This is a genomic window from Lacrimispora struthionigena (assembly GCF_048627165.1).
Lineage (GTDB): Bacteria > Bacillota > Clostridia > Lachnospirales > Lachnospiraceae > Lacrimispora.
Genome location: NZ_JBMBWP010000001.1, coordinates 1,902,511 through 1,960,181, shown reverse-complemented (window position 1 = coordinate 1,960,181; position 57,671 = coordinate 1,902,511). Strand labels below are relative to the sequence as shown.

Here is a 57,671-nt window from a genome sequence, read left to right as displayed (position 1 = left end):
AATTATCTTCCGATTAATTATCTGGAAATGAGATTTATAGGAGGGAAACGGATTATGGCAGATATGAAAAAGATTATTTACAAAGAAACAAAAGAACGCCTGATGGTAGGTTTGGGCCGAGAGACATCATTTTTTGAAGCGGGGAATGTATGGAAAGAATTCTTTGAAGGGGAGGCAATCGAAAAGCTGGGTTCTCTTTCCGATTCAACCTGTTGCGATGATATAGATCCTAATGCTGGTATTGGTATGATGTATAATTTTAAAGATATGAATAATTTTGAATTCATTATTGGAGATTTTATAAATGTAAATACCGAAATTCCAGAAGGTCTGACTGCGAAACATGTTCCCGCAGGTCTAACTGCCCACATTCAGATTGAAGGAAGCAATGTTGCCGAAATACTTGATTCCGCATATTTACTAATCACGGAAGCCATTGAGAAAACCGGTAAACAAATTGATCAGGAACATTTCTACTGGTGTGAGGTATACACAAACGAACGTTATTGTGAGCCTTTAAACAGGGGTGAAAAGGTTATTATTGATTATATACTTCCAGTCATAGATAACAATTAAATACAGGGAAATAAAAACAGGTAAATGGTACCTTAACAGGCTAACCTGCCACAGTACCATTTACCCTTAGTGATCCTTTACTAACGATTCGCCAGTTCTCTGGTAATATCCTCCCAGGTCACTCCCTTTTGCGCCATCAGAACCATCATATGATAAAGAAAATCAGAAATCTCATACTTCACTTCTTCGGAATTAGGATTTTTCGCAGCGATAATAATCTCAGTCGCTTCTTCCCCCAGCTTTTTTAAGATCTTATCAATACCTTTATCAAAAAGGTAATTGGTGTAAGAACCTTCCTTGGGATTTTCTTTTCGGTCAAGAATGACTTCAAATACTTCCTCAAACACTTTTAGCGGATTGGAGTCCTGGTATTCTTTCTTTACCAGCTCCTGATAAAAACAGCTTCTGGAACCCGTATGACAGGCAGCCCCAATCTGATTTACCTTGGCAAGAAGGGTATCGTTGTCGCAATCCAGTGACAGTGATTTTACATACTGATAATGACCGGAAGTTTCACCTTTCAGCCAGAGACTTTGACGGCTTCTGCTGTAATAAGTCATCAGTCCGGTTTTTAATGTTTCTTTAAACGCTTCCTCATTCATATATGCCAGCATGAGAACTTCACCGGTCCGGTAATCCTGGGTAATAACAGGAATCAGTCCATCTCCGTTTAATTTAAATTCAGAGAATTCTATGGAACTTTCAAATGTTTCCACTGGGATCCCCTGTATCTTTAATTCCTGTTTCATCTCCATACAGCCGGTTTTTCCATCAGAAATGCCAATAATTCCTGTAATGTTCTCTCTTTTTAAAGCATCTGCCAGGAAACAGGAATCGTCACTAAGTCCTGTTACAATAAATATCTCTTCCCGCACAGAAACCTCATCAAGCCCTTTCTCTGAAAGAACTGCATTTCCTAGGATCATAACAGACGCTCCCAGCTGGGCATATTCTTCCGTATGAGACAGATAGGATATGTCAGGTAAATATGCGTAAATCTTATCGTCACCAAAACGGTCGGAGGCTTCCTTCATCATATCCACATTTTCTTCCAGACTTACATCAAGAAAAGCCGCTTTGGCACCCGCATACAAATATTTTTTTACATCTTCCAGGCGTTTTACCTTTCCGCCTGCAAGAACAGGAATATCTGAAACTCTTCCAATCTCTTTCATGAGACCAATAGTGCGTTCATGATCTGTTTCCGTTTCTGATATGTCAAAAAGAAAAAGTTCATCTGCACCATTATCTCCAAAAAAGCAAGCCAGAGAAAGAGGACGTTCCTCATAACATACAGACAAATCATCAAGTCTCCACGCTTTCCCTTCCCGTATTCCGAAACCTGCAATTAATTTTTTACATTCCATCATATTTCCTCCCTTGATGGTCTTTACAGTTCAAAGGTTTTAACAGCCTCCGAAAGATCAATCCGCTTTTCATACAGAGCTTTTCCGATAATCGCGCCCTGAACGCCTGCCTCGTATAATTGTTTTAAGTCTTCCATGGAAGACATACCGCCGGAGGCGACTACATCAAGACCTGTTTCATCTGTCAGCTTCTTTGTATATGCCACATTTGGGCCGGTAAGCATTCCGTCCCTTGAAATGTCAGTATACACAATGTGGCGGATGCCGTACTCCTTCATCTGGGAGCAGAGATCTGAGGCTGTAATTTCGCTTACTGTTTCCCAGCCCTCTACTGCTACCATTCCGTCCTTGGCATCTACCCCCAGCACGATCCGTTCAGCTCCAAACTTTTCAATCATATCACGTATAAACTCCGGCTGCTTTACCGCTTTCGTTCCAATAATCACCCGGGCAACCCCTAATGAAAGCATGGAAGCAATGGCTTCTTCACTGCGAATCCCTCCGCCGATCTCCACAGGAATCGAAACCGTGTTCACAATTTTGCGTATTACTTCCTCATTAACCGAATGTCCGGCCAGTGCGCCGTCCAAATCAACCAGATGAAGATAGGTAGCGCCCTGTTCCTGCCACAGTGCTGCTATCTCTTCCGGTTTATCAGAATATACGGTAATCTCTTTAAATTCACCTTGCTTTAAACGAACACACTGTCCGTTCTTTAAATCGATTGCTGGATAAAGCTGCATATGGGTTCTCCTTATAATGTACCTTTTGTTGACAAAACTCCGTTGATCCGGGGATCAGGCAAAGTGGCATCATCAAGCGCCTTAGCAAATGCCTTAAATACCCCTTCAATAATATGATGATTGTTATCCCCTGAAAGCTTTCTGATATGAAGATTCATTTCTGCAGAATAGGATACGGCATAGAAAAACTCCTTCACCATCTCTGTTTCAAAGTCTCCTACCCGCTCCGCAGTTAAAGGCACATCATACCCCAGATAAGGCCGGCCGGATAAATCCACAGCGCACAAAATTAAAGTCTCATCCATGGGCAGTATCATATTTCCATAACGCTTTATGGATTTTTTATCACCCAGAGCTTCTTTAATGGCAGCACCAAGTACAATTCCCGTATCTTCAATGGTATGGTGTGTATCTACTTCCAGATCCCCCTTAACCGTTAGCTCCAGATCAAAAAAGCCATGACGGGCAAAGCTATTTAACATGTGGTCAAAAAATCCGATGCCGGTATGAATGTTGGCAATTCCGCTCCCGTCAATGTTAAAATTCATCTGAATATCGGTTTCTTTGGTTATTCGAGATATTACTGCACTTCGTCCCATATCTTTCTCCTCTATTCCTGGATTTCATCCTCTTCAAACCGTATTTTTACAGAATTGGCATGGGCTGTCAGCTGCTCTGCCTGTGCAAAGAAGTCAATCTCTTTATACACATCAGCCAGTGCCTCTTTGGAATAGTAAATAATACTTGATTTTTTGATAAAGTCGTCTACACTGAGAGCGGAGAAGAATCTAGCGGTACCATTAGTTGGAAGAACATGATTTGGTCCTGCAAAATAATCTCCCAAAGGCTCAGAACTGTATTCACCGATAAAAATGGCGCCTGCATTATGAATTCTGGTCATATCTTCAAACGGATTCTTCGTAACAATCTCAAGATGCTCTGGAGCAATCTCATTGACTGCCGATACCGCATCCTTCATATTATCTGCCACAAGAATGCAGCCATAATTGTCCAGTGATTTATTAATAATCTCAGATCTGGAAAGCTTTGAAGCCTGCAGTCTCGCTTCTTTTGAAACCTTTTCTGCCAGTTCCATGCTGGTAGTTACAAGAATTGCAGAAGCAAGCTCATCATGCTCCGCCTGGGACAGCAGATCCGCAGCTACAAATTTGGGATTCGCACTCTCATCTGCAAGAACTAAAATCTCGCTGGGTCCTGCGATGCTGTCTATGCTGGCATGACCGTAAACTGCTTTTTTAGCCAGTGCCACAAATATATTACCGGGACCTACGATTTTATTGACCCTTGGAATGGACTCCGTACCAAAAGCCAGAGCAGCAATTGCCTGGGCTCCGCCCACCTTATATACCTCAGTCGCTCCTGCAAGATGAGCAGCCGTCAGCGTAACCGGATTTACTTTTCCATCCTTTCCGGGAGGCGTTACCATAACGATCCGTCCCACGCCCGCCACCATGGCTGGTATAATATTCATCAGTACGGAGGATGGATAAGCTGCCTTTCCGCCCGGAACATACACGCCCGCGCTCTCAAGCGCTGTTATTTTCTGGCCAAGAATGGTTCCGTCCGGTTTGCTGTCAAACCAGCTGTACTGTCTCTGCTTTTCGTGGAACAGCCGGATATTATTCATGGATTTTTCCATGACTTCCAAAAGCTTCGGATCCACTGACTTTACCGCTTCTTCGATTTCCTCTTTCGTTACACGGATATTTGTCTCGTTCACTTCTGCTTTGTCAAATTCCCTGGTATAGGCAAAAACTGCTTTGTCTCCCTCTTCCTTTACCCGATCTACAATCTCCTGAACGGTTTTGGCATACGAATCATATTGGTTGGGATCTCTTTTTAACAATCCGGAAAGAATATTCTGTTTGGATGTCTCGTCTAATTTTACAATCTTCATTGGTTTTCCTCCTGCAGCAAAAGTCTCAAATCCCGGATCAGCTTTGTGATCCTGTCATTTTCCCGCTTCATGCTCACCTGGTTCACCACCATACGGGCAGATAGGGGGCAGATCTCTTCCAGTACCGTAAGCCCGTTCTCCTTTAAGGTTGTTCCTGTTTCCACGATGTCAACAATGACCTCAGAAAGGCCAACGATGGGAGCCAGTTCAATGGAACCATTCAGCTTAATAATCTCCACAGTCTGATGCTTTTTATTGTAAAAATAGTCCTTTGCGATAGCCGGGTATTTGGTAGCTACACGGATCCGTTCATGGTGCTTTAAAAGTTCACTGGCTGACTGGGGTCCGCAAACGCACATACGGCAGTTTCCGATTCCCAGATTCATCACCTCATAAAGCTTTCTTCCCTCTTCCAAAATCGTGTCCTTACCAACGATACCGATGTCAGCGGCACCGTATTCCACATAGGTGGGAACATCACTGGCTTTTGCCAGGAAAAAACGGATTTTCAGTTCTTCATTGGTAAAGATCAGCTTCCGGGAGTCCTTATCTTTCATCTCTTCGCAGGTGATTCCAATCCGTTCGAACATTTCAAGTGACTGCTTGGCCAGACGCCCTTTTGCCAGGGCAAATGTCAGATATCTCATACGTACCCCCATTATTTTAAGTATTCTGAAAGCGGAACCACATCCATACGCTTTAAGTCAAGATTGATTACGGTTACCGATATTCCTTCCTGATCCAGATACAATAAATTCTTTAAGTCCCGCCGCATGGCATATTCTTTATAAGCTTCTATGGACCGCTCCGTCTTCTTACACTGGAGCTGAACCGGAACCTTTAGATTACGAAAATGTTCTGCCAGAGAAATGGCATTCTCTCTTGATTCCTGCTCATAAAGAATCATGGTGTTTGTCATGGAAACCTCTGTTTCAATCTTCTGCCTGCTTAAAGCCAGCAAAAGTTCATCTACAGAAATACCAAATCCCACAGCTGGGGAATCCTTGCCAAATTGTTTTAAAAGGCTGTCATACCGGCCTCCGTTTACAATATAATCCCCTGTACCATACGTATAGGCCTTAAATATAATTCCGGTATAATACTGATACTGGCTGAGCATTCCAAGATCATAGGAAACATAATCAGAAAGCCCGTAATGCTCCAGAATCCGGTTCACTTCTTCCAGACGGCTGATGGCTCTTAAAGCCCGCTCATTGGAAGTCAGTTCCCTGGCAGCCTGTATCTGCTCCAAAGAGCCAAAAAGCTCGGGAAGCTTTAAAAACACCTGTTTTAACTCCTGGGAAATAGGCTGGGTCATGACTAACTCTTCCACACCAAAGTAATTCTTATTTTCAATCAGTTCCCGAAGAGTTTCTTCCATCTCCTCATCCATACCGGCTTCTTCCAACAGCCCTTTAAAGAAATCAACCTCTCCCAGTTCCACCTGAAACTCAGTCAGTCCGGTAGATTTCAGTGCCTGAATTACCATTGCCAGGATTTCTCCATCTGCATCCGCTGAATCATCACCAATTAATTCAACACCTGTCTGGCTGGCTTCTTTCAGCCTTCCCTGATAGCTGGAATTGTTGATAAAGGTGCGCTCCACATAGCAAAGCCTTATGGGCATATCCTCATCCAGAAAATACTTGGCGGCACATCTGGCGATGGCCGGCGTTTCATCGGGCCGAAGTACCAGAGTGTGGTTATCCCGGTCAAAGAACTTGAACATTTCCTTCGCCTTTACGCTTCCTCTGGACTCATTAAAAATATCAAAAAATTCAAAGGTAGGAGTTTCTATATCCTGATACCCGCAAAGATGAAACTCTTTCAGCATCTTTTCCTGGATGACTGCTTTTCTCGTACACTCTATTCCATAAATATCCCGGACACCATCCGGCGTATGTAACAGTTTATTAGCCATAACAACCTCCAACCGCTCAAGAAATTATATTTCATGTAAATCAAATTCAGTCTACTTTCATATAGTAAAGTGATAATTTAATAACGTGTAGTTTATTATAGGCGAGAAATATATTCTTGTCAATCTCTTCTGTCCAAATCTTTTTGGATCAGTTCCAGATAGTGAATCAGAATATCCCTGCAGCTGGATATTTTCCAGGTCTTATCCAGTTCCTCATAGGTAAAGCTTTTTCTTCCCCCTGCTTCCATTCTTTGAAAATAACACTGAATCTGGTCAAAGGGAAGGTAGTAAACTTCATTTTTATGAGTATAGGATACGATAATAAATGCGATTCCGCCCTGTTTTTCAAATTCCTCCATAAAAGTAACCTGGTGTGGGTGAATATTCTGGAGCGGAAACGTTTCAGATGCACATTCCTTTGCATCAAAGCAGACAGGAATTCCCTGAACGGCTCCAATATAATCCACCGTACTTTTCTGGTCAAAATAGGCCAGGGTAATATGTCTGCTTTCTTTATCAATGGAAATCGGTGTAATGGGAGTTGGGATTTTCTGAATCAGAGCCAGCCCTTTTTCCCGATAACTGTCATTGCTCCGGTTAATCAGTTCCTCTAACGTGGAACCTCTTAACCCTCTTGTTTTCCAGGTACCCATCTTTATTCCTGCCTCCATTCCCTGCATATGGCAGAATAAACAGGAGGAAGGGGTGCGGTAAATTCCTTCCCTGACAGATAAGAAAGGGGCTCCGAAAGCCGGGGTAATACCAGCTGATAGGAATGAAGAAGCTGTGACTGTACTTTGTAAAGCCTCTTTGCCTCTTCATTGACCCTTTTATCTCCGTATTTATAATCTCCTACGATCGGATGCCCAATGGAAGCCAGATGAGCCCGGATCTGATGGGTGCGCCCAGTGATCAGCGTCACACGTAACAGCGTATAGTCGCCGTAATAACCCAATGGCACATATTCAGTCGAGATTGGCACGCTGTCTTTAAATTCACTGGTACGGACAGTGACCTGATTGGTCTTTTCATCCTTGGAAAGAAACCCGTTAATCATCTGTCTCCCTGCCACATGCCCTTTCACCACACACTGGTAATACTTGTGAATGGACCTGTCCTTAAACACCTCTGACATAATCTGGAGACCAGCCAGGGATTTTCCTCCCACTACAAGACCGCTGGTATTTCGGTCCAGACGGTTACAGACGGAAGGCCGGAAGCTTTTTAACTGTTCTGTGGATAAATCGCCTTTTGAAAGGAGATAATCAATCAGATATTCCACAAGGGATTCATCGGAATCCTTAGCTTTTTGTGACAACATTCCTGAAGGCTTATTAATCAGAATAATATGATCATCTTCATATATGATGCTTAATTTAACCTTACTTACCTTGGGAACCTTAACCTGGGAAAATTTTTCAATGGTCTCATCGGAAAGAAACAGTTTGATCTCATCTCCCTGGGAGAGCTTTTCAGAACCGTCGCATTTTTTCCCATTTAAAGTGATGTTCTTTTTCCGCATCATCTTATAAAGAAAGCTTTTCCCTGCAAGATTTAAATATTTGGACAGCAGCTTATCAAGCCGCTGCCCTGCTTCATTCGTTGATACAATCACAGACTGCATAATGGTTCCCTCTTTTACTGAATTTTACATGGACAGACTCTTTAACAGGGTAACTGCCTGATCAGATCTGTCATTTTCTTCATTTTTCTCTTTTGTTTTCAGACTGCTTAAACGCTTAAAAAAGGAATTTTCATCAAATATCACTTTTACATTATAATCCAGCTTATGCTGGTTCAGCATCTGTTTTATATATTGTTCCGCTTTATTCGAATCTGTCTTGTTAGCAGTGCAGTAAGCAAAGATTTCACCCGGCATAACCAGTATCACATCCATTGGCAGGAGCTGATCCTTCGATGAAATAATAAGATCATACAAAAGGACTCCTTTTTCTTCATAGGCAGAAGCCTTTTTTTCAAGCATTGGAGATAAAGACCGGTACTTGAAAGAAGCAAGCAGAGGTGCTGCTATATTAGCCACTGGCAGGACGGAAAGAATTGCCATCACAGTTAGCGTATTCTTTAAAGCAGTGCTACCGGCAAATTCTCTGAATATTAACTGAATGATGATGAGAACTGCCCCGATCAATACCTTTAACAGTTCTTTCTTTTTGTGGTAATCCCGGTAACCTGACTGCCCTTTTAAGCATCGTTTCACTTTCGTACCCTCTTTCTTTATCTTCGGTTGTCCACTACCCCCATAAATCCTTTCATGAAACAAAGTACTATGGAATGGGGAACTGTCTTACATAAAAGCCGGAAAAACTTCATGGTCGTTCCGTATACTGAAACCGGTCTTCCCATCATACTGTCACGTAAGGCAAGGCGCACGACTTTTTCAGGATCAGCCATTACTATTTTTTTATAGAAGGGAATTCTGCCTGTCGCCTCGGCAACATCAAAAAATTCAGTTTTGACAGGACCTGGACACACGGCAGTTACAAGAATCTTCCTTGGTTTTAATTCCTCATTTAGCGCTCTGCTGTAGCTTAAAACAAAGGCTTTGGTTGCTGCATAGATAGCAAAGCCAGGCTGGGGCAGAAAAGCAGCTGCAGATGCAAACTGTATGATTCTGCTATTTTCTGACATATAGGGAAGTACCATATGGGTCACTGCACAAAGTGCTCTGCAGTTTAAATCCACCATTCCAAGTTCATCATTTAAATTGATGGAACCTGCCGCCCCGATCTTTCCATAACCGGCAGCATTGATTAACCACTTTACCTCTGGTTTTTCTTCAAATAAAACATCCTGCAGACACTCAAGTCTGCTGTCATCTGTTAAATCAATGGCAAATGATCTTACCTTCACCGGTACAAGAGGAGATAATTCTTCAATCCGCTCCTGTCTTCTGGCAATTGCCCAGATCTCTCCGATGCCGCCAAAGCGGTCGGCAATCTGCATGATAAACTCTCTTCCCATACCGGAAGACGCTCCTGTTACGATAGCTACCTTCATCATGATCCCTTCTTTCAATCAGACATTGTTATTATTTTTTAGTTGATTTCTTATGGACATTGCGGATGGTCTTTTTCTTTCGGTCTCTCTGACCTCCCGCTGGGCTTTCCGTCCTTTTCCCGTTTCCATTATCTTTTCCCGTTTTCCCCTGGGAATAACCAGGCTTAAAACCAGATTTAGGGCGAATCAGGCATTTCTTATCAAAACCAATCAAATCAGTTCTGCCAGCTTTTGTTAATGCCTCTTCCACCAGTTCATAGTTTTTTGGATTCCGGTATTGGATTAATGCCCTCTGCATCGCTTTTTCATGGGGATTGGTGGGAACATAAACCGGTTCCATGGTTCTGGGGTCATAGCCTGTGTAATACATGCAGGTGGAAATGGTAGAAGGCGTGGGATAAAAATCCTGAACCTGCTCCGGCATATATCCAAGATCCCTAAGATACTCGGCAAGTTCAATGGCTTCCTTTAATCCCGATCCCGGATGGGATGACATTAAATATGGAACCAGATACTGTTTTAACCCAAGACGGCCGTTCATATCGTTGTATTCCTTTACGAACTTACGATAAACATCATTTCTCGGTTTGCCCATTTTGCTGAGGACATTGTCCGCTACATGCTCCGGTGCCACCTTTAACTGACCGCTGACATGATATTCACAAAGCTCTTTTAAGAATTTCTTACCCGGATCTGCAAGCACGTAATCAAAACGGATTCCTGAACGGATAAATACTTTCTTTACCTTGGGTAAATTTCTTAACTTTCTCAAAAGCTCAATATAATCGGAATGGTCTGCCCTTAAATTCTTACAGGGTTCCGGAAACAGACACTGCTTATTGGGACAGGCGCCTTTGCCGATCTGCTTTTCACAGGCCGGATAACGGAAATCTGCAGTGGGACCGCCCACATCATGGATATAACCTTTAAAATCCGGTTCATTGGTCAGCCATTTCGCTTCCTCAATCAGGGAATCATGACTTCTGGCCTGAATAATCCGACCCTGATGGAAGGTAAGGGCGCAGAAGCTGCAGGCTCCAAAACAGCCGCGGTTGCTGATAAGGCTGAACTTAATTTCTCTGATCGCCGGTACTCCACCAAGTTCTTCGTAGGAGGGGTGATAATTTCTCATATAAGGCAGGGAATAAACCCGGTCCATCTCCTCTGTTGACAGCGGTTTTGCCGGTGGATTCTGAACCACATATAAATTGTCCTTGTATGGTTCCACAAGACGTTTTCCAATAAATGGATCTGTGTTACCATACTGAATATAATAGCTCTTTGCATACTCCAGCTTGTCTTTTTTCATACTGTCATATGAGGGAAGAACCTGCGCGTCATACACCGATTCCAGGCTGTCTGTTTTGTAAACTGTTCCCTCTACAAAGGTAATATCCCGAATGTCAATGCCGCTGTTTAACGCATCTGCGATTTCAACAATGGATTTCTCCCCCATTCCATAGGAGATTAAATCTGCCTGGGAATCAATCAAAATGGAGTGTTTCAGACGGTCTGACCAGTAATCGTAATGAGCAAGACGCCTTAGACTGGCTTCAATTCCCCCGATTATAACAGGTGCTTTTTTATAAACAGAGCGAATGAGATTGCAGTAAACCGTAGTGGCGTAGTCCGGACGCTTTCCCATAACTCCTCCGGGAGTGTAGGAATCCTGTTGACGTTTTTTCTTGGAAACGGAGTAATGATTCACCATGGAATCCATATTTCCGCCGGAAACCAGAAATCCAAGCCTTGGCTCACCAAGAACAGAAATGCTTGATGGATCTTTCCAGTCAGGCTGCGCTATGATTCCCACCTTATATCCATGTGCCTCTAACAGACGGCTGATTATAGCGTGTCCAAAGGACGGGTGGTCTACATAGGCATCCCCTGTTACATAGACAAAGTCACATTGTTTCCACCCCCGGATATTCATGTCCGCCCTGGTGATCGGTAGATAGTCGTGCATCATGATTGAACTCCATTTCTTTTTAACAGCTGGTAATAATCGTAAATAAAATAATCGGCAAGTTCCCGTTTTTCCGCTTCCATTGCTTTGGAAAATTCGTCATCTATGGCACAGACTGTCATTCCGGCACGTTTCCCTGCAAGTATTCCTGCCGGAACATCCTCGAAAACCAGACACTGTGACGGTATGACGTTAAGCTCCTTTGCCACCTTTAAATAAATATCCGGTGCAGGCTTCCCTGCCGCAACCTCGCAGGAAGTAGCTACTATACTGAAATACTTCCCGATTTTTAAGGAATCAATCACCGCATCCACCATCTCTCTGCCGTTGCTGGTAGCAATTCCCATGGAAAGACCCTGAGATGCCAGATAAGCCAGAAATTCTCCTGCGCCTGCTTTTAAGGGGACTTCATTTTTATATTTATCCAGAGACATATCCGTCCAGATTCTCTTGATCTCTTCCAGAGATTCTGTAAGCTTAAAACGCTCTTTAAAATAAAAGGCAGTTTCCGTAAAGCTCATTCCTTCAATCTCTTTTTCTAAATCTTCCGGACAGGGAATTCCCCTGCTTCCTAAAAATTCTATATCAATGGATTTCCACATCCACATGGAATCCACCAGGGTTCCATCCAGATCAAAAATCACAGCCTTTTTCTCATTTAACATCTTTTGTTTTTTCTTCCTTTCCATGGCTCTTTAATAAGTCAATCTCTTCTCTTGTAAGGGGACGGTAATCTCCCGGCTGTAAATTCTCATCCAGCTTTAAACTTCCCATAGAGAGTCTCTTTAAGTATACCACACTGCACCCCAGCGCTTCAAACATTCGTTTTACCTGATGGAATTTTCCCTCCCTGATGGTAAGAAGAATGGTGGATGGATTTCCGTATTCCAGAATTTCAAGACGGGCAGGCATGGTTAATGTCCCATCTTCCAGTTCCACTCCCTCCTCCATGCGCTTTGTTGCATCTGCAGGAATCTCTCCGTCTATTTTAGCATAGTACACCTTGTCCACATGCTTTTTGGGAGATAAAAGCTGATGAGCCAGATCTCCGTCATTGGTAATGAGAAGAAGGCCTTCTGTATCAATATCCAGTCTTCCTACCGGGAACAAATCTCCCCGCTTACGATCGGTAATTAAGTCAATCACTGTCTGATACCGTTTATCTTCTGTCGCTGATACAACCCCCTTGGGCTTGCACAGCATATAATATTCTACTTCTGCGTAGGAGATGGTTCTTCCGTCAACAGCAATGACATTCTGGTCGGGTATAATTTTACGGTCGGATTTTTTCTCTGGAATTCCGTCGACGGTAATTCTGCCTTTTCTTGCCATCTCTTTGATCTGACTTCTTGTTCCTTCTCCCATTTCAGTTAAATATTTATCTAATCGAATTTCTTTCATCACTGCCACCGCCATCCCGGATAGTATTTATTTTTAAGGGTATCGCCATTGCCTTTTGCAAATCCCAGAGGGAATCCATCTACGCAGATTAAGCACCAGCCCTTTATTCGTTCTTCCGTTTCTGTTAAAAAAACAGTCTCTCCTTTTAAATACCGGATCACTCTCTCATCTTCTTTTTGAAATGAAAGAGTTTGTTTAAATTCTCCCATTTTTAAAGACTGAGCCAGCGCCTGAGAGGGTTCAAACCGTTCTTTTTTCATCTCGCCAAGGCAAAGACCTGTTCGCAGATAACGGAGTTTTCCTCCGTTTTCCGGAAAATATTCCGGAAGATAATACACGCAGTCATTCTTTATCTCAATACGGGAGCTGATGAGAGGTTTTGATATCAGGGAAAGAAACTGGGAAAGCTCTTTAGGAAGCTCTTTTTCCTTTTTCCTTCCTGTCTTTGCTTCTTCTGTCCCAACTGATCCGCCTTTTTTCCTTAAAAGTGCCATAAAATGGCCCTCCCCCTTAATTTTATGGGGAAACAGACGCAGGCAGCCTGACAGACCGATTCCGTCGGAAGCGCCTTCAAACAGCGGCAGCTTTACCAGTTCCATATCAGTATGGTTATCCAGGATCAGGCGGATGATATCTTCGTTTTCACAAATGGAGAAGGTACATGTAGAGTACATCATAAGTCCGCCGGGAGCCAGCATATCCACTGCATGTCCAACGATTTCTTCCTGAATCGCCGCATAGTATTCCGGCCCATGCTCTTCATAGCTTTTTACCATATCTGCGTCTTTTCGAAACATCCCTTCTCCGGAACAGGGTGCATCCACAAGAATTTTATCAAAGAAACCAGTAAATGTGTTTTTTAACTTTTGTGGCTCCTCGCTGGTAACACAGATATTTTCGATTCCCCACAGCTCCAGATTTTTTAACAGTGCACGTGCTCTGGAATTGCTGATATCATTAGAGACAAGGATCCCCTTTCCCTTTAACTTTGCCCCAAGTTCCGTGCTTTTGCCTCCCGGAGCAGCACAAAGATCCAGTACTTTATCTCCCGGCACGACTGGAAGCATATGTGCCGGTGTCATGGCGCTGGGTTCCTGCAGATAATAAAGTCCGGCATAATAATAAGGATCCTTTGCAGGACGCTGCTCTCCTTCATAATAAAATCCGTTGTTGATCCATGGAACAGGATGAAGCCTTAACGATGTCATTTCCACAAACGCTTCGGGTGAAATCTTCCATGTATTGACCCGCAGTCCGTACAGTCGTTCTTCCTCAAAGCTATTTAGATAGGCCTTGTAGTCCTCTTCTCCCAGCAAGTCCCTCATTCTGTTTAAAAATTCTTCCGAAATCTTGATTTCTTTCACTTTTTTACTCCCATTTCATCTCTATGTAAGCAATCTTAATATACTAATATGAATATTTCAACCGGTATTTCTCCAGATATTTTAATACCCAGTAGGGGTTTACACTCATCTCTTCGTTGTTGTCCGTCCGGATATAGATACCCAGATGAAGGTGTACATCAAAATTGCCGGTAGTGCCTTCTACTTTACTGTATCCGGTATCACCCATAAATCCCAGCAGTTCTCCTGCAGTCACCTTATCACCTTTTTTCCACTCTTTGCTGTAACTGTAGAGATGGGCATAATATAAATATGCCCCTCCAGGAGCCCGAATCCCCAGCCGCCAGCCACCCTTTTCCAGCCAGCCCACCTTTTCCACCACTCCGTCGCTGATACTGATGACAGGATAGGTTCCTCTTGGTTTTGTGTTTCCCATCACATCACAGCCTTCATGTCCCCGTTCTCCTCCATAGCTGCGGCTTTCCATCCAGGCGTTTTGAAATTTCACATCAGGAAAATCAGGATTGGCATTTTCAGGTACCGGAAAATATTTTAAATCACCCAGTATAATTTCATATGCCTTTTTTAATTTCCGGTACTCAGCAGGCTTTATTTTTAAAAGTCTGTCGGTATGTACGGTTAGATCCTTTACTTTTGTCAAATCATACTGATGCTCTACCATCAGGGAAGTCAGGGTATCGTAGTCGATATCGTTTAAATCAGCAACGATATTTCCAAGCTGCATACTTCTGAAATCATCGCTTTCCCAGGTATAGGCATTCAGCTGATAAAACGTCGGATTATTATACAGATAATCAATCATGGTCACATGAAATACAGAAAGGATCAGGATTAAAAAAACAATCACCATCATATCAATCTTGCCTTCTCAATATAATTGTATAAAACAATCTATTCAGGTGCGTATGAAAAAATCCTTTTTCCGTCTTCTTTCTGTAGCCGCACTCTTTGCGCTGCTTCTTTTTCATGATACCGCATTTGAAGGAGCCAAAAGCGGACTGATTCTCTGGGGCAGTGTGGTAGTACCCACGCTTCTTCCGTTTATGATCTGTTCCAATGTAATTGTTTCCCTAAATGCCATACATATTCTGATTTTTCCAGTCAGACAGCTTCTGCACCGTTTCTTCTGTCTGTCTGATGCCGGGTGCTATACCTTTGTCTCCGGACTGCTCTGCGGCTATCCCATGGGTGCTAAAACCTGCAGCGAATTTATGGATGCCGACCGGATTACACAAAAGGAAGGAAAATACTTGTTAGCAATCTGCAACCACCCAAGTCCCATGTTTCTTTTGGGATATGCGGCCTCTGGTCTGCCAAAGAGTGTACCGGTCTGGATGCTCCTGCTTTGCATTTATGCCCCAGTCATACCAGTAGCACTGGCTGCCCGGTTCTGTTACAAGGTGGATCGTCCATTCCGCTCCATGCCGGTTTCAAAAGAATCTGTAAAGACTTTCGATGAAAGCCTCATGAGTTCCTGTGAGGTAATGGTAAAAATCGGCGGATATATTATGCTTTTTTCCATGCTTGCTTTCTATATTACAAAGCTACCTGTTCTTTCTCCCGAATATAAAGCAGTGCTTCTTGGTTTTGTGGAAATTACCACAGGAATCCAGGCTGTTTCCCATGTATTCTCCGGTACAATGGGTGGTTTATGGATCAGCGGGGCAACTGCCTTTGGAGGTTTATCCGGTGTGTTTCAGACAAAGAGTGTCATAAAAAATGCCGGATTATCCATCCGGCACTATGTAGCATGGAAAGCATTACATACTCTCCTGACAATTCTACTGTTTATTCTGCTGACCCGTTTTCCAATCCTTCTGCCGTCTGCATAACAGCTCCTGTCAGTTCCTGACGGTTGGAAGAAACAATATCATAGCTTGACTGCATGGAAGTCATAAAAGCGTCAAAACGTCCCTGTGCACCCTCCATGGAGTGACTGATGATCGTCTGCAGACTCTTTAACATATCATCTGTATATTGAACAGAGCTTTGACGAATGCCGTTTGCATCGGCAACTGCCTGTTCAACGATCTGCTGTGCCTGAACCTGAGCCTGTTCAATAATCTCATTGGCCTGGGCATAGGCTTTTTGCATAATCTCGTGTTCATTTACCAGTTCATTGGTCTGGGCATTGGCCTGGGCTAAAATGGAATCTGCCTGCTGACGTGCTTCGCCCATGATTGCATCTCTGTTGCTGATAATCTTCTGGTACTGCTTGATCTCATCCGGAATTCGAAGGCGAAGTTCCACCAGCAGCTCTTCCAGTTCATCTTTGTTTACCACAATCTTGCTGTTAGAAAGGGGCTGGTACTTACAACTGTCAATATATTCTTCGATTTCACCGATTAACTGTTCAATTCTGCTCATCATTATACGGACACTCCTTGCTTTATTTCGTTCTATCTTCTATTTTTTTCCTTACACGTTCTGCTATTTCTTCCGGCACAAACGCGTTTATCTCACCGCCATAAGAGGCAATCTCCTTCACAATGCTGGAGCTTAGATAGGAATACTTTAAATTCGTTGTTAAAAACACAGTATCCACCTCTGGTGCAATCACCCGGTTTGTCTGTGCAATCTGCAATTCGTATTCAAAATCTGTTACAGCGCGAAGTCCGCGGACTACCGCATCCGCCTGATTGGCTCGTACAAAATCTATCATCAGCCCGCCAAAGGATTTTACTTCAACATTAGTAAAATTACTAGTCAGGCTCTTTAACATATTAACACGTTCTTCTACAGAAAACAACGGAGTTTTGGAATAATTATTTAAAACCCCGATAATTAAATGGTCACACATTCTTGCCGAGCGCTCAATGATATCAAGATGGCCAAAAGTCACCGGATCAAAGCTACCCGGATATACTGCTTTTCTCATATTGTTACTTCCTTTTATTTATTCTTTTCCTGTTCTTTTAACAAACACATGCTTATTTGTTTTGTAGTTTTTCTCCTTCATCATCTCGTAGCCCATAGAGTTAAGATAATCAAAATCGGTATCAAGGGACGCTTCAATAATGATGGTGGTTTCTTCTCCGATTAAAGAGGAATCAGTAAAATATTCCAAAACTCTCTTTTCCCATTCCATGCGGTATGGTGGATCCATAAAGACTACATCAAACTGATAGTCTTTGCCTTCCAGCCGCTTCATTGCAGTCAGTACATCGCAGTTCATCACCAAGGCATCGGTTTCCAGCCTGGTAGTTTTTAAGTTTTCCCGGATGCATTCTGCCGCTTTAGGGTTTTGTTCCACAAAAACTGCCAGCTTTGCTCCCCTGCTTAAAGCTTCTATTCCAATCGCTCCGCTTCCGGAGAATAAATCCAGAAAGCAGCAATCGTAAATACTGTCATGTATCATATTAAAAAGTGTTTCTTTTATCCGGTCGGTTGTCGGTCTCGTATCCAGACCTTCTATGGTCTTTAAAATAAGCCTTCTGGCTTTTCCAGCAATTACTCTCATATACTACGTTCCTCACATTATTTTTCCAAACTATTATAGTATGAATACGGAAATTATACAACAAAAAAAAGAAAGGAGCTACAGCCCCTTTGTAATCAAATGAATGATTACTGGCTGTAGCTCCTTTTGAATTGTTACAGATTATTTTCCTGCAATCTGTCTTTCATAGGCTTCGATCATTTTCTTAACCATATATCCGCCTACGGAACCATTCTGTGCGGAAGTTAAGTTACCGTTGTATCCATTTGTTAACGGTACTCCTAATTCGTTTGCTACTTCCATTTTGAAACGATCCATTGCTTCTTTTGCTTCTGGTACATTTGTAGTGTTAGATTTTCCTGACATAATTAAATGCCTCCTTTTCATCTATTCACCATGTTCGTAAATCTTTTTTCATGGTGTGTTTTGTGCTACACTCCTATTATGGCTCTAATAAGGTGAAATACACTAGAAGGTTTTTCGTAAAATGTTATTTTCAGGAAAAAAATGAACCACTTCATGTAATTTATGATGCTGCAAAGCAAATCAGCCCTCGTTTAGTATCTTTTCTATATTTGTTTTGACCAGCTGGAAGGCCACTTCATTCATGCCGCTGTTAATAATTACGTCAGCCATAGGCTTAGTTGGTTCAACATAAAGATAATGCATAGGCTTTACCGTGGTTAAATACTGCTCCACAACTCCTTCAATATCTCTGCCACGGTCTTTTACGTCGCGGATTACCCGGCGTAAAATTCTCTCATCTGCATCCGCCTCAACAAAAATCTTAATATCAAACATATCTCTTAAACGCTCATCGGCAAAAACTAATATCCCTTCGACTAAAATAACCTTTTTAGGCTCTACTTTAACGAACTTGTCAGAACGATTATGTTTGGAATAATCATAAATCGGACACTCCACTGACTCTCCGTTTCGCAGTGCGGCCAGCTGATTGAGCAAAAGTTCTGTCTCAAATGCTTCCGGATGATCGTAATTCATCTTTTTTCTTTCTTCAAAAGGAACCCCATCCTGCCGCTTATAATAATTATCATGGTAAAGAACTGCTATATTATCACAAAATGCATCTTTCAACCGGTTGGTAAATGTTGACTTTCCTGAACCGGTACCTCCGGCAATTCCTATTATAATACAATTCATCTTCCGCAATCCTCCACTAATCTGGTTCTGTACACACAAAAATTATTTTATCAGAAAGACCGGATGAATTCAATGGTCTTTTATTTCATTATAGTAATTTGCCAGGGTCACAGTTATATAGGGATATACATAAATATAAGCAAGAGTGCAGGTGACAAGTGCCAGTAGATGCCACAGGATAAAGGACAATTCCAAAACAAAATATTCCCATAATCGCCCATCCATCATATCTTTGCTCTCTTCAATGCACTGGAAAATACCTTTTTCCGGATTTTCAACCATAATAAAGATTGCCTGAGAATACCTTAGTGCAGCTATAATACCTGGAATGATGAGCAATAGAGACCAAAGAGTAACAAACACTCCTATCATAAAATAAAGACCAAATGCTTTAAAAAAATAGGAAGCACTGGAAAATAAATCACCATAAGACATGGATTCGTCACGTTTTGACACTTTTAAGCAGAAAGACTGATAACCGAATTCCAACAGCGTATTAATAATTAAATATACGATTAAGAAAACAATACTAAACAGGATATAAGACCGCCACTGATCGGCTCCTGCTTGACTGCTTTCCAGTATTTTCTGCCATTTATCCAGAAACATCTGAATCACTGATAATACCGTAAGAATGATACCCATAATTACAGTAACCAGATATGGGCTTATTAATGCCTGTTTCATAGCATTTTTAGCATCTGCCTTTAACGCTTCTCTGTTCATACTGCTGCCTCCTGATTAATAGTTTGATTTCATCAATTACAAATTCAGCCTGTCATAACTTTTTTCCAGGTATTCACTAAGCTTTCTGCTCAGTTCTGTATTCTCCTCTTTTTCCAGATCAGGATCATCTGAAAAAATGTGTTTCAATTCCTCTGATACCGTCTTTAATAAATTGGCATCGGTAAAAATATCGCCTAATTTAAATTCCATCTCTCCGCTTTGACGGATACCAAAAATATCACCAGGTCCCCTTAATTTTAAATCTTCGGAAGCAATAAAAAAGCCATCATTGGACCGGTTTAAGATATCCAGCCGTTCCTTTGTTCCATCCTGATCCGAGCCATTTACCAAAATACAGTAGGACTGATATTTGCCGCGCCCCACCCGGCCTCTTAGCTGATGAAGCTGTGCGAGTCCGAATCGCTCCGCATTTTCTATCATCATAACTGTAGCATTTGGTACGTTAACTCCGACTTCGACAACAGTGGTGGAAACAAGTACAGAAATTTCCCCGGAAGCAAATCGTTCCATAATGCGGTTCTTTTCTTTTCCCTTCATCTTGCCATGAAGATATTCAATACTCATTCCTGGAAGTGCTTCTTTTAAAGCGGCAGTATAATCCACCACATTTTCTGCTTCGATCATCTCGCTGGCTTCCACCATAGGACAGATCACGTAAGCCTGACGCCCGGCTGCAATTTCTTTTTTAATAAAATCATAAGCCTTTTTCCGGTACCCGGTATCCACCACGCAGTTTTTAATGGGGAGCCGGTTGGCAGGAAGTTCATCAATTACGGAAATATCCAGATCTCCGTAAATAATGATAGCCAGGGTTCTGGGAATGGGAGTCGCACTCATTACCATAACATGCGGTTCTTCTCCTTTTTTTCCCAACAGTTCTCTTTGCCCTACGCCGAAGCGGTGCTGCTCATCTGTAATTACCAGAGCAAGCTTATCATAAATAACCTTATCCTGAATCAGTGCATGCGTTCCAATTATAATATCTGCCTCGTGGTTTGCTATTTTCTCATAAGCAATTCTTTTTTCCTTAGCAGTCATGGAACCGGTAACAAGAACCGGCACCTTATTAATCTGGTATGTTAAGAACAGCTCATTCATGGATTCGTAATGCTGTCTGGCAAGAACCTCCGTGGGCACCATGAGAGCTCCCTGATAACCGTTACAGGCTGCCTGAAGCAATGCCAGTATGGCTATGATTGTTTTTCCCGATCCAACATCTCCCTGCACCAGCCGGTTCATGACCAGACCGCCTGTCATATCAGCATATACCTCATCAAGTACTTTTTGCTGGGCGTTTGTCAAAGAATACGGCAGTCTGCTCTGAAATGTTTTTACTTCCTCTGACAACTGGATTGCAAACGGACTGGTTTTATTCTCTCTTTTGTCCTTTAAACGTCTGACAGCCATTAAGAAAAGAAAAAACTCATCAAAGACCAGTCTTTTTCTGGCAAACAAAAGTTCCTTCCTGTCTGACGGAAAATGAATATGTTCAATAGCAAAATTATATTCTGCCAGTTCGTGCTTCCTTCGCAGATCGGCAGGCAGATAATCCCTGATCATAAGGCGGGCACTGAGCGCCTGTTTTTGTGCCCGGACAATGGTCTTATTACTTAAGCCCTTCGTCTGACCGTAGACAGGCTGCATGGAATGAACAATCTCTCCATAAGCCTCTGCCGTATAAACTTCAGGCTGCTCCATGATGAGACGGCCGCTTTTCTTAATAATCTTTCCGCGAAAAACAGCCCGCATTCCAGCCTTTAATGTAGCATGCAGATAAGGCATATTGTACCAGATCAGCTGCATGGTGCCAGATCCATCTCTTAAAATAGCTGTAACAACCTGTACACGACTGTATCGTTTTACATCCGGTGTTCTTTCAAGCATCCCGGCCACGGTCATAACGCTGTCCGGCTTGATTTCAGCAATTGGTGAGGGGTCCTCATACGTATCATATGCCCTTGGATAATATTCCAGAAGATCTTCTATTGTGTCCACTCCAATCTTTTGAAACAGTTTCCCGGTTTTTTCTCCAATCCCTTTCAGGGATTCAATGGGGTCTTGGTTCATCCGATCACCCGCCTCCTTTCATTTTGTTTCTCCGAATATGAAAAAACCGGGCAGACGAGAGTCACGTCTGCCCGGAATCATACAGCTTCGACTCCTTTTTATTCAACGGAAATCAGATAATAATAAATCGGCTGACTGCCGCAATGAAGCTCCACTTCACAGCTTGAAAATTGTTCTTCTGTTTTCTCCTTCAGTGCTGCGGCATCCTCTTCACTCACATCCTTACCATAATAAATGGTAATCAGTTCTGATTCTTCTTCTACCATAGCTTCCAGTGATTTCAGTGCAGTAGCTTCAATCTCTTCCCCTACAGCAAGAATGCCATGGTCTCCCAGAGCCATGATATCGCCTTCTTTAATTTCGATATCATCGATGGTGGTATTACGGACTGCATAAGTAATCTGTCCAGTCTTTACACGACTCATCTCTTCCGTCATATTTGCTTCATTTTCCTCAGGTGATAAATCAGGTGCAAAGTTAATAATTGCAGTAATACCCTGTGGAATTGTCTTGGAAGGAATGACGATTACCTTCTTATCCTCTACCAGACTTCTGGCCTGTTCTGCAGCCAGAATAATGTTCTTGTTATTCGGCAGAATGTAGATTGTATCTGCATTTACCCGGTCAATGGCATTTAACATGTCCTCAGTACTGGGGTTCATGGTCTGACCGCCCTGGATTAAATAATCAGCTCCAATACCGCTAAAGATCTCATCAAGCCCCTCACCTGCTGATACAGAGATAAAGCCATAAGCCTTTCTTGGCTCTGATTTCTTTCCTTCTGCCTTCTGCTGTGCTGCCAGCTTCTCTGACTCTTTAATCAGCCTTTCCTGATGCTCTTCCCTCATGTTATCAATCTTCATGCGGGACAGAGAGCCAAGGGTAAGCGCCCTTTGAATGGCAAGTCCTGGATCGTTGGTATGAACGTGAACTTTAACAATATCATCATCGGATACAACTACAAGGGAATCTCCAATGGATTCTAAATATCCTTTGAATTCCTGCTCTGTTTTTTCGTTATAAGGCTTTTCTAAATTAACAATAAATTCTGTGCAGTAGCCGAATTTAATATCAGCTTCTTTCAGTGCGCTTCCTTCCATGGAGACAACCGGCTCCACACGTACTGCGGCTTCTACGGTTAAATCAACTTCTTTCCCTGAGAGGAAGTTAAAAGCACCCTTTACCACCTGCATCAGACCCTGACCGCCGGAATCCACAACACCTGCCTGCTTTAATACCGGAAGCATCTCCGGTGTCTGGCTTAATACGTAATCGCCCTGTTCTACAACCTGACTGCAAAATTCAAGAATGTCTTCTGTTTCAGTTACCAGCTCAGCCGCTTTTTCTGCCATTCCTCTTGCTACTGTCAGAATGGTTCCCTCTTTGGGTTTCATGACTGCCTTATAAGCTGTCTCTGTGGCTCTCACAAAGGAATTAGCCAAAATAGTAACGGTCACCTGGTCAGCGCTTGCGATCTCTTTTGTAAATCCTCGGAATAACTGGGATAAGATAACGCCAGAGTTTCCTCTTGCGCCTCTTAAAGAACCGGAAGAAATCGCTTTTGCCAGAGATTCCATGGTTGGATTCTCGATGGCAGCCACTTCTTTTGCCGCTGACATAATGGTCATCGTCATGTTTGTTCCGGTATCTCCATCTGGAACTGGGAATACATTCAATTCATTAATCCAGTCCTTTTTGGCTTCCAGTCCTTTTGCACCTGCTAAAAATGCTTTCTGCAGCATCTTTGCGTCTATATACTTCATACCCACAGGTAGTTTCCTCCTTAATCAATCACTCTTACGCCTTCGACAAAGATGTTAATCTTATCTACCGTCATACCGGTGAATTCTTCTACTTTGTATTTTACATTTTCAATCAGATTATCGGCTACTGCAGAAATGCTGATTCCATATGCTACGATTACATGAAAATCAATGGTGATATGGTTGTCCTGAATTATCACATTAATTCCATGTGTCAGTCCTTCCCGTTTTAATAACTTAACGAGTCCGTCTTTCATGCTGACAGCCGCCATACCGACAATACCGAAGCACTCAACTGCTGTGGTTCCGGCGTACATAGCGATAACATCAGGGCTTACCTGGATCTCGCCCAGTTTATTATTGATATAACCCTTCATAGTCTCTACCTCCGTTCTTTCTGTCTGTAATGATTATACATGATTTTTCCAAAAAAAGAAACAAATTTTTATTTTTCACTTGCAAATCGCTGTAATTTCTGTTATCATACACTTGTTGTGGATTTTTCAACCAATAAAAAATCCAAGTTACTTTTAAGGAGGTGCAATCATGGCTAAATGTGCAATTTGTGAAAAGGCTGCTCACTTTGGCAACGCAGTGAGCCATTCCCATAGAAGATCCAATAAGATGTGGAAAGCAAATGTAAAGTCCGTTAAAGTTAAAGTAACAGGCGGCGCTAAGAAGATGTACGTATGTACTTCCTGTTTAAGATCCGGATTAGTTGAAAGAGCTTAATCGTAGGAAACTCCTGGCTGATATCAGTCAGGAGTATTTTTTTTATAATTATGAGACCCGGTTGATTCAATCGGGTCTCAATGATAGCAACAGTATTCGCTGTCAGCAGCAAAACAGATTATATCCCAGTACCAGGCATCCAATTATAAACAGAATTGTAACGATCGTCGCCGGGATAAACAGTAGGATTGCCATACCTGCTCCAAAGCAGAACAGCATAAGTCCACATACTCTTCTCATATCATCCCTCAATCCATTCAGGCTATATAATATCCTATGCGGCTTATCCCTTTCTTATTCTTCTGCTTTTTCTTTCTCTGCTGCCGCAGCCATCTCCTCTGCCATTTTAATCGCTTCCGGTGATACATCTTTGTTTCCTGACGTAAACTTATTAACAAAATCCGGAACCATGTCAAGGATCTTTGTCACTGCATCCTGCTGCTTGATATTGACCAGCTTTGTCACACCGTTTTGTATAATCAGTATGGCGCTTGGACTCATCTTGGCATGCATACCTCCCGCACCCTTTTCCTTGGCATTTTCCGAAAAGGATCCGGCAGCCATTCCACAGGTCACATCCACCAAAGGCAGAATAATGGTATCATCCACCTTAACCGCATCTCCTACAACTGTTTTTGTCGCCACAAAGGCATCCATACCTTTAAACAATGCCTCTACTGTAGACGTAAAATAATTATCTGCCATTGAACGCAATTCCTCCTTTATCGTAGCCATCTCTTTAACAGAACTCTGAAATTTTTATCAAGAAGCATCCGTATGCCGATGATCAGAACTGTCCCCAGGCGTATTCTTCCCTGAAAAGTTCCTTCTGCATGAAACACAGATTCATCAAAAACCGGATATAGATTCCAATATTTATGAAAGAAGGGATACAGTACACTGGCTGCCATTAGTGCCTGTCCCGTCAGTGCCGGATCTTCAAAACCAAATGTCACGTTACCATGCCCCTTCACCGGGAAAATATGACGAATCAGACGCTTCACCTGTCTGTAAAGCAGCTTTGCGGTCTTCTGATTTTCGCTGTTGGAAAGAAAAGCCTGTATTTCATCCTTCTTCTCTTTCATGTTTTTCAGTGTATCACAAAACTTCCGGTATAAGTACTTAATTTTTTCCAGAATATGGATTAATTTCTTCTTTATCTTATTATAAAAATTCTGAAGCCAGGAAATATGCTCTGTTTGTGTTTGTTCTGTCTGTCTGTTTTCTTTTTGTACGGGCTGCCGGGACAGAGGTTCTCCCTGGACAGTTTTTTTCACATCCTGACCTAATTGCCGTGCTTCTTTTATGGTCTCCGGCTCTTTTATTTCCATTGCCTGAACCATGATTTCTTCTGCCTCTTTTAGCTCTTCATCCATTTTCTTTGGTCTCATAATTCGAAATCCAAACAAGCGGATCGCAATGACAACTTCCTCTTCATACCGAACCGTGACAGAAAGGATATGTAGCAGCCAGGAAATTTTCAAATTTCCCTTCACTTTTTCAAAATAAGATCCCTCTCCACGGTAACGGACCGGTACAAACAGCACCAGAAGAACTGCCAGAATAATAAGCCCTAAAAGGATCAGGATCAGAATTCCTAACAGCTTTAAAATAAATAAAATTACATGAAGCATGAACACCTCACATCTTACCGGTCACTTTTCAAAAAATCAGACAGATTGAATCCTTCTGTTTTCCGGTATAAATCATGAATCACACGTCCAGCCACTTCCATTGCCTCCCAGTAATCAGAAGCAATGCCAAGGATAAAGAACTCTTTTTCCTTATAAAATGGAGATATTATTTCAGCAGCTGGAAAGATATCAAGTATATTATTCCCATTTGAGGCAGGTGTAATCACATAAATATCCAAACCGGGTTTCCCCTTCCTGATTCCCTGAATGATCCGGTATCGTTTCTTCTTCGCTTTCTCTCCGACGTATAAACGGTTATACCAGCTTATTTTCATAATCCATCAGCTCTTCCAATAATTCCATGCATGTTTCTTTTTCAGCGCGATCTAAGCAGCTTGAAAGACTGCCTCTTACGTATTCCTGGATTTCATCGATCGAATTAAAGTATACAGGCAAATCCGATAATACCTTGGCCATCACAGCACGAACCACCGGTTTCGGTGCATCTGCAAAAAGTTCTTCCAGCTCCTGAATATAAGCTTCTGCCTGCTGATCTAAATAAGACTTGTCAACGATTGCGCTTTCTTCCCCGGAAATAGTCTCTCTGCCTTCTTCTATTATAAGTTCAGCAAAGCTGCTTCCAGATAACAGCCTGTCTACATTCATGGAACGAATATAGTCCCCATCATCAGCAGACTCTTCGTTTAAAACTTCTACTTTTAAATAACGTTCGTAGTAAGCTTCCTGTCTGCCTTCTAACTGGGTAAGCTGGCTGAGGAATTCATCTTCTCCAAGGGTAAAATCTTCCTGATCCAGTTTCACCTGAATGCCGCTTATTACAGAACGGTAAAATTCCTCTTCACTGACATCAATGACAGCGTCCTGCTTAGCAAACATCAATACACATAAATCATTAATCACATCCTGAAGCATTACATAAAAACCAGACTCATCTGTAAGAACCTGACTTGCATAGGACAATTTTGCAGAAGCTTCTTCGAAGCTGTCAAAGGTCATATCCCGGTAATCCATACGCTTAAACTGCTGTAAAATTTCATAAATTTCCTTATGACCAGCCTCCATACCTTCTGGAAGAGAAACCATGGATTCCGTCCGGAGGGTATACATCATATCCCGTAGATTCTCCCTTGGAGACCCAAGATAAACGGAAAGCCCCTCCATAAGAAGACTGTAAAACTTCTGTTTTGTCAGCCGGACCGGGAGCTGTCCCATAATCTGTTTGATCCGTCCGTTCATAACAGCGGAGTCACTGGTGTCAGTAATAAATCCCATCAGCCGTTTTAAAAATGCCTCGTCTCCGTCATTTGTTTTGCCTGAAGAAATAAACTTTCGTTCCATGCGATTTAAAATATATTCAAAAATCTGAAAACAGTCGGCATAGGAGGTCAGAATCTCTACTTCGTGAGTCATGTCCTTCCTCAGCGACAGCAGATCCTCGTTTACTTCCTTTCCAGAAATGCATTCACCTATCAGGCTGTTTAACCGTTTTAAGTAGTCAGCCATCTGCTGGGTCTGGGGTGCTTCTTCTGCGACAGTCTCCAGTAATGTATAGTAGTTTAATACAAGTCTTACATAAGAATACTGATAAGCAGCAGTCATCTGCTTTTTCATCAAACGGGTTTCCACGTGTTGTCTCCTCTCGGGGGTATTAATGATAATTGGATAAAATAGATCTCCTCAGGAAATCAAGGGCCTTTACAACAGACTGCTCCCTGATTTTTTCACGGTTACCTTTAAAATGGTATTCTTCCACCTTTACTTTGTCCTTCATATAGCAGGCAATATAGACCAGTCCCACAGGCTTTTCTCCATCTGCGTCCGGACCGGCAATACCAGTCACTGCGATACAGGCATCTGCATCGGAAGCAAATACACCTCCGGTTGCCATCTCTTTGGCTGTCTGTTCACTGACTGCCCCATATTTTTTTAAGGTGCCCTTGCTGACATCTAAATATTTTCTTTTTGCTTTGTTGGAATAGGTGATAAAGCCTTCCCTGAAAACCTCTGATGCGCCTGGGACATTAACCAGTCTGCCAGCGATCAGACCGCCTGTACAGGATTCCGCCGTTGTAACGGTCAGCTCGTGCTTCTTTAAAAGCCGCACAACTGCCATCTCAAGGGTTTCTTCTTCCTTCGTTGTGTATACAGCATTCTCAAACCGGTTTTTTATCTCTTTTACAACCGGTTTGAGAAGGGTTTTTGCTTCATCCTCATTGGCAGCCTTAGCGGTCACTCTTAAATGAACCTCTGCTGTCTTGGCATAAGTGGCAATGGTAGGATTGGTCTGGGTATTAATTAAATCAATCAGCTTATCTTCCACCTGGCTCTCACCATAGCCGCATATTTTAACCATCTGGGACCGGATTACTTCCGGCTGGCGGCTTTGCAGGTAAGGGAATACCTGCTCGGTAAATAAAGGTTTTAACTCGTTAGGAGGTCCTGGAAGAAGTATGGCAGTTTTCCCGTCCTTCTCCATAATAAGTCCCGGGGCAGTTCCGTTGCTGTTATCAAGCACAGTTGCTCCCTGGGGAATCATAGCCTGTTTCCAGTTATTATCCGGGATTTCTTTATATATATTGTTTTTAAAATATTTACTGATCCGTTCTCTGGTATGTTCATCTTCAACCAGATCAAAGCCCATTACCTCTGCGCATACTTCCTTAGTCAGATCATCTTCTGTTGGTCCCAGACCACCGGTAAGAATTACCACATCAGAACGATTCAGTGCTGTATCAAGTACTGCAAAGAGCCGTTCCCTGTTATCCCCAACTGTCACCTGATGATACATGGAGAGTCCCAAAAGGGCACATTTTTCTGCGAGATACTGGGTGTTTGTATTAACGATGTTTCCAAGAAGAATTTCTGTTCCAACTGAAATCAGTTCAACTACCATGGTTTACATACTCCCTTCTGTAAGTACGCGATAATTTTTTGCTATATAATCTACAAGTGAAACCACTGTGAGTATTGCCGCAATCCAGATAAAAGCATTGGTAACAATCCATAATGCAGGTATGTTTAAAATCAGCAGAACCGACATCACCATCTGTGAAGCTGTCTTGAATTTTCCCCAATAGCCTGCCGCAATCACAACTCCGTTATCGGAAGCAACCAGGCGGAATCCGCTGATAATAAACTCACGGCTGATAATTACAATCACGATCCAGGCCGGAAGCTGTCCAAGTGCAGTGAAGCAAACCAAACCTGCACAGACCAGAAGTTTATCCGCAAGAGGATCCATGAATTTTCCAAAATTAGTTACCAGATTATACTTTCTTGCAATCTTGCCATCCAGCAGATCCGTAAAGCTTGCAACAATAAACACAGCAGCAGCTATATAGCGGTAAGTTACATTATTACCGCCGTCAAGCAGCAAAAAAAGGACAAAAAACGGAATCATAATAACCCTTAAAACAGTCAGTTTATTCGGTAAATTCATCTTCCAACTCTCCTATTAAGTCATACTCCATCGCTCCGGTAACACGGATCTTTGCAAAATCTCCAGACATCAGTTCCTCACCTGTCTGAACAAAAATCATTCCATCCACTCCCGGACCATCCATATAGGTTCTTGCTACATATGCATTCTCATCAGCAACTTTTCCCTCTATCATTACTTCCAGGGTTTTTCCAACCATGGACTGGGAAAGATCAAGGGAAATCTCCTGCTGAAGTTCCATAATTGCATCTCTGCGATCCTCTTTGATCTCCTGTGGAACCTGATCAGGAAATTCTGCAGCTGGTGTATCTTCCTCTGCTGAATAAGCGAATACGCCAAGTCGTTCAAACTCCATCTCATCCACGAATTCCATCAGTTCTTCGTGATCTTCCTCTGTTTCTCCCGGAAATCCGGAGATCAGTGTGGTTCTCAGTGCAATGTCAGGGATTTCACTGCGAAGCTTGTTAATGATGTCCTTCAGCTGCTCTTTTGATGTTCTTCTTCCCATGCGTTTTAAGATCCGGTCGCTTGCATGCTGAATCGGCATATCTAAGTAACGGCAGATTTTGCTTTCTTCTTTCATAACTGCAATCAGCTCTTCTGTGATCTCCTCTGGATAACAGTACTGGATGCGAATCCACTGAATCCCTGATATGCGGCAAAGCTTCTTTAATAATTCAGGAAGAGATTTTTTTCCATATAAGTCCACACCGTATAAAGTGGTCTCCTGAGCTACTAAAATCAGCTCCTTCACGCCCTTATCAGCCAGTTTCTCTGCTTCTTTAATCAGATTTTCCATGGGGACACTGCGATAGTTACCTCTTAAAGTTGGGATGATACAGTAAGTACAATGCTTGTCACATCCTTCTGCAATTTTTAAAAAGGCATAATGGCCTCCCGTGGTAAGGATTCTGTCTGTTTCTGTCTGGGGAAGTAAATCCAGATCATGGAAACAGGATACGGATCCCTCGCCCCCCAATGCCTTCTTTAAAACATTGGATATCTCATCATAAGTTGATGTTCCAAGAATACCATCTACTTCCGGTATCTCATCAATAATCTCCTGCTTATAACGCTGTGCCAGGCAGCCTGTAACAATCAGTGCTTTACAGTTGCCGTCTATTTTTCTTTGTGCCATCTCTAAAATGGTATTGACACTTTCTTCCTTGGCATCACCAATAAAACAGCAGGTATTGATTACAATGACATCTGCCTCATACTCGTCATCTGTAAAAGTATAACCGTCTCTATTTAAAAGGCCTAACATCATCTCCGTATCTACCAGATTCTTATCACAGCCTAGTGATATGCATAATAACTTCATGTTTAAACTCCTGTCATTCGTTTTTCCTGAAAGAAAAGGCCATCTACCATAACGGAGACGGCCCTCTTCTTAATTATCGTCTTCTTCTGTTGCGTCCGCTTCGCTTAAAATCTTCACTTTGCCCTCATATAACTCTTCTACGGCAACTGAAAGCGGCTTTTTGCCGACCCCCGGAATCTCAGTGTCAGAGCCTCCGATGATCTGTCTTGCTCTCTTTGCTGCGGCAATCACGATAGAATAACGGCTCTGTACAACCGGAGCATCTCCCGGCTCAACCTCACTGTTTACTACATTAATCAAATCTGAATAAGATGGATGTAACATCTTCCATTCCCCTTTCTCAAACCAGTTTATATATTCTTTAATTCTTCCCGGATCTGGGATAAAAATGCCATATTATTGGAAGCACGCTTATGCTGTACCTGAATCATAAGATGCATCTCCTCCACGCATGTGTCGATCTCATCATTAATTAAAATATAATCATAAGCCTCCATGCCCTGTGCTTCTTCTGAAGCCCTGCGAAGTCTGGCATTAATTACCTCCATGCTTTCTGTACCTCTGCCGATCAGACGGCGTTTCAGCTCTTGTGCATTAGGTGGCATAACGAACAGCAGGATTGCTTCCGGAAACCGTTCCTTTACTTTCAGCGCTCCCTGAATTTCTATTTCAAGAATAACATCTTTCCCCATTTTCATCTGGTTTAAAACATATTCCTTGGGAGTGCCGTAAGAATGATTGACGTACTGTGCATATTCAATCAATTCTTCCTTTTCAATCATATCGTTAAAATGTTCTTCTGTAACAAAAAAATATTCTTTTCCATCCACTTCACCCGTTCTGGGAGCTCTTGTGGTTGCGGAAATAGACAACGCATAATTCTCATACCGGTTCAGAAGCTCTTTCATAAGTGTGCCCTTTCCGGCACCAGAAAAACCGGATACAACTACCAGCATGCCATGTTCGTTCATACTGCGATTCTCCTACTCAATATTCTGGATCTGTTCCCGTACTTTCTCAATTTCAGTCTTTAATATAATTGCCTTATCTGAAACCTCTAAATCACTGGCCTTTGAAAGAATGGTATTGGCTTCCCGATTCATCTCCTGGGCGATGAAATCCAGTTTTCTGCCCACAATTCCTCCAGCTTCCAGTTCTGACCGTGTATGTTCAATGTGACTTCTTAAACGGACCGTCTCTTCATCCACACAGATCTTATCTGCATAAATGGTTACTTCCGCAGCGATTCTGCCTTCATCAATGGCAGCTCCTGCCAGAAGCTCTTTCACCTTATCTTCCAGCTTCGCCCGGTATTCCACAAGAATCTTTGGAGATCTCTCTTCAATAAATTCCAGAATATCATTCATCAGGTTCAGCTTACCTAGAAGATCCGCCTTTAAGTTTTCGCCTTCTGTTAATCTTGTTTCCACAAAACGCTTTGCAGCTTCTTCTACTGTTTCTGAAAGAAGCTTCCACATCTGATCCTCATCTTCCGGTACTTCTTCCATAATAAGTACTTCCGGACATCTGGCGAGTGCAGAAACCTTAATATCGTTCTGAATTCCGAACTGCTCTTCCATCTTTGCAAAATATCCCATGTATTCAGCAGCCAGCGCACTGTTATACTTTAAACACAGCTTGTTTTCCGTATAATCTTCATAACTGATAAAAACGTCTACTTTACCGCGCTGAATATAATTCTTTAACAGATTTCTGATCCCTGCTTCAAAGAAATTAAACTTTTTCGGCATCTTTATGCTTAAATCCAAATATCTGTGATTTACAGCCTTCATCTCGACGGAAATTTTATATTCATCCGTGACGGTTTCGTACCTGCCGAAACCTGTCATGCTCTTAATCATTACAAATGCCTCTCTTTCGCCATAGATATAAACCATTATAAGTCATAATAAAAAACAAGTCAAATGGTTTTAAATTTTACATAACCGTGTTTCTGTGGTATACTATCTCCATCTATAAACCTTACCGGAGGACACAAACAATGGCATTAGATGGAATTGTTATGGCAAATCTCACGGCAGAAATGAAAGACCGGCTGGAAGGCGGAAAGATCTCTAAGATCGCCCAGCCGGAAAAAGATGAACTGCTGTTTACTGTTAAAAATCAAAAAAATACATGGAAACTTTTAATTTCAGCCAGTGCCAGCTTACCACTGGTTTATTTCACGGAAAACAACAAGCAAAGTCCTCTGACTGCTCCTAATTTCTGCATGCTTCTGAGAAAGCATATCGGCAATGGCAGGATCATGAGAATCAGCCAGCCTGGTCTGGAACGAATCCTTTGCATGGAAATAGAACATTTAGATGAACTGGGCGACAGACGGACGAAAAAACTCATGATAGAAATTATGGGAAAACACAGCAACATCATCTTCTGCAATGAAGAGGATATGATTCTGGACAGTATTAAACACATCTCTGCCCAGGTGAGCTCCATTCGTGAGGTATTACCCGGAAGAAAATATTTTATTCCCCAGACCATGGACAAGAAAGATCCCCTGACCATTACCGAAGAAGAATTTATTTCTACAATCAGACATGCGGCTGCACCAGTACAAAAAAGTCTCTATTTAAATCTGACCGGTATCAGTCCCATCATTGGCCATGAACTTTGTCATCTGGCCTCTATTGATGGAGATTATTCTGCTAATGAGCTGTCAGAGACAGAACTCTTACATTTATACCGCATGTTCTCTTTTATGATGGAAGATATCAAAAAAGGATCATTTAAACCTAATATTGTTTATAAGAATGAGGAACCGGTAGAATTTGCTGCTGTACCACTTACCTGTTATGAAGGAAGCGATTATGAAGCCACAACTTTCGAATCCATCAGTACTCTTTTAGAGACCTACTATGCTTCTAAAAACGCAGTAACAAGAATTCGTCAGAAATCCGTTGATCTAAGGAAGATTGTACAGACAGCGCTGGAACGAAATTACAAAAAATACGATCTCCAGGAAAAGCAGTTAAAAGATACGGAGAAAAAAGATAAGTATAAAGTATACGGAGAGCTTTTAAATACCTACGGCTATGAACTGACGGGAGGTGAAAAGAAGCTCACCTGCCTTAATTATTATACCAATGAAGAGATTACCATTCCATTAGATAACCAGCTTTCCGCAAGGGAAAACGCCCAGAAATATTTTGACAAATACAATAAATTAAAACGAACCTTTGAAGCCGTTACAGGGCAGATCAGCGAAACCCGGCAGGAAATTGACCATTTGGAGTCCATCAGTGCAGCACTGGATATTGCTTTGCTGGAAGAAGATCTTGTACAGATTAAAGAAGAACTTATGGAATATGGCTATGTCAAACATCGCAGAAGCGGAGACAAAAGACCGAAAATAACCAGCCGCCCCTTCCATTATATATCATCTGACGGCTTTCATATGTATGTAGGAAAGAACAACTATCAAAATGAAGAATTAACCTTTAAGGTCGCAAGCGGTAATGACTGGTGGTTTCATGCCAAAGGAATTCCCGGCTCCCACGTCATTGTCAAATCAGAAGGAAAAGAACTTCCTGACCGGACCTTTGAAGAGGCAGGTGCTCTGGCTGCTTACTACTCCAAAGGCAGAGATAATGATAAGGTTGAAGTAGATTACATTCAGAAAAAGCAGATTAAAAAAGTTGCGGGAGCCGCTCCTGGCTTTGTGATCTATCATACAAATTATTCTATGGTTGCAGAACCAGGAATTCAATCACAGGAAGAAAAATGATACTAAGATATCCTTATTAGCAAAGATTGCGGATCCTTATGGGTCCGCTTTATTTCTATAAACAAAAAAGAAGCGTTAAAGCAGACATTTTCATGTACCTTACAACGCTCCATTTATGTACTATTTAATCTATTAATTCTACAATGTTTTTTCTTTCAGGAATTGTGGTTATAATTTCAATACAATACTCTTGAGGGATAATCCCACTCATATTGCGACTTGGTAAAAAACCAGCTTTTTTAATCATGCCTTTTTCAATAATATTATATTTCTTTTTTTCCGTCTTTAATATTCTAAAAAATAAGTTTTCTTTCATATATCTTTCTCCTAACACTCTCATTGGCATACGTAGGAAAAAACTACATGTTACAAAATAATGTTATAAAAACATAAATCTGCTGCCTTTAAAAATCGAAAGACAGCAGATACTCCCCTTTTTTGTATAAGAGTACCGAAGTAATCCTACACTATATGCTTTTTCATTAAACAACGCTTTTATAATTCGTTGAATTACTCATACCGGAATTTCTGATGATGTCTTCTCTTCTTAAATTACTTTGCATTACGCATTTTTAACACTTCTTCTGGAATTTTTCTTTCATAAACTCCAGCTGGAATGCTTCTCCCTACAGAATTAAGAGATACTTTAACCAATGCTTTCTGCAATTCTTTTACTACTTCCTTCTTCATCATCCTCAATCTCCTTTTTATTTGTTTTGTTTTTAGGAAATAACGTAAGTATTTCCAAAACAACCGGATAAATAAGTAGTTCTACCAGCGACGGATTCAGATATGCAACCGTCATGATAATAGTTAAAACAGCAATAGAATACAGCTTTTTCTTCAGAATATCTTTTGGAGTAAAGTATTCTATGTTGATGGTTCTCGGTGCCAAAAGTAAAATTACTATTGACGAAATAATATAGATATACGGCAGAAAAGAAAGTCTGATTGGCAAGTAAATATGTCCCGCTAATGATAAAGCCCATATAACTAACATACTAAGCCCACAACCAGTGCCTGTTCTTGCATGTATTCCGCCAGCCTGCAATCTGAGTCCGCAGAAAGCCAATAATATAAGAAGAGTCTCAATACCTTGTCCAATTATAATACCTATAATCTGGATAAATACAAACTTAACGATATTATCTAACAATAACTCAATTCCATATTGGATTACATCGCTCTCTTCTTTACTTTTCGGACTAATTTTGTTCATCCAATTATTAATAATCAATGCAATTTTATCTATGCCCATTTCACCACCACCATCTATCCATATATTACCATAACTTTTAGTTTAAAAATGTTTTTGCAATTATCGTTGCAGTTTTTATCCTAAGCGTCAAACACGATGATTTTTCATACAATTAGCTTTACTTTCCATGTCTGACAATGTACAATGATAGTATTTACTAGCGAGGTGAGACACCATGACATATTTTGTTTATACTCTTACAGGAGGACTTTGTAATTATTTCTCCTGTTCTAATTTGCTGCCCAAAAAACTATCAGTATTTAACCGATTATCATTATTTTTATACGCATTTGGTTCACTTTATTTCTTTAATAGATATTATGGGCAAGCCAGTACTTTTATTACTCTTTCAGGTATGTTAATAATTGTAAGTTTATTTACTAAACTTGATTATTTAAGCCTGGGATGTTATTTGTTTGGATATTTATATATCATTGCATTTAATTATCTTTTCATGTACATTGCTGGTGAGATACTTAAAATGGATATGGAATGTATGCTGAAACATGATGTATTAAATATTATTTTTTCTACTGTATACTGTGTGTATTGCGGTATTACAACTAAATTAATCGGGTGGTTTATACATAAAAAATTAAACATCTCACAGTATTTAACTAACAAGCATATGCTTAAAGCTATATTAACCGATTTATCATTACTGGTGTTTTTCTTTGTTTTTAATTTTTCATACGGAGAGCGTCTGGGTTATAATTTTGGCGTAATAGCGCTAAATGGAGTTATTTTTTTATTGCTTTTTTCAATCACTGTATATCTTATGTATTCAATTTACAAAGTAACTATGGGAGAACAAGCTTATAAGTATCGTATGGCGCAGTATGAGAATTTACAGATCTATACAGAAAGGTTGGAAAATTCTTATGGATCAATGCGAAAATTTAAACACGACTATCTAAATATACTAAGTACAATGGGTGGATTCATGGAAGAAAATGATATGAATGGATTAATTGAATATTATGAGAAAAGGGTACTTCCTATCAGTCATGCATTTTCTGAATCAGATACGAAACTTGGTGGTCTTTCAAAGGTTAAAAACACAGCATTAAAAAGCTTACTCTCATCAAAATTTATTTATACCATGGAGATTGGTATGAATTTAAAAATTGAATTGACTGAAATCATTGATGATGTGGTTATGGACTCTCTTGATCTTTCCAGAATTATTGGAATTTTTTTGGATAATGCTATTGAAGCAGCAATGAATACTGTACAAAAAGAACTATATTACTGCATGTTTTATAAAGATGAAGAGCTATACATAATTATAAGAAATACCTCTCTTCCACTCAGCCATGCAATTTCACAGCTATCCAGTCACGGCATTTCCACAAAAGGGGAAGATCGGGGCGTTGGGCTCTATAATGTATCACTTATATTAAGTGACTATAATAATGTTATTTGGGATACTACATACGAAGAACCTTACTTTACTCAAAAACTGATTCTTAGAAAAGGTATAAAATAGGTGCAATAAATGATTCATATATATCTTTGTGAAGACGATGAAAGACAATTAAAGAGATGGAAAGACATTATTGAAAAATACCTGTTAATGAATTCTACAGAATCAATACTTTATTGTGCAACTTCAATACCAGAAGAGCTGATATCTATAAGGAAAAAATCCAATATTATAGGACTGTATTTTCTGGATATTGATTTACAGTCTAAGCAAAACGGAATTGAACTTGCACAGGAAATTCGCAGGTATGACCCTCGTGGTTATATAGTATTTGTAACGACACACAGTGAAATGGCTATTTTGACCTTTCAATACAAAGTTGAAGCAATGGATTTTATTGTTAAGGATGAACCAAAAACCTTACCGGATCAAATCTGTGCCTGTGTTCGAAATGCAGAACTTAATTATAAAAACCAGTTGAATTTATCAAACAGACTGCTATCTGTTAAAATTGATAAATCATCACTTATCCTAGATCAGAATGATATTATTGCAGTTACAACCTGTGAAGATTATCATAAAATTATGATACATACAAGATCTGGCATCAAACAAATTACTGGTACTTTAAAAGAATTAAATGCAACATTAAATTCTTCTTTTTGCCAATGCAGTCGTTCTGTTATCGTTAATTTAAAGCATGTATATAAATATTGCAGGGAAGATTCGCTGCTTATTATGGATAACAAAGAAACTTATCCTGTTTCATTTCGTATGATGGGAAAATTACAAAAAGCTCTAAATAATCTTTAATTAAAAAAGCCGGATAGTATTCCGGCTTTTTTGTTTATTAATCCCCATATGTTCCTTTTGATTTCACCAGCTTTGGCCGATACCCCTGAGAAGTAAGGGCAGCCATAATAGCATTCTTATGATCTGTACCAAATGCTTCCAGTGTAATTCTTAATTCTACTGCTGTATTACGATTGATACTGATAAACTGGTTATGTTCCAGACGGATGACATTGCCCTGCTCTTTTGCAAGAAGCGCAGATACTTTAGCCAGCTCTCCTGGTTTATCAGGAAGCAGAATGGAAACGGTGAAGATCCGGTCTCTCTGAATCAGTCCCAGCTGCACGATGGAGGCCATTGTAATAACATCCATATTTCCGCCGCTTAAGATGGATACAATCTTTTTATTATCTACATCGATATGTTTTAATGCAGCAACTGTAAGAAGTCCGGAATTTTCAACCACCATCTTGTGGTTTTCCATCATGTCTAAAAATGCTACGATCAGTTCTGAATCTTCAATTGTTATAATACTGTCCACATTTTCCTGGATGTATGGAAAAAGTTTGTCACCGGGGCATTTAACAGCTGTACCGTCTGCGATTGTATTGACCGTTGGAAGAGATACGACTTTCCCCTGGCGAAGCGATTCCTGCATGCAGTTTGCACCTGCAGGCTCCACACCGATTACCTTAATCTTAGGATTTAACATCTTTGCCAATACGGAAACGCCTGTGCAAAGACCGCCTCCTCCGATAGGAACCAGAATATAATCAACAGTGGGAAGTTCCTTGATGATTTCCATTGCTATGGTTCCCTGTCCGGTTGCCACATCTAAATCATTAAATGGATGTACAAAGGTAAGTCCTCTTTCTTCCGCCAGCTTATAAGCATGGTTGCAGGCTTCATCAAAGACATCTCCTTCCAGTATTACTTCTGCTCCATATCCTTTCGTCCGGTTAACCTTCATCAGAGGAGTTGTTGTAGGCATGACAATGGTAGCGGGAATCCCGGCAAGCTTTGCAGCATAGGCAACACCCTGTGCATGATTGCCGGCAGAGGCGGTAATCAAACCTTTGGATTTTTCTTCCTCTGTCAGAGTGCTGATTTTATAATAAGCTCCTCTTACTTTATAGGCCCCTGTATATTGCATGTTTTCCGGCTTAAAATACACTTTGTTTCCAGTCTGAGTAGAAAAATACTCACTGTATATAAGCTTTGTTTCCAGGGTAACCTTGCCAACGACTTCTGATGCTTCCTCAAACTTTTCCAATGTCAACATAATTTACGCCTCTTCTTTCTCTTCTACGTGAAACAATGCATTTACAAATTCTTCCGCATTGAATTTCTGCAAGTCATCAATCTTCTCCCCGACACCAATATATTTCACCGGAATTCCCAGCTCGGATTGAATTGCTACCGCAATCCCTCCTTTAGCCGTACCATCCAGCTTAGTAAGAATAATTCCGGTAATATCAGCCACTTCCATGAACTGTTTTGCCTGCACAAGAGCATTCTGGCCGGTAGTCCCATCTAAGACTACAAGAGTTTCCCGATATGCTTCGGGATATTCTTTGTCAATAATCCGGTTAATTTTTTTCAGCTCTTCCATCAGGTTCTTTTTATTGTGGAGACGTCCTGCCGTATCACAGATTAATATATCCGCCTGCCTGGATTTTGCTGCAGCAACTGCATCGTATACAACTGCCGCCGGGTCAGATCCTTCCTGCTGGGCAATAATATCTACGTTTGCCCTTCTCGCCCATTCTGTCAGCTGTTCAATGGCTGCTGCACGGAATGTGTCGGCAGCTGCAACGATCACTTTTTTTCCATCGTCTTTCATCTGTCCTGCCAGCTTTCCTACAGAAGTGGTCTTTCCCACTCCGTTCACTCCGATTATTAATAAAACAGAGCGGCGATTCTCAAATTCATATGCATTTTCTCCCAAATCCATCTGTTCCATGATACTGTCCATAAGAAGCTGTTTACATTCTGACGGATCCTTGATATTTTTTTCTTTTACTTTTTTTCTCAAGTCTTCCACAATTGATGTAGTCGTCTGGATACCCAGATCACCCATGATCAGAATTTCTTCAATTTCCTCATAAAACTCATCATCAATGGCCGAAAAACCGTTGAAAATGGAATCCACACCTGCGATAATATTATCTCTTGTCTTTTGCAGTCCAGCTACCAGTTTTCCAAAGAATCCCTTTTTTTCTCCCATTGTCGGCCTCCTTAACTTTCTAAATCTTCTTCAATCAGATTAACAGATACAAGCGTCGAGACGCCTTTTTCCTGCATGGTGATACCATACAGACGATCCGCAGACACCATGGTACCGCGCCTGTGTGTAATAACAATAAACTGTGTAAATTTTGTTAACTTATGCAAATATTTTGCAAAACGATCCACATTGGAGTCATCCAGCGCGGCCTCAATCTCATCAAGAAGACAAAACGGAGATGGCTTTAAATTCTGAATTGCAAAAAGCAGTGCTATGGCTGTCAGTGCTTTTTCTCCACCGGAGAGCTGCATCATATTCTGAAGCTTTTTACCAGGCGGCTGGGAAACAATCTGTATTCCCGCCTCCAGAATATCCTCATCTTCTACCAGTTCAAGCGCACCACGTCCGCCACCGAACAGTTCCTTGAAGACCTTATCAAACTCCACTCTGATTTCCCGGAATTTTTCTTCAAACTGTTTTCTCATTCCAGTATCAAGTTCATCGATAATTTTTAATAAGGTTCCCTCAGCAGTAATGAGATCATCATGCTGTGTCTTCATAAATTCATACCGCTCTGAAACCTCTTTATAATCCTCGATCGCATTAACATTGACATTGCCAAGCTTACGTATCTCTTCTTTTAAGGAACCGATCATCTTCTTAATGTCAGGCAGAGATGTCCATTCTTCATTTCTTAAGGCTTCCGCTTTTGAAAATGTCAGTTCATACTCATTCCACATATAGTTAACGTGGTTATCCATACGCTCTTCCATTTTCTCTTTTTGGCTCTGAAGGCGGAACAGTTCCTTATCCAGCAGACTGATACGCTGGGTGAGTTCTTCTCGTTTTTGGAACAGTTCTTTCTGCTCTTTTGATTTCATCTCTTTTTTAGCCAGTTTCTCATTAATTGCCTCATCCAGTGTTTCTCTGGCTGAACTGATCTCTGCAATTCTGGCTTTAATAGATTCTATTTCCTTTTGTTTTTCTTCAATAATCAGGCCAGATCCGCTGGATCCCTGAGACAGCTTTAAAAGTTCCTCTTCCAATCTGCTAATCTCATCTTTTACCCGTCGGATATTTTCTAACTCAAAATCATCCTTTTGCTTCAGACTGGAGGCTGCCAGCTGGGCTTCTGACAATTCTCTGGAGAATTTTTCTCTGTCGGCTTTTGCTTTTTCAAGATCAGCATTCAGACCCTCTAAGTCACCGTCTATATCCTGGCCTCGTACTGCCAGCTTTTCCACTGCAAGGATTAAATCCTGCCTGTTTTCGCCAATCTCTTTTTTCTGTACCTCGAGCTGGTTATTTTCCAGTTCTAAATCACCGTAGGATTCTATAATCTCTGCTTTTTTATCTTCAATCCTGCGCAGATTTATTTTAACCGTATTCTGTCTTAAATAAAGCTTCTGCTTCTCACTTCGGATGGTTTCAAGTTCTTCTTTACATTCACTTAAAAGCCCTTCGTTCATGACCAGCTCTGTCTCAATCTGCCCGGTTTCTTTCAGCGCCTTTTCACAGGCCGCTTCCAGTTCCTCCATTTCACGCTTTCGTCCCAGTAAATTACTGGTGTTTTTGAAAGCACCACCAGTCATAGAACCGCCAGCACTTAACAATTCTCCTTCCAGAGTAACAATTCTTAAAGAATACTGGAATTTCTTGGCAAGTGCGATTGCATGGTCAATGGTATCTACTACAACCACTCTTCCAAGAAGATAGTTTAAAAGTCCCTGGTACTGAGAATCCGCTTCAACCAGAGAATTTGCAAGTCCTAAAACTCCTGGTTCGCTAAGGGCTTTTTCCTGATTGAAACCGTTTTTATTACCAATGCTGGTAAGAGGGAGAAATGTAGCTCTTCCGTATTTGTTTTTCTTTAAATACTCAATCAGCTGCTTTGCTGTCTGGTCTGAATCGGTAACAACGTTTTGTATGCTTCCTCCCAGCGCTGTTTCAATGGCGACTTCATACTTTTTAGAAACTGTAATTAAATCCGCCACAACACCGTGAATTCCATGCACCCGGTCCTTTACTTCCATGACCCGGCGTATGCTGCCGCCGTATCCTTCATACCGTTCGGCAAGATTTCGGAGAGATTCCAGCTTGGTAGAGTTGGTGTGGTACTCCTGCTGTCTGTCGTTTAAATTCTTCCCAAGACGTTTGACTTCATGCTCCAGTTCCCCGGCTCTGCTTTCGCTTTGTTCCTGAAGTTCATTGTACTTAAGAATACCAGCATCAATTTCATCCGCTTCTTTTTGAAGAACCAGCAGCTGTTGATCCTGTTCTGATTCATCACTTTTATATTTGAGAAGCTTTTGAAGCACTTCAGATCTTCGGACATTTACCTGTTCAAGCATGGTCTCATAACGCTGCTGTTTGGCGTTTAAGGTAGCTTTTTCATTGAGAAGCTCAATAATACTCCCCTTACCAGATTCAATCCTTTGTTCCAGAAGATGAATTTTTTCGTCTTCTGCTGCAAGTACTGTTTCTCCCTGCTTTAACTGCTCCATTGCAGTCTTTACTGATTCTGCAATGACAGAACGTTCCTCTTCATAGGAGGACGCCTGGGACTTTTTCATATCTATCTCGGAGTGAATGGACCTCACCCTGCCTGCAATGTGCTCCGCATTCATCTGTTCTGTATTGATCTGCTCTTTTAGAACATTAATGCGTCCCTGCAAGTTTCCAGTCTCTATATCAGAGTTATTTTTTTCATTGCGGCTTACTAAAATAGATTCATCCAACTGGGATAAATATGTATCAAGGGTCTCATACTGCTCTCTGATGCCCTCTGATGCGTTTTTTGCTTCTTCCAGATCACGGCTGACGATTACTTCTTTCTCATCCACTTCTTTCATCTGAAAGCGCAGTCCTTCTGTTTCCATCAGGAACTGATTTACATCATACTTTTTCAGTTCTTCCTTTAATCTTAAATATTCTTTTGCTGCCTCAGACTGTTTTGCCAAAGGACCAACCTGTTTTTCCAGTTCCGAAAGAATATCACTGACACGAACCAGATTCTGCTTTTCATCCTCCAGTTTTTTCTGGGCAATGGCTTTACGGCGTTTAAATTTAACAATTCCCGCAGCTTCATCAAAAAGTTCTCTGCGTTCTTCCGGTTTTCCGCTTAGGATTTTATCAATCTGACCCTGTCCGATGATGGAATACCCTTCCTTGCCGATTCCGGTATCATAAAAAAGTTCATTAATATCCTTTAACCGGCAGGCACTTCCATTGATCATATATTCGCTCTCGCCAGACCGGTAGACTCTTCTTGATACTGTCACCTGATCATAGTCAATGGATAAGTGGTGATCCGAATTGTCAAGCGTTATGGCTACATAGGCAAATCCCTGGGGTTTTCTCATTTCCGTTCCCGAAAAAATAACATCCTGCATACTGGAACTTCTTAACTGCTTCACTTTTTGTTCACCCAGTACCCAGCGTACCGCATCAGCAACATTGCTCTTACCGCTTCCGTTGGGGCCTACAATGCCTGTAATTCCATTGTGGAACTCGAATACTATTTTGTTGGCAAAAGATTTAAACCCCTGAATCTCTATACTTTTTAAATACATACTCCACGCTGACAGCCATCACCAGCTGCCCTTTCTTTTCCATATTATTGTCCACGCCCTTTGGACATAGAGGGATACCCGAAGGGTGTTTCCTTATTATTGTCCATGTTCTTTGGACATAGAGGGATACCCGAAGGGTGTTTCCATATTATTGTCCATGTTCTTTGGACACAGAGGATGTCCGCTTATTGTCCACGCAGCTTCAATATTCCGTGATAGGCTGCCACCTGCTCCGCAGCTTTCTTAGTTCTTCCAGTTCCCTGTCCAATAATTGTATCCCCGATTTTAACCTGGGTCTCAAATATCTTATTATGATCCGGGCCTTCCTCCTTTAAGAGCTCATACGTTAACGCCTCTTCTGTCTGGCTTTGTACAATCTCCTGCAAGATAGTCTTGCTATCAAAAAAGAGCTGCTTATGTTCCAGATCATTCATAATGAAACGAAGGATAAACTCTTTTGCATTAGCAAAACCACCATCCAGATAAATGGCTCCTATCAGTGCTTCCATTGCATCCGAAACAATTGAAGCTCTCCCTCTTCCCCCTGTTGCTTCCTCTCCCCTGCCTAGAAGGAGATATTCCCCAAGCTTTATCACTTCTGCACAATAAGCAAGGGTGGGCTCACAAACAATACTGGCACGAATTTTTGTCAAATCCCCCTCTGGCTTTTGTGGATATTTATGATACAGACAATCACTGGACACTACTTCCAGCACCGAATCACCTAAGAATTCAAGTCTCTCATTGCATTCTGTTTTATTCAGTCGGTGTTCATTGGCATAAGAGCTGTGGGTCATGGCCTGTGTCATAAGATGCTTGTCCGAAAAACGATAACCGATCCGTTCTTCCAGTTCTTTCATACTTCTGCTCATCTCATTCCTCTTTCCTGGTGTTCCTTATTATTGTCCACGTACTTTGGACATAGAGGGGTACCCGATTACCCCCTATTATGAAAGAAGGTGCTGCGGTCAGACCAAACGATCCTAGCAGCACCCACATCTATTAATTTAATGCATTCTTGACCTGTTCTACTGCGTCGCTGACACTTACGATGTTCTCTGCCACTTCAGTTGGAATCTCAATATCAAATTCCTCTTCAATGCCCATAACGATCTGAAACACATCAAGGGAGTCAGCACCCAGGTCATCCACGAATGTGGAGTTCATAGTAACTTCCTCCGGTTCAATATTTAATACCTCTGCAATTATTTTCTGTAATTTTTCGAATTCCATTTGTTTTCCTTCCTCTCTCCTATTCTTGATTTTCTTTCATTTTAAGACTTTCTCTTATCTTATCATTAATTCCCTGTTCTTTGAAGGTTACGCATTGAAGTATGGAGTTTTTTATTTCTGCTGCTTTTGAGTTACCATGAGTCTTTACCACAAGACCATTCAGTCCTAGCAGCGGAGCGCCGCCATAACGGGATGAATCAAATGATTTTAAAGTCTCTTTTAAAGCAGGTTTTACAAGCAGAGCACCGATTTTGCTCCTGAAACTACCCATCATACCACTCTTTACCTTGTTAATCAAGGTCGCGCCCACTCCCTCATACAACTTCAGGATTACATTGCCCACAAATGCCTCACATACTATGACATCTGCACCGCCATGCGGAATCTCTCTGGCCTCAATGCTTCCGGTAAAATGAATATCCTTACAATCCTTTAACAGCGGAAATGTCTCTTTCACTAGCGCATTTCCCTTTTCTTCCTCTGCGCCGATGTTGACAATGGCAACTGTTGGATTCTTAATGCCTACAACATGCTCCATATATAAGGAGCCCATTTGGGCAAACTGTACCAGATGAGAGGGTCTGGCATCCACATTAGCGCCGCAGTCTATCAGCAGGGAAACGCCTTTTTCTGTTGGAATAAGGGGTGCAAGCGGTGGTCTTTCTACACCCTTGATCCGTCCGACTATCACCTGTCCGCCAACCAGTATGGCGCCTGAGCTACCGGCCGATACAAATGCATCCGCCTCTTTTTGTTTTACCAGATTCATTCCCACAACGATGGAAGAATCTTTCTTCTTACGTATGGCGTTAACCGGAGGTTCTTCCGTCTCGATTACCTCTGTCGCATTCACAATCTGTATCTGATCCTTATTAAATGTGTATTTTGCAAGTTCATCAGATATCATCTGTTCCTGCCCTACTAAGAGAACCCGGATCTCTTTATTCGCGTTTACCGCCTCTACGGCACCTGCTACCGTCTGTACTGGTGCATAGTCACCGCCCATGGCATCCACAGCTACTTTTATCATCATGATTCCCCTTTCAAGTGTTTCCTAAGATAATCTATTACATAATATACTAAATATTATACTATAAATCAATAATAAATTTAGAAATTTAAAAGCAGATAAAACAGCCTTAGCTGACCAGCTTTTTCTCAACCTTTTTTATAACGTAAACATAAGATATTCCAGTGAACAATGCAGCGCTCAGCCAGGCTGCAGGGTCACAGGCACAGGCAAGCGGGAAGCTCACAAACCTTATTGCAAGGGTAGCCGTAACCAATCTGGCTGCCAGTTCCACTACGCCGCCCAGCATGGGAAGTAATCCATATCCACATCCCTGCATGGTATTTCGGAAAATAAAGATAGTTCCCAGAGGAATGTAAAAAGAGGCGCATAGATAACTGTAGGTTTTTGCCCATGGAAGAATCTCCGCCAGATCTACATTACCGGAGAAGAACAGCCTTAGGGCAAAAGGAAGTCCCAGAATCACAATAACGGAGCATAGAACGGCATAGATTACTTCAGTTGTAAGTGCAAGACGCACTCCCTGTTTGATTCTTCCAATATCACCTTTCCCATAGTTTTGTCCCGAATAAGTAGCCATGGTTTGTCCCATTGCCATCATTCCCTGAATCACCATACTTTGAAATTTATTGGCTGCTGTATTGGATGCAACTGCTACGGAACCGAATAAATTGACTGCAGACTGCATAATCATCGTTCCCGAAGCGGTGATTCCAAACTGAAGAGCCATGGGAATCCCCACAGACAGCTGGATCTTCGTATCATAACCATGCAGCTTCCAGTGATGCTTTTCCGGTGTGAGAACAGGTACCTTTTTTGTAATATAAATAATACATAAAAAAGCGGATATTCCCTGAGATACATTGGTTGCCCATGCAGCACCCGCGACTCCCATCTTAAAATTAATAACAAAAATCAAATCCAACACAATATTTAAGCAGGCGGATAGCACCAAAAATATAAGCGGTATCCGGCTGTTACCCACAGAACGAAGAAAGGATGAGAACAGGTTATAAAATACATTTGCAAAGATCCCTATGCAAATAATAGAGATATAAGTATAAGCATCTTCCATAATATTCTGGGGGGTATTCATAATTTTTAATAGTGTTCTCATGAATGTCAGACTGATGAAGGTCATAAATACTATAACAAATAATGACAGTAAAATTCCATTTGCCACTGACCGCTTCGTACCGTTTTCATCCCCAGCCCCAAACCTCTGACTGGTAAGAACTGTAAATCCCGTACTCATTCCCTGTGAAAAACCAATTACCAGGAACATGATGGTACCTGTCGATCCCACAGCTGCCAATGCATCCGCTCCAACGAAACGACCTACAATAATAGTATCCACCATATTATAAAACTGCTGAAAAATATTTCCGATTAATAGCGGAAGTGTAAATTTTAAAATGATGGGAAGAGGATTTCCTCTCGTCATGTCGGTCTCCATAAGCCTTCACCCTTTGCTGTTTTATTATTCTGCCATACTTTACCATGCGGCACAGACGTATTTTACCATGTTCTCAACCACTTGTCACGATTCTTTTCAAACAGTTTTATCTTTCGTTCTGATTTTAATGCAAAAAATCTGCTGCCAGAAACCGGTTCATCAGGGAATCTGGCAGCAGACTGTATCTGTAAAATTTATTCTTTTGTAACTAATCCGTTTACATTTTCAGATGTAACCAGCTCATTATCCAGAATAACATATTTCTCTACGTTCTTTCCATCCAGATAATCATAAGCGGTTTTTAATATTGCTTTACCAAGGAAGAATGGGGGCTCTGCAATGGTTGCTTCAACTTTTCCAGCCTTAATTGCCTCAATGGTGTCATCAATGGCATCACAGCCGATCATAGTGATTTCATCTAAACGTCCGGCTGCTTCAATTGCTTCTAACGCTCCAAGAAGCATTTCATCATTTGCAGCATACAATCCGTCAATATGATCATTTGCCTGTAAAATATTCTCCATTACACTCATTCCCTTTGCACGGTCAAAATCCGCCACCTGGCATGCCACAATTTTCATATCTGGATTCTGGCTTATGATTTCATTAAAACCTTTGGAACGGTTCTGAGCCACATTGGTGCCCATAATTCCCTGAAGTTCTACAATATTTCCCTTTCCGCCAAGAGTATCCGCCAGATACTGTCCTGCCAGCTTTCCTGATTTAATGGCATCATATCCAATATGAGATACTACTTCTCCTCCACTGGCTTCCCTGTCCATGGTGAGAACCGGAATTCCGGCTTTATTGCAATCCTCAATAGATGAGACTATGGCATCTGAGTCACAGGTATCAATAATAATGCAATCAGGTTTCTTTGTAATTAAGTTTTCCACATCCTTCATCTGGATAGCCGGATCATCCTGGGCATCTGTAATGTATAATTCCACGCCCAGCTCATCAGCAGCTTTTTGTACCCCATCCTTTACATCCACAAAAAATGGATTGGTCTGTGTGTTCATTGCAAGTCCTATTACATATTTTTTCTTGACTCCTGTATCCGTTTTTGCTGTTGTCTCTTCTGACTTTGTTACAGCAGTTTCTGTCTGAGTTGTCTCCTTCGCAGTCTCCGTAGCTGCTTTTGTACTGCAACCAGCAATCGAACATACAACAAATCCTGCCATTATTGTAGCTGCAATTCTTTTTTTCATCATAATTCTGCCCTTCCCTTCTCAAATACATTAAAATAGTTTCTATTTATTCCGCTTTTGCGGATAAATCCTTGACTTTTTTATCCACCAATACAGCAATCAGTACCACAGATCCTTTTACAATGCTGGTTGCATGAGGATTGACGTTCATCAGCGTAAGGATGTTATCGATAATTCCCATAATCATGGCACCCACCACGGTAGGAAGTACAAATCCGGTTCCTCCGCTTAAGCTGGTTCCGCCAAGGATAACCGCTGCAATTGCATCCATTTCAATTCCCTGCCCGCTGGTGGATTGCGCCGATCCAAGCCTGGCTGTCAGTACAACGGCGGCGATTCCGCTTAATAATCCATTCATGATGTAAGCGGTCCATTCTGTCCTTTTTACTGAAATTCCTGACAGGCGGGCGGCTTCCCGGTTTCCTCCAAGAGCATAGATGCTTCTTCCAAAGGGGGTTTGTGTCAATATGTAATGTGCTGCCAGAAAAAGTAATATGAGAATGATCACAGGTACCGGCACTCCTAAGACAGAACCCTTTCCAATAAATTTATAGACCTCAGACTTTACCGGAATAGGGGAACCTTTCGTATAAATTAAAACACAGCCCCGAAGCAAAGTCATGGTACCCAGTGTTGCAATAAATGGAGGAATTCCGCAGTGAGAGATAAAGAACCCGTTGGCAGTCCCACAAACAGTGCCAATGACCAATGCTGTGGCTACAGCCAGGAATGTGTTTCCGGTGGAAGCCAGTACCCCTGAAGCAACCACGCCGGAAAGTCCAAGTATCGAACCAACGGATAAGTCAATTCCTCCGGTCAGTATTACGAAAGTCATTCCGCATCCAATAATACCGGCAACAGTAACCTGTTTAAATACATTAAAAAGATTGGATATATTTAAAAAGCTTTTTGACAAAAATGCAGCAAACAGGCATATGATCAGCAGTATTAAAACCGAACGGTAAATATTAATCTGATTAATCAATTGTTTCTTAGCTTTTTCATTCATTTTCTCTCACCCCTCCAGATGCATGTGCTAGAATTATTTCCTGATTCATGTCTTCGCCTGAAATTTCCAATACCATACGTCCTTCCCTCATTACAATGACACGGTCACTGACCCCAATCAGTTCGGGTAAATCAGTGGAGATCATAAGAATACTTTTTCCTTTTTGAGTCAGCTGGTTTATAATTGCATATATTTCCGCTTTCGCCCCCACATCCACGCCTCTTGTCGGTTCGTTCAGGATGAGAATATCGGAATCTGCCTCCAGTACCTTTGCAAAAACAATCTTCTGCTGATTGCCTCCGCTCAGTTTACCAGCCAGCTGGGAAGCTGAACTAATCCGGATGTTCAGCGATTGAACCTGCTGGTTTACCCGTTCTGTTTCCAGTCTGGTATTTAAATGAATTCCTTTTGTAAGCTTCTTTAAGGAAGAGATGGAAATATTCTCCCGGATGCTTCTTATTAATATCAGTCCTTCCTGCTTCCTGTCATCAGAAACAAAACCAATTCCGGCTTTCAGCGCTTTTACAGGTGCTGAGCAGTCTTTTTTTACCCCTTTGACGAAGACTTCTCCGCTTTCTATTGGTATGGCACCGTATAATAGCTTTGATAATTCAATGGTTCCTGATCCCAGTAGACCGGTTATGCCAAGTATCTCACCTTTATGAAGTTTCAGGCTCATATCATGTACATTCCGGCTGTTAATCTCTTTTGCTTCAAACACCACTTCCTGCTCCTTGTAATTACGGACAGGATATAGATTAGAAACGTTTCTGCCTACCATCATGGACACGACATCATCATAATCTGTCTCATTTATTTGTTTGGAAGCCACATATCTGCCATCCCGAAATACTGTCAGCCGGTCTGATATCTTAAAAATCTCATCCATACGGTGAGATATATAGATAATGGCAATTCCTTTCTTTTTCAGTTCTTCAATAATCCCAAACAATATTTTTATTTCTTCCTCGGAAAGCGCAGCAGTTGGTTCATCCATTATAATGATTTTGGCGCCTATGGTAAGGCATTTTGCGATTTCTGTCATCTGCGCTTCAGCAACGGAAAGATTCTTCACTTTTGTTTTTGAACTGAATTTCAGACCCAGATGGTTTAAATTATCCTGTGCTTCCGCAAACAGCTTATCCCAATCCACTTTCTGAAAGCGGTTTACAGGAAGCCTTCCAAGATACATATTTTCAGCCACCGATAATTCCGGCACCATATTAAATTCCTGATAAATCATGGCGATTCCTGATTTTTCTGCTTCCCTGGCAGAGTGAAATACCACCTTTTCCCCATTTAAGTACATGGCACCGGATGTATATGGCTGAGCTCCTGCAATAATTTTCATCAAAGTCGATTTTCCTGCTCCGTTTTCTCCGCACAGAGCATGAACCTCACCCTCATATAGTTCCAGATGTACTCCGTCAAGAGCTTTTACACCAGGAAAAGTCTTAACGATTGATTCCAGTTTTAATACTAACCTTCCTCCCATTTAAATTCCCCTTCTCCTCGACGGATCTTAATATGCACAGCCTGAGATCAGTATTACATTGGTATAACCTGTAAACTCACCTGTGAGAATAATTGCCTTTGCTCCTTCTGTCATTTTCTTTAATTCCGTGTGAGGGACATACTCCACAGGTATTCCTGCCGGCAAAAGAGCCAGTGCTTCTTTATGTAATTCCCCGCTTACCATAAGAGCTTCCTGGGCAAAAACTGCCTTCTCGGTTATCATATATTTTTCAATTTCTTCCAACACCTCTAAATAACCCGGATTTCCCTGTTTCCAGCCTAAGTCGACCCGTTCCACTCCCTTTGGTACAGGAAGTCCGGCATCTGCTATTACCAGCATATCCATATGTCTGATCTCTGCCATAATTCTTGATAACTGCGGATGTAAAATTCCAGTCTTTAACATGACTGCTCCTCCATTTCATGGGATTTGATAAATGCATCGATTTCTGACCGTTCAGGCATGGCAGGGGTGGTTCCAATCCTCTGTACAGAAATAGCTGCCAGTGCATTGGCAAATTTTGCTGCCTCCCATAAATCTTTTCCTTCAGCCAAAGCTGCTGCAAGACCCCCGTTAAATGCGTCCCCTGCTCCGGTGGTATCTACTGCATCTACCTGATAGGCAGGTAATAATCCCCTTCTTTTTCCGGCTGCAATATATACACCTTTGCTTCCCATTGTAATGAGCACATTTTTTACTCCCTTATTTAGAAAATAATCCGCTGCTTTCCCGGCACTCTCTTCTTCTGTTACTGATATGCCAGATAATATTGAAGCTTCTACTTCATTGGGAGTAATGAGTTCCACCCGATTTAAAATATCATCACTGACAGGCTGTACCGGAGCTGTATTTAAAATGATTTTAACTCCTTTGTCATACGCCATTTCTACTGCTTTCCTAACGGAAGAAACATTGGTTTCCAGCTGAATCAGCAGATAATCTGACTGGTCCAGAAGATCGGAAACAGATTCCACTTCCTCATCAGAAATCGTATCACATGCACCCAGAATTACGGCGATTTCATTCTGACTGGTATTTTCATCTACCATGATTAAAGCAGTGCCCGTTTCTGCGTGTTCACTGGAAAACACCCGTTTTGTATCCATACCCAGTCTGGTCATGGTTTCAATGGCAAGATCGGCAAAGGTATCCTTACCAACCTTCGTCACCATTGTTACGTCTGCACCTGCCTTATGGGCAGCTACCGCCTGGTTAAATCCCTTTCCTCCCGGCCCCATTTTAAATAAGCTTCCTTTTACCGTTTCCCCTGGCACCGGCAGATGAGGGCATCTTCCCATTAAATCCACGACGAAACTTCCAAATACCGTTATTTTTTTTCCCATAAGCTTCTCCTTTTTTTACAGAAGTGCAATTCCATTCCCGGTACCAATCCGGTCTGCTCCTGCTAAAATCATTGCCTCAGCCTCTTTTGGTGTACGGATCCCGCCGCTGGCTTTCACTTTCATTTTTTCTCCCACGGTCTTTTTCATAAGGGCTACATCTTCTGCTACTGCTCCTCCGGTGCTAAATCCTGTGGATGTTTTCACATAATGGGCACCCGCCTCCATAGAAAGTTCGCAGACCTTTACAATCTCCTCCTTCGTCAAAAGGCAGTTTTCCAGTATTACTTTCACTAATTTTCCCTGGCATGCATCAACTACCGCGCTGATATCATCTCTGACCAGATCATAATTCTTATCCTTTAATGCTCCAATGTTAATAACCATATCCACTTCATCTGCTCCTGCTTTTACTGCCTCTGATGCTTCAAAAGCTTTGGCAGATGTGAGCATGGCTCCTAATGGGAAACCTACGACACAACACACTGAAACGCTGCTATCCTTTAGTTCCTGGGCTGCCAGAGGTACGTAACAGGAATTTACACAGACAGACGCGAATTCATATTCTTTTGCCTCCTGGCAATATCTCCTGATGATTTCTGCCCCGGCATCTGCCTTCAGCATTGTATGGTCAATCATGTTTGCTATACTCATATCCATCCTCCATTATTATGATATTCAATATGTAACCGGTTACATATTTGAGTAAAAATAAACTGCCCTACTGCAGCTTATTTATCTTTTCTGAACCGCGCAGCACCATCTGGTATGGAACAAAAACCTTGCGGCCAGAGCTTTGACTTTCCTTACGGGTCAGTTTGTCAATCAGCATTTCCATTGCCTGATATCCCTGCTTCCTTGCATCCCGGTCAATGGTTGAAAGACTGTAATCAATGATTTTAAGAGATTCAATCTGATCAAAGCCTACTATGGAAATATCCCTGCCAATTTTCAGCTTATGCTCTGTTAGATATTTGAGTACACCCAGGCTGGTCTGGTTGTTGGAAGCAAATATAGCAGTTGGTGGATCCGCAAGTTCCAGTAATTCCTTCGTCCGTTCATAAGCCTTCATGATCTTAAAATCGCCTGATACCATATAATCCTCTCTTAGCCCGATCCCGTAATCCCTAAGAGCTGACTTGTACCCCTTCAGACGGTCTTTTCCAGGCATGGAGGTGTTGGGTCCAGTAATTACTGCAATCTTCTGATGTCCATTCTGAATTAAAGCCTCCACAGCCTTGTATGCGGCATCATGGTTCTCTACAAATACACCATCGAGACTGGAATTTCTAATATTGCGGTCAACTAATACAACGGGAATCCCTTTGTTTTCAAATTGGATCAGCTTATCCCTGGTCACCTCATCAAGTTCTGAAATAGGAGTGATTAAAAGCCCTGACAGGCGCTGGCTTTCAGCCATCATAAGGCATTGATGCTCTCTCTCCAGAAGTTCTCCAGTATCAAACAAAACGATATTGTACTGATTATTGGCAGCTCTTTCTCCAATTCCGCTTATAATGCCAGAAAAAAACTCATTGGCAATATCCGGGACAATCACTCCAATACTGGAAGAATCACGTATGCTGAGACTTCTGGCTATGGCATTGGGTACGTAATCTGCTTCCTGTATTGCTTCTAACACTTTGCGCTTTGTTTCCTCTTTCACATATCCGGATTCATTAATGACTCTGGAAACAGTTGCGGAAGAAACGCCTGCTTTTCTTGCTATATCCCGTATGTTCATTTCAAACTCTCCTTATGTAACCGGTTACATGTATGATATTAACATAAAAATCATATAAAGTAAAGCCTTTATATAAAATTTAAACAACAAATATATCTACAACTCTGTGTGACATATAACTATAAACACAAATACGGACTATCAGCTTCTTTTGATAGTCCGTATTTGACCGTGGAATCTAGATCTCTGCCGTCAACTTCACCGGCTTACATCCCATAAGCTGTATGCTTGTTTCATCTGGTTGGCTAAAGCCTGCATATAATTCGACGTGGTTTCCGTCTTTAACATACTCCCCATTTTCATTTACAACCATAAAAGCCCGCTGATCCAACTTTATTTTTACACTCTTTTTCTCCCCACAATTCAGTGCCACCCTTTTAAATCCGCAAAGTCTGGGATGCAGGGGTGCAAATTCTGAATCCATAACTTTTACATAAACCTGAATAACCTCTTCAATCGCTCTGTCTCCCACATTCTCAACGACAGCCTCAATTTCCATTTCTTCCATGCTTAAATTAGCATCACATACTTTGGCCCGACCATAAGTCAAACCATACCCAAAAGGATACTGTGGCTTACTTTCCAAATAACGGTATGTTCTGTTCTTCATGGAATAATCTGTAAATTCAGGCAGATCGGATTCCGGATCATAGAATGTCACGCATAATTTACCCGATGGAGAATAAAGGCCGAATAAAAGCTCTGCAAACGCCTTTCCTCCTCTTGCACCCGGATACCATGCCTGTATAATAGCGTCATAATTCTCTTTGGCAATGCTTAAATCAATATCACTGCCTGCCATCATACACAGCACAACCGGAGTACCGGTATGAGACAATGCTTCCATTAATTTTCTCTGAGACTCAGGAAGCAGTAATGATTCCTTATCTCCAGAAGCATACTGATTGCCCTGATCGCCTTCTTCTCCTTCCAGGAGTTCATTAAGTCCCAGACAGAGAACAACCACATCGCTATGCTCAGCTACAATCACAGCCTCTGAGATACGGTCATGATCAAATGCCAGAGCTTCCGTCTTAGGATTGCTGATATTGCAGCCATCTGAATAGAGAACCCTGATCTCATCTTTCGCAAACGCTTTTATCCCTTCCAGAATTGTAATGTATTCCGAAGAAGTTCCATGATAATTACCAATAAGAGAAGCTCTGCTGTTTGCATTGGGCCCAATTACCCCGATTGTTTTTACCGCTTCCTTATCCAGAGGCAGAATCCCGTTATTCTTTAACAGAACCATACTCTCTCTGGCGGCACGTTCTGAAAGCTCCAGATGCTTCTTACACTCCACTTTTTCATAAGGAATGGAATCAAATTCATTGTCATCAAACAATCCCAGTAAGTATCTGGTTGTAAACAGACGTGTACAGGATTCTGTAATTGTCTCCTCACTTACCAGCCCGTGTTCGTAGGCATTTAATATATGAAGATAGGTATTACCGCAGTTTAAATCACAGCCTGCATTGATTGCCATGGCTGCAGATGTCTTTGCATCAGGACTGATTAAATGGCGTTCATGAAAATCACGGATTGCCCAGCAGTCAGAAACGTAATGTCCCTCAAATCCCCATTCCCCTCTTAGAATATCCTGCATCAGGGTTTTGCTGGCACAACAGGCTTCTCCATTGGTCCGGTTATAAGCTCCCATAACTGCTTCCGATTTTCCTTCTTTTACTGCAGCTTCAAATGCAGGCAGATAGGTCTCTCTTAAATCCTTGGGGGAAACTTCTGCATTAAATTCATGACGAAGTGCTTCCGGTCCTGAATGAACAGCAAAATGTTTCACACAGGCAGCTGCCTTCATGGTCTCTTTCTCACCCTGAAGTCCTTTTATATAGGAAACCCCCAGCCTGCTGCTTAAATACGGGTCTTCCCCGTAGGTTTCCTGTCCTCTGCCCCATCTGGGGTCCCGGAATATGTTTACGTTTGGAGACCAGAATGTCAGTCCTTTATAGATATCCCTGTCATCCTGCTTTGTAAATGCATTGTATTTGGCTCTTCCTTCTTCTGCTATGACCTCTGCAATTTCATGCACCAGGTCTTCATCAAAAGCAGCAGCTAAACCAATGGCCTGAGGAAAACTGGTTGCTGTCCCGGCTCTTGCTACACCATGAAGCGCTTCATTCCACCAATTATAAGCTGGTATATTAAGTCTGCGTATAGGCGGTGCATCATATCGCAACTGGCTTGCCTTCTCTTCTAATGTCATGTTTGCTACTAACTGTTCCGCTCTTTTTCGCGCTTCTTTCCGATTCACTTGTCTTTCCTCCTGAAAAATGATGTCTTATCCCTTTACTGCTCCTGTTGTAAGTCCGTCTACAATCTGGTTGCTGAAAATGCTGTAAACGATAATTGTGGGTGCAATTGCTATGATAATTGCCGCAAACATCTGTACATAGTTTGTAGCATAGGGACCTACGAAATAAGTCAGAGTAACGGGAAGTGTTTTTTTAGCTACGTCAGATATAAATACCATTGCCAGCAACAGCTCATTCCAGTTGCCGACGAAGGTCATAATACCTGCCACGAACATCCCCACTCTGGAGAGAGGTAATGCGATTCTGATAAAGCAGCCATAGATGGAACAGCCGTCAATACACGCTGCTTCAAATATCTCACCTGGCATGCTTTTAAAGAATCCTGTCATTAAAAATATGGTCATTGGAAGTGAAAACGTAATATATGGAATAATCAGTCCAATGAGCTGATTGGTCAGATGCCAGTTGGAAAAGCGGACAAAAAGCGGGATCAGAACACAATGTACCGGTACCATCATTCCAATCAGAAAATACTGCATCATGTATTTAAGAAAGCCCAGTCTCATTCTGGCGATGGCAAAAGCCGCCATAGCTCCGATCAGTAAACTGATGATCAATGCGGAAGTACACACAATTAAAGAGTTTAAAGTCGCCACTCCTAACTGCCCGTTGACCCATGCAAATATGTAGTTGCCCAGCTGTAGAACACTGGGAGGCGAAAATGGTGAGGTCATGACTTCCCTGTTGGATTTTAAAGAAACACTCAGCATCCAGACCAGCGGAAGTAAATAAACAAGAGCAAGGGCAAGCAGGAATGCATATAAAAGCACACCGGCTACAGTGATCTTTTTCTTTTTTTTCTGGTTATCTTCTATTTTCATTGTTTCCCTCCCCCTAAGACTCGTACGTCTCAACTTTTATGCATTTACTAATGAGGAATGTGGTAAAAAGGCATAAAATGAGCAATATTATGGAAATGGCACTGGCATAACCATATTTATAATACTTAAATCCCTGTGTATATAAATGGGTTGCAAGCACATCCGTACGATGGTTTGGTCCCTCCCTGAGTCATATTATAAATCAGGTCGAAAAATTTAAGAGAACCAATGCAGTTCAAAGAAAGAGTTGTAATCAGCATAGGCTTGATTAACGGTAATGTTATAAAACGGAACGACTGTCCTCTGGAAGCCCCGTCAATGTAAGAAGCTTCATAGATGTCTCTTGATATCCCACTGATC

At 41.6% G+C, this 57,671-nt stretch carries 61 protein-coding genes (2 of these 61 only partly in view); 6 read left to right on the top strand and 55 right to left on the bottom strand.

The window, feature by feature from the left end:
- A protein-coding gene (locus ACOAOT_RS08830; RefSeq protein ID WP_420216624.1) for an AraC family transcriptional regulator crosses the window boundary here: on the top strand, positions 1–576 show its 3' portion. It extends 339 nt beyond the left edge of the window; only the last 576 of its 915 coding nucleotides appear in the window; the start codon falls outside the window, past its left edge; its stop codon occupies positions 574–576.
- Positions 577–656: 80 nt separating this feature from the next.
- On the opposite strand, the gene hisIE is transcribed toward ACOAOT_RS08830, so the two are convergent.
- The 15 genes from hisIE to ACOAOT_RS08755 all read right to left on the bottom strand — a co-directional run bounded on the left by hisIE (position 657) and on the right by ACOAOT_RS08755 (position 15,127).
- The gene (gene hisIE / locus ACOAOT_RS08825) at positions 657–1,946 is read right to left on the bottom strand and encodes a bifunctional phosphoribosyl-AMP cyclohydrolase/phosphoribosyl-ATP diphosphatase HisIE (RefSeq protein WP_420216623.1); all 1,290 of its coding nucleotides are present in this window, start codon (positions 1,944–1,946) and stop codon (positions 657–659) included.
- Between the two features lie 20 nt (positions 1,947–1,966).
- Positions 1,967–2,686, bottom strand: coding sequence for a 1-(5-phosphoribosyl)-5-[(5-phosphoribosylamino)methylideneamino]imidazole-4-carboxamide isomerase (gene hisA, locus ACOAOT_RS08820; RefSeq protein WP_420216622.1), 720 nt, complete (start codon positions 2,684–2,686; stop codon positions 1,967–1,969).
- A gap of 11 nt (positions 2,687–2,697) precedes the next feature.
- On the bottom strand, positions 2,698–3,285 hold the full coding sequence (hisB, locus tag ACOAOT_RS08815) for an imidazoleglycerol-phosphate dehydratase HisB (RefSeq protein WP_420216621.1): 588 nt from the start codon (positions 3,283–3,285) through the stop codon (positions 2,698–2,700).
- Positions 3,286–3,296: 11 nt separating this feature from the next.
- The gene (gene hisD, locus ACOAOT_RS08810) at positions 3,297–4,604 is read right to left on the bottom strand and encodes a histidinol dehydrogenase (protein WP_420216620.1); all 1,308 of its coding nucleotides are present in this window, start codon (positions 4,602–4,604) and stop codon (positions 3,297–3,299) included.
- Positions 4,601–5,251: an ATP phosphoribosyltransferase gene (gene hisG, locus ACOAOT_RS08805; protein ID WP_314461044.1), complete on the bottom strand. Its 651-nt coding sequence runs from the start codon at positions 5,249–5,251 to the stop codon at positions 4,601–4,603. The genes hisD and hisG overlap by 4 nt, the downstream gene beginning before the upstream one ends.
- Positions 5,252–5,262: 11 nt before the next feature.
- Positions 5,263–6,525 (bottom strand): ATP phosphoribosyltransferase regulatory subunit, encoded by a 1,263-nt coding sequence (gene hisZ / locus ACOAOT_RS08800; RefSeq protein ID WP_420216619.1) that lies wholly within the window; start codon positions 6,523–6,525, stop codon positions 5,263–5,265.
- A 119-nt stretch (positions 6,526–6,644) separates the two neighbouring features.
- Complete coding sequence (locus tag ACOAOT_RS08795; protein WP_104436195.1) at positions 6,645–7,178, bottom strand: Holliday junction resolvase RecU; 534 nt, start codon at positions 7,176–7,178, stop codon at positions 6,645–6,647.
- 2 nt (positions 7,179–7,180) lie between these two features.
- The gene (locus tag ACOAOT_RS08790) at positions 7,181–8,149 is read right to left on the bottom strand and encodes an RluA family pseudouridine synthase (protein WP_420216618.1); all 969 of its coding nucleotides are present in this window, start codon (positions 8,147–8,149) and stop codon (positions 7,181–7,183) included.
- Positions 8,150–8,173: 24 nt separating this feature from the next.
- Entirely contained in the window at positions 8,174–8,743 is a 570-nt protein-coding gene (locus ACOAOT_RS08785) for an O-linked GlcNAc transferase-like protein (protein WP_420216617.1), read from the bottom strand.
- Between the two features lie 17 nt (positions 8,744–8,760).
- A complete protein-coding gene (locus ACOAOT_RS08780; RefSeq protein WP_420216673.1) occupies positions 8,761–9,543 on the bottom strand; it encodes an SDR family NAD(P)-dependent oxidoreductase in 783 nt (260 codons plus the stop codon).
- 31 nt (positions 9,544–9,574) lie between these two features.
- Positions 9,575–11,512, bottom strand: a complete 1,938-nt coding sequence (locus ACOAOT_RS08775; protein ID WP_420216616.1) for a YgiQ family radical SAM protein — start codon at positions 11,510–11,512, stop codon at positions 9,575–9,577.
- A complete protein-coding gene (locus ACOAOT_RS08770; protein WP_420216615.1) occupies positions 11,509–12,174 on the bottom strand; it encodes an HAD family hydrolase in 666 nt (221 codons plus the stop codon). Before ACOAOT_RS08770 ends, ACOAOT_RS08775 begins: the two co-directional genes overlap by 4 nt.
- Positions 12,164–12,910: a pseudouridine synthase gene (locus tag ACOAOT_RS08765; protein ID WP_420216614.1), complete on the bottom strand. Its 747-nt coding sequence runs from the start codon at positions 12,908–12,910 to the stop codon at positions 12,164–12,166. The genes ACOAOT_RS08770 and ACOAOT_RS08765 overlap by 11 nt, the downstream gene beginning before the upstream one ends.
- On the bottom strand, positions 12,910–14,274 hold the full coding sequence (locus ACOAOT_RS08760) for an RsmB/NOP family class I SAM-dependent RNA methyltransferase (protein WP_420216613.1): 1,365 nt from the start codon (positions 14,272–14,274) through the stop codon (positions 12,910–12,912). The genes ACOAOT_RS08765 and ACOAOT_RS08760 overlap by 1 nt, the downstream gene beginning before the upstream one ends.
- Before the next feature lie 43 nt (positions 14,275–14,317).
- On the bottom strand, positions 14,318–15,127 hold the full coding sequence (locus tag ACOAOT_RS08755; RefSeq protein ID WP_420216612.1) for a M23 family metallopeptidase: 810 nt from the start codon (positions 15,125–15,127) through the stop codon (positions 14,318–14,320).
- A gap of 52 nt (positions 15,128–15,179) precedes the next feature.
- Here ACOAOT_RS08755 and ACOAOT_RS08750 point away from each other — a divergent pair, with 52 nt between their 5' ends.
- Positions 15,180–16,106 carry a nucleoside recognition protein gene (locus ACOAOT_RS08750; protein WP_420216611.1) on the top strand — a complete coding sequence of 309 codons (927 nt, stop codon included), beginning with the start codon at positions 15,180–15,182 and terminating at the stop codon, positions 16,104–16,106.
- On the opposite strand, the gene ACOAOT_RS08745 is transcribed toward ACOAOT_RS08750, so the two are convergent.
- The 9 genes from ACOAOT_RS08745 to ACOAOT_RS08705 all read right to left on the bottom strand — a co-directional run bounded on the left by ACOAOT_RS08745 (position 16,063) and on the right by ACOAOT_RS08705 (position 23,828).
- The gene (locus ACOAOT_RS08745; RefSeq protein WP_170823606.1) at positions 16,063–16,644 is read right to left on the bottom strand and encodes an HrpE/YscL family type III secretion apparatus protein; all 582 of its coding nucleotides are present in this window, start codon (positions 16,642–16,644) and stop codon (positions 16,063–16,065) included. The genes ACOAOT_RS08750 and ACOAOT_RS08745 overlap by 44 nt on opposite strands.
- 19 nt (positions 16,645–16,663) lie before the next feature.
- Positions 16,664–17,152, bottom strand: coding sequence for a pantetheine-phosphate adenylyltransferase (coaD, locus tag ACOAOT_RS08740; RefSeq protein ID WP_420216610.1), 489 nt, complete (start codon positions 17,150–17,152; stop codon positions 16,664–16,666).
- A gap of 18 nt (positions 17,153–17,170) precedes the next feature.
- Complete coding sequence (gene rsmD / locus ACOAOT_RS08735; protein WP_420216609.1) at positions 17,171–17,734, bottom strand: 16S rRNA (guanine(966)-N(2))-methyltransferase RsmD; 564 nt, start codon at positions 17,732–17,734, stop codon at positions 17,171–17,173.
- A 141-nt stretch (positions 17,735–17,875) separates the two neighbouring features.
- Complete coding sequence (locus tag ACOAOT_RS08730) at positions 17,876–18,079, bottom strand: alpha/beta-type small acid-soluble spore protein (protein WP_104436182.1); 204 nt, start codon at positions 18,077–18,079, stop codon at positions 17,876–17,878.
- Between the two features lie 180 nt (positions 18,080–18,259).
- A complete protein-coding gene (udk, locus tag ACOAOT_RS08725) occupies positions 18,260–18,874 on the bottom strand; it encodes a uridine kinase (protein WP_420216608.1) in 615 nt (204 codons plus the stop codon).
- 69 nt (positions 18,875–18,943) lie between these two features.
- Positions 18,944–19,600: a DUF975 family protein gene (locus tag ACOAOT_RS08720; RefSeq protein WP_420216607.1), complete on the bottom strand. Its 657-nt coding sequence runs from the start codon at positions 19,598–19,600 to the stop codon at positions 18,944–18,946.
- A gap of 36 nt (positions 19,601–19,636) precedes the next feature.
- Positions 19,637–21,688, bottom strand: a complete 2,052-nt coding sequence (gene recG, locus ACOAOT_RS08715; protein WP_420216606.1) for an ATP-dependent DNA helicase RecG — start codon at positions 21,686–21,688, stop codon at positions 19,637–19,639.
- A gap of 98 nt (positions 21,689–21,786) precedes the next feature.
- Positions 21,787–23,457, bottom strand: a complete 1,671-nt coding sequence (locus tag ACOAOT_RS08710; protein ID WP_420216605.1) for a DAK2 domain-containing protein — start codon at positions 23,455–23,457, stop codon at positions 21,787–21,789.
- Positions 23,458–23,471: 14 nt separating this feature from the next.
- On the bottom strand, positions 23,472–23,828 hold the full coding sequence (locus tag ACOAOT_RS08705; protein WP_170823599.1) for an Asp23/Gls24 family envelope stress response protein: 357 nt from the start codon (positions 23,826–23,828) through the stop codon (positions 23,472–23,474).
- Positions 23,829–23,997: 169 nt separating this feature from the next.
- Here ACOAOT_RS08705 and rpmB point away from each other — a divergent pair, with 169 nt between their 5' ends.
- A complete protein-coding gene (gene rpmB, locus ACOAOT_RS08700; protein WP_097004294.1) occupies positions 23,998–24,183 on the top strand; it encodes a 50S ribosomal protein L28 in 186 nt (61 codons plus the stop codon).
- A 102-nt stretch (positions 24,184–24,285) separates the two neighbouring features.
- On the opposite strand, the gene ACOAOT_RS08695 is transcribed toward rpmB, so the two are convergent.
- The 11 genes from ACOAOT_RS08695 to ACOAOT_RS08645 form a co-directional block, all read right to left on the bottom strand.
- Complete coding sequence (locus ACOAOT_RS08695) at positions 24,286–24,423, bottom strand: hypothetical protein (RefSeq protein ID WP_013272624.1); 138 nt, start codon at positions 24,421–24,423, stop codon at positions 24,286–24,288.
- Between the two features lie 54 nt (positions 24,424–24,477).
- On the bottom strand, positions 24,478–24,888 hold the full coding sequence (locus ACOAOT_RS08690; protein ID WP_104436176.1) for a GerW family sporulation protein: 411 nt from the start codon (positions 24,886–24,888) through the stop codon (positions 24,478–24,480).
- Between the two features lie 17 nt (positions 24,889–24,905).
- The gene (locus ACOAOT_RS08685) at positions 24,906–25,817 is read right to left on the bottom strand and encodes a DUF2953 domain-containing protein (RefSeq protein WP_420216604.1); all 912 of its coding nucleotides are present in this window, start codon (positions 25,815–25,817) and stop codon (positions 24,906–24,908) included.
- 14 nt (positions 25,818–25,831) lie between these two features.
- Complete coding sequence (locus ACOAOT_RS08680; protein ID WP_104436174.1) at positions 25,832–26,152, bottom strand: hypothetical protein; 321 nt, start codon at positions 26,150–26,152, stop codon at positions 25,832–25,834.
- The gene (locus tag ACOAOT_RS08675; RefSeq protein WP_420216603.1) at positions 26,133–27,464 is read right to left on the bottom strand and encodes a hypothetical protein; all 1,332 of its coding nucleotides are present in this window, start codon (positions 27,462–27,464) and stop codon (positions 26,133–26,135) included. Before ACOAOT_RS08675 ends, ACOAOT_RS08680 begins: the two co-directional genes overlap by 20 nt.
- 22 nt (positions 27,465–27,486) lie before the next feature.
- Positions 27,487–28,731: a competence/damage-inducible protein A gene (locus tag ACOAOT_RS08670; protein ID WP_420216602.1), complete on the bottom strand. Its 1,245-nt coding sequence runs from the start codon at positions 28,729–28,731 to the stop codon at positions 27,487–27,489.
- Positions 28,732–28,734: 3 nt separating this feature from the next.
- Entirely contained in the window at positions 28,735–29,277 is a 543-nt protein-coding gene (gene pgsA / locus ACOAOT_RS08665) for a CDP-diacylglycerol--glycerol-3-phosphate 3-phosphatidyltransferase (protein ID WP_420216601.1), read from the bottom strand.
- Positions 29,261–30,601 carry a 30S ribosomal protein S12 methylthiotransferase RimO gene (gene rimO, locus ACOAOT_RS08660; RefSeq protein ID WP_420216600.1) on the bottom strand — a complete coding sequence of 447 codons (1,341 nt, stop codon included), beginning with the start codon at positions 30,599–30,601 and terminating at the stop codon, positions 29,261–29,263. Before rimO ends, pgsA begins: the two co-directional genes overlap by 17 nt.
- Positions 30,602–30,670: 69 nt before the next feature.
- Positions 30,671–30,925 carry a DNA-directed RNA polymerase subunit omega gene (gene rpoZ / locus ACOAOT_RS08655; protein WP_349667828.1) on the bottom strand — a complete coding sequence of 85 codons (255 nt, stop codon included), beginning with the start codon at positions 30,923–30,925 and terminating at the stop codon, positions 30,671–30,673.
- Positions 30,926–30,951: 26 nt separating this feature from the next.
- Entirely contained in the window at positions 30,952–31,572 is a 621-nt protein-coding gene (gmk, locus tag ACOAOT_RS08650; protein WP_104436168.1) for a guanylate kinase, read from the bottom strand.
- A gap of 12 nt (positions 31,573–31,584) precedes the next feature.
- Positions 31,585–32,463 (bottom strand): YicC/YloC family endoribonuclease, encoded by an 879-nt coding sequence (locus tag ACOAOT_RS08645; RefSeq protein WP_104436167.1) that lies wholly within the window; start codon positions 32,461–32,463, stop codon positions 31,585–31,587.
- 140 nt (positions 32,464–32,603) lie between these two features.
- Between ACOAOT_RS08645 and ACOAOT_RS08640 the strand changes: the two genes are divergently transcribed.
- The gene (locus ACOAOT_RS08640; protein ID WP_420216599.1) at positions 32,604–34,346 is read left to right on the top strand and encodes an Rqc2 family fibronectin-binding protein; all 1,743 of its coding nucleotides are present in this window, start codon (positions 32,604–32,606) and stop codon (positions 34,344–34,346) included.
- Between the two features lie 124 nt (positions 34,347–34,470).
- On the opposite strand, the gene ACOAOT_RS08635 is transcribed toward ACOAOT_RS08640, so the two are convergent.
- The 3 genes from ACOAOT_RS08635 to ACOAOT_RS08625 all read right to left on the bottom strand — a co-directional run bounded on the left by ACOAOT_RS08635 (position 34,471) and on the right by ACOAOT_RS08625 (position 35,604).
- Positions 34,471–34,662, bottom strand: coding sequence for a hypothetical protein (locus tag ACOAOT_RS08635; RefSeq protein WP_420216598.1), 192 nt, complete (start codon positions 34,660–34,662; stop codon positions 34,471–34,473).
- 236 nt (positions 34,663–34,898) lie between these two features.
- Positions 34,899–35,039, bottom strand: a complete 141-nt coding sequence (locus ACOAOT_RS08630) for an exodeoxyribonuclease V subunit alpha (RefSeq protein WP_097004306.1) — start codon at positions 35,037–35,039, stop codon at positions 34,899–34,901.
- A complete protein-coding gene (locus tag ACOAOT_RS08625) occupies positions 34,993–35,604 on the bottom strand; it encodes an accessory gene regulator B family protein (RefSeq protein ID WP_420216597.1) in 612 nt (203 codons plus the stop codon). The genes ACOAOT_RS08630 and ACOAOT_RS08625 overlap by 47 nt, the downstream gene beginning before the upstream one ends.
- A gap of 175 nt (positions 35,605–35,779) precedes the next feature.
- Here ACOAOT_RS08625 and ACOAOT_RS08620 point away from each other — a divergent pair, with 175 nt between their 5' ends.
- Positions 35,780–37,093, top strand: coding sequence for a sensor histidine kinase (locus ACOAOT_RS08620; protein WP_420216596.1), 1,314 nt, complete (start codon positions 35,780–35,782; stop codon positions 37,091–37,093).
- Positions 37,094–37,102: 9 nt separating this feature from the next.
- Positions 37,103–37,843, top strand: a complete 741-nt coding sequence (locus tag ACOAOT_RS08615; RefSeq protein WP_420216595.1) for a LytR/AlgR family response regulator transcription factor — start codon at positions 37,103–37,105, stop codon at positions 37,841–37,843.
- 37 nt (positions 37,844–37,880) lie between these two features.
- Here the strand turns inward: ACOAOT_RS08615 and ilvA are convergent, their stop codons facing one another.
- The 17 genes from ilvA to ACOAOT_RS08530 all read right to left on the bottom strand — a co-directional run.
- Positions 37,881–39,104, bottom strand: coding sequence for a threonine ammonia-lyase (ilvA, locus tag ACOAOT_RS08610; RefSeq protein ID WP_420216594.1), 1,224 nt, complete (start codon positions 39,102–39,104; stop codon positions 37,881–37,883).
- Between the two features lie 3 nt (positions 39,105–39,107).
- Positions 39,108–40,049 (bottom strand): signal recognition particle-docking protein FtsY, encoded by a 942-nt coding sequence (ftsY, locus tag ACOAOT_RS08605; RefSeq protein WP_420216593.1) that lies wholly within the window; start codon positions 40,047–40,049, stop codon positions 39,108–39,110.
- 11 nt (positions 40,050–40,060) lie between these two features.
- Positions 40,061–43,621 carry a chromosome segregation protein SMC gene (smc, locus tag ACOAOT_RS08600; RefSeq protein ID WP_420216592.1) on the bottom strand — a complete coding sequence of 1,187 codons (3,561 nt, stop codon included), beginning with the start codon at positions 43,619–43,621 and terminating at the stop codon, positions 40,061–40,063.
- 185 nt (positions 43,622–43,806) lie between these two features.
- Entirely contained in the window at positions 43,807–44,493 is a 687-nt protein-coding gene (rnc, locus tag ACOAOT_RS08595; RefSeq protein ID WP_170823581.1) for a ribonuclease III, read from the bottom strand.
- 130 nt (positions 44,494–44,623) lie between these two features.
- Positions 44,624–44,854 (bottom strand): acyl carrier protein, encoded by a 231-nt coding sequence (gene acpP / locus ACOAOT_RS08590; RefSeq protein ID WP_104436156.1) that lies wholly within the window; start codon positions 44,852–44,854, stop codon positions 44,624–44,626.
- A gap of 19 nt (positions 44,855–44,873) precedes the next feature.
- A complete protein-coding gene (gene plsX / locus ACOAOT_RS08585) occupies positions 44,874–45,884 on the bottom strand; it encodes a phosphate acyltransferase PlsX (RefSeq protein ID WP_420216672.1) in 1,011 nt (336 codons plus the stop codon).
- Between the two features lie 109 nt (positions 45,885–45,993).
- A complete protein-coding gene (locus ACOAOT_RS08580) occupies positions 45,994–47,328 on the bottom strand; it encodes an MATE family efflux transporter (RefSeq protein WP_420216591.1) in 1,335 nt (444 codons plus the stop codon).
- A 206-nt stretch (positions 47,329–47,534) separates the two neighbouring features.
- Entirely contained in the window at positions 47,535–48,551 is a 1,017-nt protein-coding gene (locus ACOAOT_RS08575) for a substrate-binding domain-containing protein (protein WP_420216671.1), read from the bottom strand.
- Between the two features lie 46 nt (positions 48,552–48,597).
- Positions 48,598–49,560: an ABC transporter permease gene (locus ACOAOT_RS08570; RefSeq protein ID WP_420216590.1), complete on the bottom strand. Its 963-nt coding sequence runs from the start codon at positions 49,558–49,560 to the stop codon at positions 48,598–48,600.
- Complete coding sequence (locus ACOAOT_RS08565) at positions 49,553–51,055, bottom strand: sugar ABC transporter ATP-binding protein (protein ID WP_420216589.1); 1,503 nt, start codon at positions 51,053–51,055, stop codon at positions 49,553–49,555. The genes ACOAOT_RS08570 and ACOAOT_RS08565 overlap by 8 nt, the downstream gene beginning before the upstream one ends.
- A 27-nt stretch (positions 51,056–51,082) precedes the next feature.
- Positions 51,083–51,481: a D-ribose pyranase gene (gene rbsD / locus ACOAOT_RS08560; protein WP_420216588.1), complete on the bottom strand. Its 399-nt coding sequence runs from the start codon at positions 51,479–51,481 to the stop codon at positions 51,083–51,085.
- Complete coding sequence (gene rbsK, locus ACOAOT_RS08555; RefSeq protein ID WP_420216587.1) at positions 51,475–52,419, bottom strand: ribokinase; 945 nt, start codon at positions 52,417–52,419, stop codon at positions 51,475–51,477. Before rbsK ends, rbsD begins: the two co-directional genes overlap by 7 nt.
- A 15-nt stretch (positions 52,420–52,434) precedes the next feature.
- Positions 52,435–53,070 (bottom strand): deoxyribose-phosphate aldolase, encoded by a 636-nt coding sequence (deoC, locus tag ACOAOT_RS08550; protein ID WP_420216586.1) that lies wholly within the window; start codon positions 53,068–53,070, stop codon positions 52,435–52,437.
- Positions 53,071–53,137: 67 nt separating this feature from the next.
- Positions 53,138–54,160, bottom strand: a complete 1,023-nt coding sequence (locus ACOAOT_RS08545) for a LacI family DNA-binding transcriptional regulator (protein WP_420216585.1) — start codon at positions 54,158–54,160, stop codon at positions 53,138–53,140.
- Between the two features lie 178 nt (positions 54,161–54,338).
- On the bottom strand, positions 54,339–56,429 hold the full coding sequence (locus ACOAOT_RS08540; protein ID WP_420216584.1) for a glycoside hydrolase family 3 C-terminal domain-containing protein: 2,091 nt from the start codon (positions 56,427–56,429) through the stop codon (positions 54,339–54,341).
- Positions 56,430–56,456: 27 nt separating this feature from the next.
- Positions 56,457–57,311 carry a carbohydrate ABC transporter permease gene (locus ACOAOT_RS08535; protein ID WP_420216583.1) on the bottom strand — a complete coding sequence of 285 codons (855 nt, stop codon included), beginning with the start codon at positions 57,309–57,311 and terminating at the stop codon, positions 56,457–56,459.
- A 125-nt stretch (positions 57,312–57,436) separates the two neighbouring features.
- A protein-coding gene (locus tag ACOAOT_RS08530; RefSeq protein WP_420216582.1) for a carbohydrate ABC transporter permease crosses the window boundary here: on the bottom strand, positions 57,437–57,671 show its final stretch. It continues 542 nt past the right edge of the window; the window shows 235 of its 777 coding nt (coding positions 543–777); the start codon falls outside the window, past its right edge; the stop codon is at positions 57,437–57,439.

Coding starts and splice junctions, on each gene's coding strand:
- hisA (WP_420216622.1), bottom strand. CDS start 2,686: ATGCAGCTTTATCCAGCAATCGATTTAAAGAACGGACAGTGTGTTCGT.
- deoC (WP_420216586.1), bottom strand. CDS start 53,070: ATGAGTATAGCAAACATGATTGACCATACAATGCTGAAGGCAGATGCC.
- ACOAOT_RS08720 (WP_420216607.1), bottom strand. CDS start 19,600: ATGAACAGAGAAGCGTTAAAGGCAGATGCTAAAAATGCTATGAAACAG.
- ACOAOT_RS08630 (WP_097004306.1), bottom strand. CDS start 35,039: ATGATGAAGAAGGAAGTAGTAAAAGAATTGCAGAAAGCATTGGTTAAA.
- ACOAOT_RS08535 (WP_420216583.1), bottom strand. CDS start 57,311: ATGAAAATAGAAGATAACCAGAAAAAAAAGAAAAAGATCACTGTAGCC.
- ACOAOT_RS08745 (WP_170823606.1), bottom strand. CDS start 16,644: ATGATGAGCAGAATTGAACAGTTAATCGGTGAAATCGAAGAATATATT.
- ACOAOT_RS08775 (WP_420216616.1), bottom strand. CDS start 11,512: ATGATGCACGACTATCTACCGATCACCAGGGCGGACATGAATATCCGG.
- ACOAOT_RS08580 (WP_420216591.1), bottom strand. CDS start 47,328: ATGACGAGAGGAAATCCTCTTCCCATCATTTTAAAATTTACACTTCCG.
- rimO (WP_420216600.1), bottom strand. CDS start 30,601: ATGAAGTTATTATGCATATCACTAGGCTGTGATAAGAATCTGGTAGAT.
- ACOAOT_RS08790 (WP_420216618.1), bottom strand. CDS start 8,149: ATGCAGTCTGTGATTGTATCAACGAATGAAGCAGGGCAGCGGCTTGAT.
- ACOAOT_RS08695 (WP_013272624.1), bottom strand. CDS start 24,423: ATGAGAAGAGTATGTGGACTTATGCTGTTCTGCTTTGGAGCAGGTATG.
- ACOAOT_RS08685 (WP_420216604.1), bottom strand. CDS start 25,817: ATGCTTCATGTAATTTTATTTATTTTAAAGCTGTTAGGAATTCTGATC.
- rsmD (WP_420216609.1), bottom strand. CDS start 17,734: ATGAGAGTAATTGCTGGAAAAGCCAGAAGGCTTATTTTAAAGACCATA.
- ACOAOT_RS08765 (WP_420216614.1), bottom strand. CDS start 12,910: ATGAAAGAAATTCGATTAGATAAATATTTAACTGAAATGGGAGAAGGA.
- ACOAOT_RS08780 (WP_420216673.1), bottom strand. CDS start 9,543: ATGAAGGTAGCTATCGTAACAGGAGCGTCTTCCGGTATGGGAAGAGAG.
- pgsA (WP_420216601.1), bottom strand. CDS start 29,277: ATGAATTTACCGAATAAACTGACTGTTTTAAGGGTTATTATGATTCCG.
- rnc (WP_170823581.1), bottom strand. CDS start 44,493: ATGAGCAGAAGTATGAAAGAACTGGAAGAACGGATCGGTTATCGTTTT.
- smc (WP_420216592.1), bottom strand. CDS start 43,621: ATGTATTTAAAAAGTATAGAGATTCAGGGGTTTAAATCTTTTGCCAAC.
- hisZ (WP_420216619.1), bottom strand. CDS start 6,525: ATGGCTAATAAACTGTTACATACGCCGGATGGTGTCCGGGATATTTAT.
- ACOAOT_RS08615 (WP_420216595.1), top strand. CDS start 37,103: ATGATTCATATATATCTTTGTGAAGACGATGAAAGACAATTAAAGAGA.
- plsX (WP_420216672.1), bottom strand. CDS start 45,884: ATGATAAAAGTAGCTGTGGATGCCATGGGCGGTGACTATGCACCAGTA.
- ACOAOT_RS08570 (WP_420216590.1), bottom strand. CDS start 49,560: ATGAATGAAAAAGCTAAGAAACAATTGATTAATCAGATTAATATTTAC.
- ACOAOT_RS08755 (WP_420216612.1), bottom strand. CDS start 15,127: ATGATGGTGATTGTTTTTTTAATCCTGATCCTTTCTGTATTTCATGTG.
- hisIE (WP_420216623.1), bottom strand. CDS start 1,946: ATGATGGAATGTAAAAAATTAATTGCAGGTTTCGGAATACGGGAAGGG.
- acpP (WP_104436156.1), bottom strand. CDS start 44,854: ATGGAATTCGAAAAATTACAGAAAATAATTGCAGAGGTATTAAATATT.
- ACOAOT_RS08635 (WP_420216598.1), bottom strand. CDS start 34,662: ATGAAAGAAAACTTATTTTTTAGAATATTAAAGACGGAAAAAAAGAAA.
- gmk (WP_104436168.1), bottom strand. CDS start 31,572: ATGAACGAACATGGCATGCTGGTAGTTGTATCCGGTTTTTCTGGTGCC.
- ACOAOT_RS08620 (WP_420216596.1), top strand. CDS start 35,780: ATGACATATTTTGTTTATACTCTTACAGGAGGACTTTGTAATTATTTC.
- ACOAOT_RS08690 (WP_104436176.1), bottom strand. CDS start 24,888: ATGGCAGATAATTATTTTACGTCTACAGTAGAGGCATTGTTTAAAGGT.
- ACOAOT_RS08645 (WP_104436167.1), bottom strand. CDS start 32,463: ATGATTAAGAGCATGACAGGTTTCGGCAGGTACGAAACCGTCACGGAT.
- ACOAOT_RS08770 (WP_420216615.1), bottom strand. CDS start 12,174: ATGTTAAATGAGAAAAAGGCTGTGATTTTTGATCTGGATGGAACCCTG.
- ACOAOT_RS08670 (WP_420216602.1), bottom strand. CDS start 28,731: ATGGTAGTTGAACTGATTTCAGTTGGAACAGAAATTCTTCTTGGAAAC.
- ACOAOT_RS08795 (WP_104436195.1), bottom strand. CDS start 7,178: ATGGGTACCTGGAAAACAAGAGGGTTAAGAGGTTCCACGTTAGAGGAA.
- ACOAOT_RS08730 (WP_104436182.1), bottom strand. CDS start 18,079: ATGTCAGGAAAATCTAACACTACAAATGTACCAGAAGCAAAAGAAGCA.
- recG (WP_420216606.1), bottom strand. CDS start 21,688: ATGAACCAAGACCCCATTGAATCCCTGAAAGGGATTGGAGAAAAAACC.
- ACOAOT_RS08750 (WP_420216611.1), top strand. CDS start 15,180: ATGAAAAAATCCTTTTTCCGTCTTCTTTCTGTAGCCGCACTCTTTGCG.
- ACOAOT_RS08545 (WP_420216585.1), bottom strand. CDS start 54,160: ATGAACATACGGGATATAGCAAGAAAAGCAGGCGTTTCTTCCGCAACT.
- hisG (WP_314461044.1), bottom strand. CDS start 5,251: ATGAGATATCTGACATTTGCCCTGGCAAAAGGGCGTCTGGCCAAGCAG.
- ACOAOT_RS08625 (WP_420216597.1), bottom strand. CDS start 35,604: ATGGGCATAGATAAAATTGCATTGATTATTAATAATTGGATGAACAAA.
- hisD (WP_420216620.1), bottom strand. CDS start 4,604: ATGAAGATTGTAAAATTAGACGAGACATCCAAACAGAATATTCTTTCC.
- ACOAOT_RS08680 (WP_104436174.1), bottom strand. CDS start 26,152: ATGAAAATAAGCTGGTATAACCGTTTATACGTCGGAGAGAAAGCGAAG.
- coaD (WP_420216610.1), bottom strand. CDS start 17,152: ATGAGAAAAGCAGTATATCCGGGTAGCTTTGATCCGGTGACTTTTGGC.
- rpoZ (WP_349667828.1), bottom strand. CDS start 30,925: ATGTTACATCCATCTTATTCAGATTTGATTAATGTAGTAAACAGTGAG.
- ACOAOT_RS08575 (WP_420216671.1), bottom strand. CDS start 48,551: ATGAAAAAAAGAATTGCAGCTACAATAATGGCAGGATTTGTTGTATGT.
- rpmB (WP_097004294.1), top strand. CDS start 23,998: ATGGCTAAATGTGCAATTTGTGAAAAGGCTGCTCACTTTGGCAACGCA.
- ilvA (WP_420216594.1), bottom strand. CDS start 39,104: ATGTTGACATTGGAAAAGTTTGAGGAAGCATCAGAAGTCGTTGGCAAG.
- hisB (WP_420216621.1), bottom strand. CDS start 3,285: ATGGGACGAAGTGCAGTAATATCTCGAATAACCAAAGAAACCGATATT.
- ACOAOT_RS08565 (WP_420216589.1), bottom strand. CDS start 51,055: ATGGGAGGAAGGTTAGTATTAAAACTGGAATCAATCGTTAAGACTTTT.
- ftsY (WP_420216593.1), bottom strand. CDS start 40,049: ATGGGAGAAAAAAAGGGATTCTTTGGAAAACTGGTAGCTGGACTGCAA.
- rbsK (WP_420216587.1), bottom strand. CDS start 52,419: ATGGGAAAAAAAATAACGGTATTTGGAAGTTTCGTCGTGGATTTAATG.
- ACOAOT_RS08640 (WP_420216599.1), top strand. CDS start 32,604: ATGGCATTAGATGGAATTGTTATGGCAAATCTCACGGCAGAAATGAAA.
- udk (WP_420216608.1), bottom strand. CDS start 18,874: ATGAATTGTATTATAATAGGAATTGCCGGAGGTACCGGTTCAGGAAAG.
- ACOAOT_RS08705 (WP_170823599.1), bottom strand. CDS start 23,828: ATGAAGGGTTATATCAATAATAAACTGGGCGAGATCCAGGTAAGCCCT.
- rbsD (WP_420216588.1), bottom strand. CDS start 51,481: ATGTTAAAGACTGGAATTTTACATCCGCAGTTATCAAGAATTATGGCA.